The sequence below is a fragment of the Streptomyces hoynatensis genome, from assembly GCF_003626535.1.
GTDB classification, from domain to species: domain Bacteria; phylum Actinomycetota; class Actinomycetes; order Streptomycetales; family Streptomycetaceae; genus Streptomyces; species Streptomyces hoynatensis.
On the sequence record NZ_RBAL01000001.1, the window covers coordinates 1 to 56,979 of the forward strand.

The following is a 56,979-nucleotide window of genomic DNA, read 5'->3' on the forward strand; positions in this document are numbered from 1 at the left end:
GGCGGACACCCGTCTGGTGTTCACCGTCGGCGACCCGCTGCCGGGCAACCGCAACGACTGCACCGCTTTCCCCGCCTCGGGCGCCGAAGCCGCCTGCGGAGAGGCGATGGTGGTTGCCGATGGCGGCTACCAGGGCACCAGCGCGATCATTCCGCACCGCCGCCGAGCCGGACAGGAGCACCTTCCGGACTGGAAGGAGGAGCACAACGCCTCCCACCGCCGGGTACGAGCCCGCGTGGAGCACGTCTTCGCCCGGATGAAGACCTGGAAGATCCTCCGTGACTGCCGCCGCCGTGGCAACGGTGTCTACTGGGCGGCCATCGGCGTCGCCCACATGCACAACCTCGCCCACGGCTGACCCCTTACGAGACAACCTTTAGCGTGCACGAGCTCGTTGGTCACTCCTCTCCCGAACGACTGCCGCCGAGGCTGCCGTGCGGTGCTGCCGACGGTTAACCGTGCAGGGCTTCCTCCAGTTGCCCTCTCGGCCCGTGAGGAAGTGTGCGGTGGAGTGCCTCAATGCGGGACCTGACCAAGCCGCAGCGGTGTTCAGGAGGCAGTTGCTGCCAGGCTGTCGTGGCCGTTCGGGCGGCTTCTGCCGGCTCGCCGTCAAGCTGGAGGCACGTGGCGGTGTCGATGGCGAGCAGGGCACGGGTCATCACCGATGCGGATCGTGTCAGGGCGAGTGCCGCTGCCTGCGCTGCGTAGGCCGCCCGGGTGTCGCCGAGGAGGGTGTATGCCTGCGACAGGTGGACGTGGTGCTTTTGCAGGGGGTAGCCGGTCCACGTGTCGGCCCGGTGGGCGTCGTCCAGCCGGTCGGTGATGCGCCGCAGGTCGATCAGGGCCGCGGTGGCGCCGTCCCGGTCTCCTGCTGCGGCCAGGGCGCGTGCGGTGACGGCGGCGGCCAATGCCGCGGCTGCGGTTGCGGACTTCCCGGCTTCCGCGCGGGCCTGGCGGGCGAGGCGCGCGGCGTCCTGGGGGGCGCCGTAGTTGAGTGGCACCATCGCGTGCCGGGCGAGGACCCAGGCGGTCATGCGGCGGTCGCCGCACTTGCGGGCCGCCTTCTCGGCGGTGGCGAACCAGCGGCTGGCGTCCGCCTGGTCGCCGCGGTCGTGCTGGACGATGGCCACCAGGCCGGTGAGGCCGGCCGCGGTGTGGGTGAGGGCTGTAGAGGCCTGCGCGGGATGGGAGCGGGACAGCACATCTCCCAGCACAGCGAGGTCGGTGTGCATCTCCTCGAGCACCGCCGCGGGGGTGCGGCCCTTGTATCCGCCGTGGTGCCGCTGGAAGGCGGTGTCGAGGTGGCTGAGGTCCGTTCCGGTGCCGTCCAGCGCCCGGTCGATTTCGTCCCGGGCCTGCGCCATGTCAGGTAGGGAGGTCATGCCGATCACGGCCGCTGTGCCGAAGAACCGCCTGCGTTTCACTGTCTCGCCGCCCTTCTCCGCCTCACGCCGACGTCGCCGCGATTCCGCAACCGCCCGCTGGACTTGGTCCAGGGACAGCCCATACGCCTCGGCGATGCTCTGGTGCCAGTGCCGAACGGGGAGGCGCTTTTCGCTTTCCCACCGCTTGAGGTTCTCCGGATCGAAGTAGCGTCCGCCCTGTGCGTCCGCCATGAGCCTCGCCTGGTCTTCGCGGGATCGGCTGGCAGCTTCGCGCAGGCGGCGCAGCAACTCCCCGATCCCCTCGGCACTCATCATGTCCCGCCCTCCCTGCTTTCAGGTACCGCAGACCGGGATTGGCCCCCCAATCTGGCCCCCCGACGCCGGAACGGCCCCCTTTCCGGCCCCCGCGTAAGGGCCGCACCGCGCTCTGTAATGGGAGTGGGTAGCGGCCCGACGATCCGGGTCAGCGGAAAGGAGAGTCGTGCGACGCCTCGGTGATCGCCCTCCCGTCCCCCGGCGGAGCTCAGCACGTGCCTCCCCCGGGCGATCCGTGGCCGGGAGACAGCGAGCAGAACTACTGTCGGTGGGCGGCAGCCTACTCTGCGCAGCACCGGGGGGGACACGCGCAGAAGAGGCTCGCAGAGGCGACCCGTTGAGCGCGGGCTGCGTTCGCCGCGCCGAGTGGAGCTGCCGGATCACCGCAGAGCCCGAGGACCGGCGCGAGGCCGCGCGGCGACACAAAGCCGCCGGCCACACGTACACATCACGGTTCCACCGAGGATCAGGAGTCCAAGCAGATGAGCATGCCGACGAGCAATCAGAGCAGTGAGTCGCCGCAGGCCGCAGGAACCACCATCGGCACCGGGGGCGACTCGTCCGATCCCTTCGGTCTCGACATCACCTTCATCGAGGACACGCCCGCGACCGAAACGGTGCTGATGTGCAGCACCGGGGACAACTGCGGAAGTTCGTGCCCGAGCGCCTGTACCACCTCCTAACCCAGGCCGGCCCGCGGTGTGGGGCGGACAGAAGGCCACGTCCGTCCGCCCCACACCTTCCTTCCTGTCACGAACGGAGTGTGGGTGATGACGCGCTTACGGCACAGCCTGTACCGGGGGGCCGACGTGGGGATGCTGCGCGCCGCAGTGCACCTGGCAGAGCCGAGCATGCCGCCGTGGCCGGGGCCTGCTGCCCCGGTTGTGCGCTGGCGTTCGTGGCTGGCCGCGGTGTGGGCCGATGACGCCTTTCGGCAGGCGGTCTCCAGCGCCAGCCCGGCGCTGGGCCGCCAGGTCGACGCTATCCTCGGCGGGCGCTCGGGCAGGGTGCGCCGGGTACGCCGGGCGGCGCTGGCCACGGCCCGGTATGCGATCAGGTACGCGCGGCGCTCCACGCCGTTCGGCCTCTTCGCGGGCGTCGCGCTGATCGAGTTCGGCGACCGGGTCGAGGCGCGCTTCGGGGAGGGGCACCGAGTTGTGGCCCGGCCGGACCCAGTGGCGCTGGACGCCGCCGTCAGTGTGTGGGAGGCGGACGCCGAGCGAATGGCCGAGGTCGAGGTGTGCGTCAACAACCTGGCGCGGCAGCGGGGCGGACGCGTGTACGTCCCGGCCGAGGGCGCCTCGGAGTTCTCGCTCGCGCTGACGCCCGCGGTCGCATTGGTGCTGGATGCGGCCCGGTTGCCGATCCGGTACGCGGATCTGGCGGACAAGGTCGCTGCCGGGTTCCCGGAGGCGGACGAACGCCACCGGGTCGGGTTTCTCGCCCAGTTGCTGCGGGCGCGGCTGCTGCGCTCGTCGCTGCGTGCTCCCGCCACCCTCGTCGATCCTCTCGTCCCTCTACCGCCTGCCCTGCGGGGGGCCGGGAAGGGAGCGGCGCCGGATGTGCGACTGGATGCCGCGGTACGGCTGCCGAAGGCGGTGGCGGTGGAGGCGGAGACGGCGGCGACCGTCCTGACCCGGCTGGCCATGCATCCGGCAGGCACCGTGGCCTGGCGCCGCTTCGCCGAGCAGTTCGCCGACCGCTACGGCGAGGATGCCGAGGTGCCGCTGGAGGAGGTGACGGACCCCGGGAAGGGCCTGGGCTTTCCCGACGGGTTCGGCCAGGCGTCCTCCCCGCCCCGCCCGATGACCCGACGGGACCGTCTGCTGCTGGAGCTGGCGGGCACGGCGGCCGTCGAGGGCCGCCGGGCGGTTGTCCTTTCCGGCGCGGTGATCGAGCAGTTGGAGGCCGCCGGGGGCAGGCCCTCACTCACCCCGCCCCATCTCGAACTGTGCGCGCAGGTCCAGGCCGATTCGGCCCATGCTCTTGACCGCGGGGACTTCCGTCTTCGGGTCTCCACCGTCTCGCGCGCGGCCGGCTCGATGACCGGCCGGTTCTGGCATCTGTTCCCGCGCACCGGCCCACGCTTCGCCGATCTGCCCACGGTCGAGTCGGGTGCGCAGCTTGCCCAGCTCTCTTTCCACGCCGGCCGCGTCCCGGCGGACCTGCTCACCCGCGCCCCGCAGGTGCTGCCCCGGCTGGTCAGCGTCGGCGAGTTCCGGCATCGCACGAAGGGCGTGCTGTTCCCGGCCGACCTGGCCGTCGGCATCCGCGACGGCCGCCTCTACCTCGCCGAGGCTGCCACGGGCACGCACCTGGAGCTGGTCGCACCGACCGCGATCAACTTCCAGTGGAACAACCACACCCCTCCCATGGCCCGGTTCCTGGCCGAAATCAGCCGCGCCACAACGCCGCAGGTGACATGGTTCGATTGGGGCGCGGCCTGGACCCTCCCGTTCACTCCGGCGCTGCACTACCGCCGTTCGATCCTCGTGCCCGCGCGATGGAAGGTGCGTGCTCGCGATCTGCCCGACCGTACCGCGACGCTGGATGAGTGGGCCGGGCAACTGCACGCCTGGATGGGCCGGTTCCGCGTGCCGGACCGCGTGCTCCTGGCCGAGGACGACCAGCACCTTCCCCTCGACCTGTCCCAGGACATGCACCTGGACCTGCTGCGCACCCACCTCGCCGCCGGCCCGACCGGCGTCGCGTCCCTGTACGACGCGCCCCCGCCGGATGCCGACGGCTGGATCGGCGGCCGGGCGCACAGCCTCGTCCTCCCGCTGAAGGCACGCTCGTGAAGCACATGCCGACCCCGCCCAGGACGCAGGATCTCTCCGAGGGCGCGCTCGGGATGGCGCTGCTGCACATCGAGCGCGGTGACCTCGCCGCCGCGCGAAACCGTCTCACGCAGGCGGTGGCGGGCGGCGTCAGCGCGGGAAGCAACGCGTCGCTGTTCCACGGCGCCCCGGCCCTGGAGTTCGTGCTCAGCCGCGCCGGGCACGCGGGCCGCGACGTCCGCGATGCCGTCGACCGCATCGTGGATGCGAGGCTGACCGCGGCCCGCCGGCGCCAGGCGTCCGGGGCACTGCCGCACCTCGCGGAGTGCGACCTCATCCGGGGTTTGACCGGCCTGGGCGCGCTGCTCCTCACCCGCGGCACCGCCTCGCCGCTGCTCGAGGAGGTGCTGGCCTACCTGGTTTCCCTGTCCCGGCCGGTCCACATCGACGGCCGGGCGCTACCGGGCTGGTGGTCCACGGCCGGGCCCGCCGATGAGGAGGTGAACGGCGGACACGGGAACAACGGCGTCGCGCACGGCATTGCCGGCCCTCTCGCGCTGCTGTCCCTCGCCGTGCGGCACGGCGCCCGGGTGCCGGGACAGGGCGACGCCATCGGCGTGTTCTCCCGCTGGCTGGACAGGTACGGCTGCCGCTACTGGATCACCCGCGACCAGCTGGCCGCCCCCGAGCCACCCGAGCCGGCGCCCGCGCGCCCGTCCTGGTGCTACGGCGAACTCGGCATCGCCCGCGCCCAGCAGCTGGCCGCGCTCGCCCAGGGCGACCCGGCCCGCCGGCTCGCGGCCGAAGACACCGTCGTACGCACGCTGTCCGACCCCGCCCGTCTCGGCCGGATCACCGACGCCTCGCTGTGCCACGGCTGGGCCGGCCTGCTGACCGTCGCCCGTGCCGTCGCCGCCGACAGCACCACTCAGGACAGGTTCCGGCCGTGCATCGAAGACCTCAAGAAACGCCTGGTCACCGACCACGACCAACTCTCCAAGCCCGGATTCATGGAAGGCCGGGCCGGAGCGCACCTGGCACTGGCTGGCACGGACGTCACCGGCTGGACCCGCGCCCTGCTGATCACCTGACCCCGCCCGTCATCCGCCCCCGAGCCCCATCGACGAGGAGCGACCTACGACCATGGACGTCGACGACGAGGACCTTCCCCTCACCACCGAGACAGACTGGTGGCACGCCACGGTGTCGTTCCCGGGCGGTGCCGGGGCGCGTCCGAAGGCTGCCCAGGCCCTGGCATCCGCACTGTGTGACCAGCGGTTCCACTTCCTGCGCAAGGACGGCGGCCTGCGGCTGCGTACCGAGCGCCCCGCGCCCGGCCTGCTGGACGGGCTCGTCGCAGACCAGTTGGTCAGCGGCTGGGCCGACGGCGTCTACGAGCCGGAGACCGAAGCGTTCGGCGGCCACGAGGGCATGGACGTCGCGCACGACGTGTTCTGCGCGGACAGCCCTGCGGCCCTGGCCGAGACCGGCACCCCCGGCGCCAGGGAGCGCTGCATCCTGCTGTTGTCCGCCACGATCCGGGCCGCCGGCCTGGACCCGTTCGAAGCGGGCGACGTATGGGCGAAGCTCGGCGCCCTGCGACCTCCCGTCACCCCGCCCACCGGTCCTTCGCTCGACCGGGCCGTGGCGGCCATGCGACGCCTCGTGAACGCCGACGCCGCCCGACGGCCGGACGCCGAACCCGGCTGGAGCGAGCGTGTCGCCGCCTTCGAGACGGCCGGACACCGGCTCAGGCAGATGGCCGCCGGCGGGCTGCTGACGCGGGGTCTGCGCGCGGTCCTCGCCCACCACGCGATCTTCGCCTTCAACCGCGCCGGCGTGCCTGCCGAGGAGCAGGCCGCCACCGCATGGCTGGGCCGCCGCATCGCCTTCGCCGACACGGGCGAAGCACACGTGTCCGCCCGCAAGACCACCTCGCCGACCTCTAACCTCGCTCGAATGGAGACGACCCTGAACCCCCCAACCGCCCCCGCCGACCTGCGCGAAGCGCTCGTTACCCGTCTCGTCGACGGCGGACACCTGCGCACTCCGGCGGTCATTGACGCCTTCCGAGACACCGAACGCCACCAGTTCCTTCCCGGCGTCGATGCCAAGGCCGCATACGTCGAGGACGCCGTGCCCATCAAGCACGATGAGACGGGCGAGATGATCTCCTGCATCTCCGCGCCCTCGATCGTCGCCACCCAGCTGGAACAACTCGGCGCCGAGCCCGGACACAAGATCCTGGAAGCCGGAGCCGCCACCGGCTACAACGCGGCACTCCTCGGCCGGCTCGCAGCGCCCAGCGGCCACGTGTGGACCGTGGACGTCGACCAGGACCTCGTCGACCGCGCCCAGCACAACCTCACCAACGCCGGGGTCTCGAACGTGTCCGTGATGCTGGCCGACGGCGCCACGGGCCTTCCCGACCATGCCCCCTTCGACCGCATCCAGTTCACCGTCGGCGCCGGCGACATCCCCATCACGATCCTCGACCAGCTCGCCCCCGGCGGACGCCTGGTCATCCCCCTGCGCATCCGCGGCAGCATCTCGCGCTCCTTCGCCTTCGAGCGCGACGGCGGCACCTGGCGGACCGTCTCGTGCGAAATGGCCACCTTCGTGCCCCTGCGCAAGGGCGTCTGCGACGACATCTACACCCTCGTCCCCATGGCCGGCGAGGGCAACGTGCGCCTGGAGACCTTCAGCGAACAGGACGTGGACCGCGACGCGATCCGCACCGTCCTGGACCAGCAGCAGGCCAAGGTCTACTCCGGAGTGAAGTTCCGCCAGGGCGACCCCTGGGAGTGGCTGTACCTGTACCTGGCGTGCGTCCTGCCCAACGGCCTGTCCCGCATGCCCGGCTCCCGCCCCGGCTTCACCCCCCACTTCGGCTGGGGCTCCATGGCTGCTCTCGACGGCGACACCCTCGCCTACCTGACCGTCCGTGAAGGCGCGGACGACGAAGGCCGGTACTGGGAGATCGGCGTCATCGGCCACGGCCCGCGCGCCGCCCACCTCGCCGACCAGGTCGCAGGCGCGATCAGCGAGTGGCACCGCGGCTGGGGCAACAACGCGCCCCAGCCCGGCTTCCGCATGGCCGTCGGCGACGCCCGTGAACAGCTGAAGGCCGCCGAGCCGCGCTTCGTCATCGACAAGACCTTCAGCCGCCTCGTCGTCGACTGGCCACGAAAGAGCTGAACCCGATGCTCCCCGCGATAGCCGGCCGCATCCCGCTGGTCCGCCGTCCCAAGGCGCCCGCATTACCCCTGGCCGAACGCCTCACCCACCTCACCGAGCTGACTGTCCCTCCCGCCGATGCAAGCCACCACGACCTGGTGGCCCGCGCCAGCGGGGTCCTCAACTACGCCGCGCTGATCGCCTCCGACGTCGGCATGCCCGACCTGGCCGCCCGCCTGTGCTGGCGGCAGCACCGGGTCTTCGCCGAAGCCGGCGCTCTCTCGCAGGACATCGCCGTGATGTCGCTCATGCCCCTGATCAACATCTCCCGGCTGCTGACCCGCGAGGGCGACGGCGACGGCGCCTACGACGTCCTCGTTCGGCTCTACCGGGCCGCCCAGCAGCGCGGCACAGCCACAATCCGCAACCACAATGTCGACATCGCCGCGCTGACCCGCACCGAGGAAGACCACCGGAAGATCTGCCAGGAGCTGTGGGTCAGCCTCCTCATCGACGGTGACAGAGCCCTGGCACGCAGCGGCCACTGGACAAAAGCCGCCCAGGCCATGACCGCGCACCGCGGCGTCGGCAACCGCCTCCTCGACGGGCGCCAGATCCTGATCATGTCGCTGATGGAACGCGGCCTCGACCAGCAGGCCCTCGACACCATCGACTCCACCACCCCTACCGAACCATGGGAGAACGCCATCGCAACCCTCCTGCGCCTCTCCTGCCGGCCCGGACCAACGCCGCATGCGGAGCTGGACCTTGCCCTGCAGGAGGCACTCGCGCTGCTCACCCCGCCCGATCCCGCAACCGCGGCATTCCACACCCGCGTAGCACTGGCCGCACTCGACCTGGCCCGCGACCGAACCAGCCCCAGCGTCGCCCCCCTGCACAACGCCGTCGTCGACGCGGCCACACACGACGCCTACGCCGCCCGCGATGTCCTCAACCACCCGCCCACGCGCCCCCATCTCACCAGCGAGCAGATTCACCAACTCGACACCGTGCTCACCGCATCAGGACTCGGTGCCGGGAACCTCCCACCAGCCCACGCGCAAGCCCTCACCACAGCCGTGAACCAGGCCGGGACCACACTCCGCGGGCTTCTGTGATCCGCTCGGCGAACACGCCACCGTGCCGGACATCGCGGACGAAGACGAACTGCTCGACGTCGGCACCGGGATTCGTCACCGGGAATGGCCTCAACAACGGCGCCCGGCCGTGCCCACGCCGAGAAGTCGTACGCGGCAGCAGCTGCATCGGTAACCCCCACCACGACGAGACCCGCCACCCCCGTACACACCGGCCCGCACCCCCACCCCGACCGGGACGGCGCCCCACCCCCCACACCCCCGCAGACAGCCAACCCCCGCCACCCACGGCTCCCCCCTTCCGCAGCCAGCCCGCTCTCCGTGCATCCGCACGCCCCCGCACCCGGCCGACTACCCGCCACGTAGGCCGCCCACAGACCCCGCGCCCCCACGAACGGCGCGCCACCTCTCGGCAGCCACGGCTTCACACGACCCGTCGCGGTGGTGGAGCGCATGTGAGAACTGCTCTGACCTCGGCTGTGTGCACGGATCTGCACTGTTCGCCTCAGCCCGGCGCGGTGCCGGAGCACGGGTCGGCAAGCGGAAGGCGCATGCCTTCCTGGGGCGGTCGTCGTCCGTGGGCTTGTCAGGCACCCGGATTCAGCAGGTCCGCCAAGGCGGGGTGCACCCGCCCGGGGGCAATGGTCGTGATGCTGTACGCCGCGACGCCGTTGGTGACGAAGGGGTCCTGTGCGGTGATCCGTTCGATGGTGGGGCGGTCGACGCCGTGGGCGACGATGGCGCCGCCGATCGAGGTGGGGACGGTCTGGCCGGAGACCAGGAACGTGCCGTCGTGGTGGTGACGTTCCAGGTAGGCGACATGGGCGGCAACGTAGGGCTCCGCGTCGTGCTCCGAGACGGTGTAGTGGAGCGACAGCAGGTGCAGCATGATCCTCCTCGGCTGCGTCGGTGGCCGGAGCATCATTCCACCGCGCCGCCGGGGAAGGCCGGACCGGGCGGGAGGATAGGCGGTATGAGCGTTCAGCCGGTCCACCACCACAGCCCTGCTGGCGAGGAGCGGGTGCCGCGTACTGCCGACGGCATCGTCGGCGCGTTGTCCCCGGCGTGGCGGATGGAGTTCTACCGCGAGCTGGGCACCGCACCGCTGGACCAGGCGGAGGCCGTGCTGCGGCGGTGGTGGTGCGAGGCGATGCTGGATACCGACCCCGATGGCGACCGGATCACCGCTGCCGCGCTGGACGGCACCCTGCCGCTGGCCGGAGTCTCTTCCGTCCTCGCCCGCCGTCAGGCCCGGGGCCTGCCCGTTGAGTGAGCCGCACGACAACGGCGATGGCTGGCCCTGCTACCTGGCGCCCGGAGTCGAGTCCCGTCGACGGAAGACCGCCGGGGTGACCGGGGTGGCGACGCGCGCCCTTCGGTTCCGTCGTTGTGGAAGGGCAGGGGCCGTTCGGACGGTGTCGTGGTCCTGGTCCGGCTCGCAGGTGACGGCGTGGACGTGGGGAAGGCTTGGCGGGACAGGCCGCAGTGGTCCAGGCGTTGAGCAGGTGTCGAGACGTCCGGCGTTGCTCTCGCGGCGGTGCGCGGCGCACGTGCGCGAGGCGCCCGGTCGAGAGCACGGGCTTGATGGGAGGAACGATGGAGGAACGAACACGGCACCTCGTGGATCGTGAAGCGTAGACAACTCCGTGATCCACCCGGGGCCGTGTTCGCCTACTATCGGGCCCCACCCGCCTCAACTACCCCCAACCACAGAGGAGTCAGGCGAACACCGGGGCCCTGAAATTCCCCTCAAGCGGCAGAAGGTGGCGGCCGAGTTGACCGACCGCCTGACCGGTCCCGTCCATCCACGCAAGGAGCTGATCCGTCGGCTCCAGGGAAATCGGTGCGAGACCTGCGAAGAAGTCAGCGAGGTGGGTGGAAGGTGATTTTTCTGGCTATTCGGTCGGTGCGGACTCGCGGATGGTGCGGAGCATGGCGGTGAGGATGGGGCCGTCGGCTGAGGGTTGTTGGGTGCTGATCTGGTGGTAGCCCCAGGTTTCGTAGAGGGCTTTGACCTTGCCGTTGCCGTTGAGGGGGTTGACCAGGAGGGTGACCTGTTGCTCGGGGCGGTGGGCGAGGAGTTCGTCGTGGATGCGGCGGGCGGCGCCCGTGCCGCGCCACGGTTCGCGGAGCATGATCTCCTTCAGGGCCGCGGTGGGGGTGTCGGTGCAGCCGTCGGGGAGGGGTGTGGTCATGCGTTTCCACCAGCGGTCGTCCGGCTGGAGGGTGTTGACGTAGGCGTAGCCGATGGGTTCGTCTCCGTCGTAGCCGATAACGGTTTCCCAGCCCGGTTCGGCGCCGTGGCGGGCGAGGCGTTCGCCGTAGCGTTCGACGGAGTAGTGCGGCTGGTGGAGCTGGTCGGCGCGGACCTCTGCGTAGACGTCGATGAGCGTGTTCCACACGGTGTCGATGTCGGTTGCGTGACGCAGCTCGATGCCGTCTGAGGTCACTGTGGGCTCCTCGGGGTTGCGCGGGTGTACTGGTGCCACGTGCGGGTGGATTCGCTGGACGGGGCGGCGATGCGGAGGGCGTTGCCGAAGTCGTCGAGCATGGTGGTGACGCGGGGGTGCTGACCGGTTGGGTCGGCGGGGATTGACATGGCGGTGGCCACGGCCGGTTCGAGGTCGCCCTGGCCGAGCTGGGCGTGGGCCAGGCGGGCGGTGGTGATGGCGCGGGAGCGCTGCATCTCGGGTCGGAGCAGGGCGAGGCTGCGGTGGGCGTGGGCCTCGGCCTCGTCATAGGCGCCGAGGGAGAGGCAGGCGGCGAGGGCGAGGCTTTCCAGTTCTGCCTGGTCGTAGAAGGCGTTGATCCAGACGGGGCGCTGCTCGTCGGGGCGGGCCTGCTGGAGGGCTTCCTGGGCGTGGCCAAGAGCTTGGCGGACCGCGTGGTGTTCGCCGGTGAGGCCGTGAATGGCGGCATGGCGGGCGTGACCGAGGGAGGCGAACAGCGGGTCGCGCCGGGCGATGGGAAGGCGCCGGGCGACGTCGTTGGCGGCGAGGGCGTCGGCCGGCCGGGCCATGTGCCGGAACAGGCTTCCGGCATGGGACCAGATACGGAAGGCGATGGTGGAGTCGCCGGACATGGAGGCGAGGCTGGAGGCCCGGTCGAAGTGGCGCTGGGCGGCGTCGAAGCGGCGGCCGTCGATGGCGGCCCACAGGGCGCTGGAGGTGAAGGAGGCCGCGCAGCCGTACAGGGCGCCGCGCACCCGCTGGGTGGCGGTGCCGCGTGCCTGGAGGGCGAGGGCTTCGCCGGCGAGGGCGGAGGCTTGGGTCTCGATGGTGAGTTTCCCGCCATACCGGTGGTCGCTGGCGATGAGGACGGCGAACTTGCTCAGCAGCCGCTGCACATCGCTCATGCCGACGCGGGGCTGGGCAGCGTATGCGGGGGCGGCGCTGACGGCCGCGACGGCGGCTGCGGCAGCGGCACCTGTGAAGCGACGGCGATGCACGGGGTCCTCCGGTACCGAACGCGAGGATTCTCCTCGGGGAACGAAGCCCAGCTCGGTGACCGGGCAGTTGAATACTGCCTCTAAGGCTGCCCGCTGCCGCTGGTGCGGCCAGCGGGATTTTCCGGTCAGCCAGTTCCGCACCGTCCGGTCGCTGACCGTGCCCTCGTAACCGGCGGCCCGCAGGTCGGCGTTGACGGCCTCGGCCAGTTCAGCCTGGGTGAACCCTTCGTCATCCATGCGCCGCTTGAGGATCTCGTTGCCCTCCACAGCCTCACCGTAGCCATGTCATCGCGCTCCGCTGAACCGTGCGGCCCGCAAATTTCCGGTTGGCCGCGCTGCACGGGCGGACCGGTTTTCCTCCCGCTCCGCGGCTGTCGCTCGTTGAACTGGACACACGCCGCCCGCAGCAGACGGTACCGACGACCGAAAGGAGGACTCCGCGCTTGGCCCCGAGCCGGGACAGCAGCCGCCACCGCCGTTCACCACCACGAGGTCCTGATGACCAGCACCGCCACTGTCCGCCCCACGGGGCAACCCGGATACAGCGAAACACTGCCGTGCACGGCCGAAAGCGCCAGACGAGCGCGCAGGCTGGTGCGCACCGCCCTGATCGGGTGGGGCCTGGAGGGGATAGCCGGTGACGGCGAGCTGATCGTCACCGAGCTGGTGGCCAACGCCGTTCAGCACACCTGGGGTCACCACGTCCGGGTCATCGTCACGCACCTCGGGCCCGGCCGGGTGCGGATTGGTGTCGCGGACCGGTGCCGTACCCGGCCGGTGCGCCGTGCTCCCGGTGACGACGATGCCTGCGGGCGCGGCCTGGCATTGCTGGAGGCGCTGGCCGTCTGCTGGGGCACGGACCCCAAGCGGTGGGGGAAGGTCGTCTGGGGCGAGCTGGCGGCGGGGGCGGCTGGCGGATGAGCGGCCGTCACGCCCGCAGGTTGCCGTCGGCCGACGGCCGGTTCGCCGCCGCGGTCGTGATCGCGGCGCATGTGATCGGTATCGGCTCGGTGCTCTACTTCGGCGATGCCACCGCCTCCCCGACGGCCTCCCCGCCCGACCTTCCGCTCGCCGATACCCCGGGCGATCAGCGCACCGCACATGCCGCCCCGGGTGCCGGTGTGGTCCGCCATCCACCTCGCTGACCTGTCTGACCATCCATGACGGCCGCCTTGCCTGTCCCACGTCGGGCAGGGAACGGCCTGGCCCGCACCCCCGAGCGGGCCGGCACCATCAGCTTCCTCCGGGCCGGTGACCTCCATTCCCCCCGGCCCGGAGGAAGCGGCACCAGCCTTCCTTCGACAGAGAGATTGAGGAGGTTTCCCGTGCACGACGAAGCCGACTTCACCGCACCCCCCGGACGGCGCCTGGGCGCACTCGCCCTGTTCCGTAACGACGACGGGCAGGTGCTGCTGGTCGAGAAGACCTACCGTGTCGGGCGGGCCCGGTGGGGGCTGCCCGGCGGCTGCGCCCACGCGGACGAGCCCGCCGCCGTGGCGTGCCAGCGGGAGGTGCGGGAGGAACTCGGGCTGTACATCGTGCCCGGCCGCGTGCTGGTCGTTCACCATATGCTCGCCGCCGGGGACGACCGGGAGGGCGTGAACGTGGTCTTCGACGGCGGGCTGCCGGCCCCCGACACCCGGTTCACGCTGAGTGAAGAGCTGGCGTCGGCACGCTGGGTCGCGCCCGTTGGGTTGCGGAGTCTCGTCGCCCCCTACACCGAGTGGCGCGTCACCGCCGCTCTCAACGTCCTCGCCGCCGGTTCCGGCGCGGCCCAGCCGGGCGGTGGCCCGGGTGTGCCATACCTCGTCGGCCACGCCCCCGCCGCGTAGTCAGCCCGGCCGAATCACACCGCAAACGGGAGCAATCGCGTGACTACACTCCGCACAATGACGACCCAGACCACCCCCGAGGCCGCTGACATTACCGCGCTACGCGAGGCGCTGGTGAACACGCTCCGCCAGCAAGGGGACATCCGCAGCGACCGCGTCGCGGACGCCTTCCGCGCGGTACCCCGCCACATCTTCGCCCCACAGGCATCGCTGGCCGAGGCGTACGCCGACGACGCCGTGATCACGAAGACGAACGACCGGGGCCACCCCCTCAGCTCGGTGTCCGCCCCCTGGGTACAGGCTCGGATGCTGGAGCTTTCCGGGCTCGGGCCGGGCATGCGGGCCCTGGAGCTCGGGTCCGGCGGCTACAACGCCGCCCTGCTGGCCGAAGTGGTCGGGGAGAACGGCGAAGTGGTCAGCGTCGATATCGACCCGGAGGTGACCGACCGGGCGAGCAGACTGCTTGCCCAGACGGGTTACAACGACCGGGTCACGGTGCGGTGCACCGACGGCACCTACGGCGCCGGCGAGCCGGCGCCGGACGGTGGCTTCGACGCCATCGTTGTCACCGCCCAGGCCCCCGACATTCCCCCGGCCTGGACCGCCCAACTCGCCAGAAGCGGACGGCTGGTGGTCCCGCTCAGCTTCCGCGGCATCCACCAGGTCTTCTCCTTTGCACACGAAGACGGACACCTGGTCAGCCGGGGACAGACCCGCTGCGGCTTCGTCGGCATGCAGGGAGACAACCGCCACGGCGGCCACGCCATCGACCTCAGCGACGGCGATCTGCGGCTCGGCCTCAACGACGACCAGCAGGCGGACGGCGCGGCGCTGCGCACCGCACTCGCCTCCGGGCAGCGGAGCACCATCTGGACGGGCGTGGCCCTGCGCGGCAACGAGGGCGTGCTGCCCTCACTCGACCTGTGGCTGGTCAGCACCCTGTCTCCCTGCGCGAGGGTCTATGCCAGCTCCCGGGGCGTAGAGCGAGGACTGTCCGGGTGGACCATCGCCGCCGCTGCCACCTGGGAGGGCGGCACCCTCGCCTACCTCACCATCCGGCCGGAGGCAGACGGCTTCGAACTCGGCGTGCACGCCTACGGCCCCGACCGCGAAGGCCTCGCTGCCCGCCTCGCGGACCGTATCCGTGCCTGGGACGACGGCGGCTACCGGGGCACGGTGGAACCCGTCGCCCGCGTCTACCCCGCCGGGACCCCGGACGACCAGCTCGCCCCCGGCCAGGTCATCGACAACCGCTACTCCCGGCTCGTCATCGCCCTGTCCTGACACCGCGTCATCCACTCCGGTGGACCGCCTCCCCGCTTCTCCGGCACACGAGCCGGGGAAAGCCCCATCCCTCTCTCACCTTCGTACCAAGGAGCTGCTGACAGCCATGAAACCTCACAGCACCGCGTCGGTACTCGACGACGTCTTCGATCTCGACCCCCACACCACCGACCTCTCGCTGCTCAGCCCCTCGCTCGCCGATTCGGAGCCGTGCACCGGAGACAACTGCGGGCAGTCCCCGACCACCGGCCACACCACCGGCTGTGCCACTCCGGACGGCCCCCTCGTGCCGGGCCTGGGGTGCAGCGCCCTGTAGCACGCCGTCCACTCACCCTCCGGGTGCGGCGCACCAGGTGTGCGGCGCACCCGGTACCACCGCCTCGACCCGGGAGCCGCGTCATGGCCCGAAGCGTGTTCCGCCACCAGCCGGTGGCCCTGGCCCGTATTCCGCTGCGCCCGGCTGTACCGGCCACCGAAGAGGAAACCGCCGGCCTGCTGGCCGAAGGCATCTTTCTCGCCAGCCGCGCCACAGCAGGGGCTGCCGGGACGGCACTCGCAGTCAAGGAGGCGCGAATGGCGGCCACGTGGCACGCATATGACATCCGTTCCCGCACCCGCCCCACCCCGCACGGGGTGTTCGCCGGCGTCGCGTCGGCCAGGTTCGCCAACCAACCGGCCGCGCTGCGCCTCGGTGCAGCGCACCGGGCGGTCACCACGCCCAGCGCCGCCTGGCTGACCGTCGTCGCCGACCGGCTCCTGGACGCCGACGAACTGCTGCCCGCCTTGACCCTGGCGTCCAACAACCTGGTGCAGCGGCGCGGTGACCGGCTGGAGGCCGAGCATCCCGCTCCCGCCGGCGCCAACCCTCAGCGCAGCAGCGTCCGCGCGACACCCGTGGCCCTGTGGCTGCTGGATGCCTGCCAGGGCGGGGCGTCCGGTGCCAGGGTGCTCGGCGAGATGGCCGAGCGGTACCCGGCGGTCGCCGAGGAGACGATCCGCACCACCGTGCGGCAGATGATCCGTACCGGGTTCCTTCTCACCGATCTCCTCCCCACCCACATACGCGCCGACCCGCTCGGCCACCTCCTCACGCGGCTTCCGTCAACGGCTGCACCGCACCCGGCGCTGGAACATCTGCGGGAACTACTCGACCGGGCCGACGCCCTGCCACCCGGCGCGCCGGAACGGCTGCCGCTGCTGTGGTCCGCCCGCGACGCGGCCGACGCCATCGCCACCGTCGAACGCCCCCTGACGGCGGATACCCTGGCCGATGCCAACCTGGTCCTGCCCGACGCACTTGGGAAGCAGGCCGCGCAGGCCGCCGACCTTCTGTGGCACGTCAGCCAGCTCGCCAGCCCCGCCACTGGCTACCACGAGAAGTTCCTCCGCGCCTACGGCCGCCACCGACTGGTGCCGCTACTGGAGGTCATCGATCCCGCCACCGGCATCGGGCCACCCGCCGAAGCCGACAACATCGCCGCCCAAGGCGACATCGACCCCCGCCGAGCCGAACTGCTCGCCCGCCTGCTGGCCCAGGCCACCGCCCAGGGCCAGACCGAGATCACCGTGGACGACGATCTGGCGGCCCGTCTTTCGCACGGCGCCCGCACCGAACCACCGCCGACCGCCGAGATCCACGTGCGCCTGCTGCGCCATGGCGACCAGTTGCGGCTGGCCGTGTGCGACGCAGGTTCCCAAGACGCCGGATCAGCCGCCGGGCGCTTCGCCGGCTGGCTGCCCCAGCTCGCCCCCAGCAGCGACGACGCTGCGGACACTGCACCCATGGTCGCGGAAATCGTCTGCCGCCCCCGCACCGGCCCGACCGCCGCCCTCGCCGTCGAAACCGGCTTTGCCCCGCACCGCATCCCCCTCGGCGTGCCCCCACGCAAGGGTGATCTCCTGCCGGAGGATCTGCTGGTCGGCTCCACCGGTCGCCACCTGGTCGCCTGGTCTGCCCGGCACCGACACCCTGTCCGGCCAGTGCTGTTCAGTCGCCTCGCCTCCGACCTGCTGCCCCCTGCCGCCCGCACCCTGCGCCTGATCGGCCACGCCGGACACCGCCCCTGGCACACCTGGTCCTGGGGACCGGCCGCATACGCCCCCTACACTCCCCGCGTCCGCTACCGGAGCGTCATCCTCGACCCGGCCCGGTGGCGACTTCCCGAGGACCTGACCCACGCTGCCGCCCACCGCCGCACCTGGGCGAAGGCTCTGGCCGACTGGCTCACCGACGCCATCCCCGGCCCGCCGGACGTCGTCGTGGTGCAGGAGTCCGATCGGCAGATCCCCTTGGACCTGAGGCGAGCGGAAGACCGCGAACTCCTGCGGCGGAGCGTACGACGCGGAGCGCGCGCCGTCACCGAACCCTTCACCGACCCCGATACCACCGACGCGCCTGTAGAGGGACCTTTCGGCCGACACGTCATCGAACTCGTCATCAACCTCACCCGCCGCAACGAACCCCCGGCGCCGCGCCTCGACCCACGAGCCCGACCGCGTGGTGGACACGGCACCAGGCACCTACCCGGCGGAACGTGGCTCTCCGCTGCCCTCCCGGTCCCCGCCATTCACCAGGACACCGTCCTGCGCCAGCTCCCCGAAATCCTCGCACCCGCAACGGAACATATGCACCGCTCGTTCTGGCTGCGCTACCACACCCCCGCCCTCGGCGATCATCTGCGCATCCGCGTCCACGGCGATCCCGAATCCCTCGTCACCCACGTCCTTTCGCTGCTGACGACCTGGTCCTCCACCCTCAACGCCCAGCACCTCGCGGGCGCCATGGCCCTCGAACCGTACGTACCGGAGACCGAACGCTACGGCGGCCCCGGTGCGATCGAAGTCGCTGAGGATGTCTTCGCCGCCGACAGCGCCTTCGCCGCACGCTGCCTGGCCCTGACCGATGCGCTACCCGACCGGCTGCTGATCGCGGCCGTCTCGGCAGCGGACATCGCCTACACGGTGGCCCACCAGCCCCGCCTCGCCCTGCGCGGACATGGCCTGTCCGCAGCCGACCGCCGCACCCGCGACAGCCTGCGAACCCGCCTGCGCACAGCCCGACCCGAGTCCGCTTCCCTCATTCCGGCAGCTCTGGGCGGCTCTGGGGCCGCACGGCACCAGACGCTCACCGCCTACCGAGCCGCCCTCACTGACCCCGATGTGACCGACCTCTGCGCCTCCGACCTGATCCACATGCACTGCAACCGGCTCCTCGGCCCCGACCCCGCCCACGAGCGGATCACCCGCTCCCTGGCGACGGACCTCCTCCACACTCATGCCCACCAGCACTGACGAAGCGGCCGGGCAGGCCCTGGCGGTAGCCCATGCTCTCATCGACCCCGAACGCGTCACGGCGGCCCTCACGGCCCCGGCCGCCGCGACACTGTGCGACGGTCTCGCTGGAACCGCGCTGCTGCACGCATGTCTCGCCCGCACCGACCCGCAGTTCGCCACCGCCGCCACCCAGCACTGGGAGGCAGCGGCCCGCCTGGGCCGCCGCACCCAACCGGACGGCATCCACACCGGCCCCGGCGCCCTGGCCGCCTCCCTAGTCGTCGGCACGGGCTACCTCCCCGACCCCGGGCCTTACGGCGACATCGCCCGCAACGCCACCGCCTGGCTGTCCGCCCGTGCCGAAGGACTCGCCCGCCACCAGCAACAGCGCACAGCCCAAGGACGACCCGGCGCGCCCTGGGCGGTGTACGACGCCATCAAGGGCCTGGCGGGCATCGGCCGGGTACTCCTCGCCGCGCACGCCGCCGGCCACCGCGAGCAGGCGCAACCGGGCCTCACCGCCACGCTCACCACCCTGACCGCCATCCTCCGCGCCCGGCACGGCCGGCGGCCCGGTTGGTGGCTACCTGCCGAAGACCACCCGCCACCCGTCACTGTCCACCCCTCCGGAGCCGCCACCACCGGCCTCGCCCACGGCGCCGCAGGCCCGCTCGCCCTTCTCGCCATCGCCCACACCGCCGGCCACACAGTCCCCGGCCAGGCCGAGGGCATCCGCACCACCGCCACCTGGCTCACCACCCACCGCGATGCCGACGGCACCTGGCCACCACACATCAGCGGTGACGCCCTCGACCACCCACCGACCCCCGGCCTCCCAAGCCCATCCGGAAGGCGCGACGCCTGGTGCTACGGCACCCCCGGCATCGGCCGCGCCCTCACGCTGGCCGGCCAGGCCTTGACCGACCCGGCGCTGACCGCCGCCGGACGCACTGCCGTCGACCGGTTCGCCGAACGCCGATCCGCCACATGGGACACCGAAGGTCCCACGCTCTGCCACGGAACGGCCGGAATCCTGCAAGCCGCCACGCGAGGCGACTCCCCGGCCGTCGCCGCACAAGCCGCCCAGCTCACCACCGCATTCCATGACCCCGACCGCCCCTTCGGCTTCCCCCACATCGAATCCGAAGCCCGGTTCGACAACCCCGGATTTCTGACCGGCGCCGCCGGAACGGCCCTCGCGCTCGCCGACTACACCGGACTTCTCCCCACGTGCCCTGCCGCCGCCTGGGATTCGCTTCTTCTCCTCTCGTGACACGGAGATGGCGCCGTCCACGCTCGCAGAGCCCGGACGTGGTGCCGACCCAACGCGTCGCGCCCCCGAGTCCGGGCTGCGGGGAAGCCGATCCGAACGACGCGCGCCCGACGGCGGAGGCCCGGCGTTCGTGGCGTGGCGCTTTCGTGGTGGGGCGCGGCTCTCGTTGGGGGGGGCGGGAGCGGTGGGTGGTCTACGTGGCGGGTGGTCGGCCGGGTGCGGGGGCGTGCGGATGCACGAGGGGAGGCTGGCTGCGAAGGGGGGCCGTGGGTGGCGGGGGGTTGGCTGTGTGCGGGTAGTTGGGGGGTTGGGCGCCGTTCCGGGGCGGGTGGGGGTGCGGGCCGGTGTCTACGGGGGTGGCCCCTCTCGCGGTGGCGGGAGTCAGAGATGCAGCTGCTGCCGCGTACGACTTCTCTGTGTGGGCAACGGCCGTGCGCCGTTGTTGATGCCATTCCCGTCGACGAAAGACGTGACTTCACCCGGAGGGCACCTGCCTGTATAGCGGCGGCGTGGCGGCGGACGGTGAGGAGGGAGGGGCCGGCTGCGGCGTGCGGCGTGCTGGGTGCGGGGGAGGGCGAGACGTGCGGCGCTGATGTGGGCGCGCCGAGGGCCTTGGCCGCCGCCGCAGGGGTTCCGGCGTAGGCGTCCGGCGGCGGCGGAGTGCGGGAATCAGCGCGCATCGGATACGCGGCCGCCGTCGCGGGTAGCGACACCAGCCATCGGCAGGGCACACAAACCACCGGCAGACCACAAGTCCCCCGCATACAGCCGGGTGCCATCCGGGAGAAGGAGTCACGCCTTTCGTCGACGGGAATGGCATCAGCAACGGCGCCCGGCCGTCCCCGCGGCGGGAAGTCGTACGCGGCAGCAGCTGCATCTCTGACCCCCACCACGACGAGACCCGCCACCCCCGTATCCACCGGCCCGTACCCCCACCCACCCCGGGACGGCGCCCCACCCCCCAACACCCCGGCAGCCAGCCAACCCCCGCCACCCACGGCTCCCCCCCCCCTCCGCAGCCAGCCTCCCCCTCGTGCATCCGCACCACGCCGCACCCGGCCGACCACCCGCCACGTAGACCGCCCACAGACCCCGCCCCCCACGAGCGGCGCGCCTCACCACGAGAGAGTCACCGCCGAAGAAGCCCCCTCACCCCACCTCACTCCGCACCAGCTGCCGCCCGCCCCCCTCCCCGGGTGCCCCGGCCGCCCCGCCGAGGGCGTGCAGGATGTCCTCCACGCGCTGCTTCGCGTCGCCGAAGAGCATTCGGCTGTTGTCGCGGAAGAACAGCGGGTTCTGGACGCCCGCGTAGCCGGGGGCCATGGAGCGTTTGAAGACGACGACCTGTTCGGCCTCCCACACCCGCAGGACCGGCATGCCCGCGAGGGGGCTGCTCTCGTCCTCCTCGGCGGCCGGGTTGACGGTGTCGTTGGCGCCGATGACCAGGACCACCGAGGTGGCCGGGAAGTCCTCGTTGATCTCGTCCATTTCCAGGACGATGTCGTAGGGCACCTTCGCCTCGGCGAGCAGCACGTTCATGTGGCCGGGCAGCCGGCCGGCGACCGGGTGGATGGCGAAGCGCACGGTGACGCCGCGTTCCCGCAGCAGGCGGGTGAGTTCGGCCACCGGGTACTGCGCCTGCGCCACGGCCATGCCGTAGCCGGGGGCGATGACGACGGAGGAGGCGCCCGCCAGGAGTTCGGCGGTCTCCGCCGCGGTGGTCTCCCGGTACTCGCCGGTCTCGGCCTGTGCCCCGGCGGGGGCCTCGATGCCGAAGCCGCCCGCGATGACGGACAGGAACGAGCGGTTCATCGCCCGGCACATGAGGTACGACAGGTAGGCGCCGGAGGAGCCGACCAGCGCGCCGGTGACGATCAGCAGGTTGTTGTCCAGCAGGAAGCCGGAGGCGGCGGCGGCCCAGCCGGAGTAGCTGTTGAGCATGGAGACGACGACGGGCATGTCGCCGCCGCCGATGGAGGCCACCAGGTGGAGGCCGAGCAGCAGCGCGAGGGCGGTGACCGCGATCAGCAGGCCGAGCCCGGGGTGGGCCACGAAGAAGCCGGTCAGCACGGCGAACGCGGCCAGGGCGCCGAGGTTGAGGGCGTTCTTCCCCGGCAGCATCAGGGGCCGTGACGCGATCCGGCCCGCGAGTTTCCCGTAGGCGACGAGGGAGCCGGTGAGGGTGACCGCGCCGATGAAGATGCCGATGAAGACCTCGGCGTGGTGGATGCGCAGCAACTCCCCGGCCACCGCGGTCTGCGCGCTGCCGCGGTGCTCGACGTCCAGGTAGCCGTTCCAGCCCACGAGGACGGCGGCGGCCCCCACGAAGCTGTGCAGCAGCGCGATGAGTTCGGGCATGGCGGTCATCTCGACGCGCCTGGCCCGCCAGAGGCCGAGGACGGCGCCCGCGGCCATCGCGGCGAGCAGGAGGGAGATGCCGGTGGCGGCGATGCTGCGGGAGGCGAGGCCGATGGTGGCGGCCAGGGCGACGGCCATCCCGGCGATGCCGAACACGATGCCCGCCCGGGACGTCTCGTGCCGGGACAGGCCGGCCAGGCTCAGGATGAACAGCAGCGCGGCGACGAGGTAGGCCGCGTCGGCGGCGGTGGTGGCGGTCATCGTTCCTCAGCCTTTCGAGAACATGCTGAGCATGCGGCGGGTCACGGCGAAGCCGCCGAAGATGTTGATGCTGGCCAGGAGGATTGCGAGGAAGGACAGGACCGTGATGGGCGTGTCCGCGTGGCCGATCTGGAGGAGCGCGCCGACGACGACCACTCCGGAGATCGCGTTGGTGACCGACATCAGCGGGGTGTGCAGCGCGTGGTGCACCTTTCCGATCACGTAGTAGCCGATCACGACCGAGAGTGCGAAGACGGTGATGTTTCCGATCAGTTGGTCCGGCGAGAAGGCGGTCAGCAGGAAGAGCCCCAGGGCGCCGGCGGCCGCCGCCGCGTACCGGACGCCTGCGGTGAGACGCGCCGTCCGCCGCGCGGGCGCGCCGCCTGCCGCGGCACCCGCCGAAGGCGCGGCGGCGGCCCCGGCGGCGGCCCCCGTCGCCGCGGCCCCGGCGGCGCGGGGGGCGGTCGTGGCGGCCCCGGGGGCGGCGGCCGGCGCGGGGGCGGCCGAGACGCGTACGGGCGGCGGCGGCCACGTCTTCTCGCCGTCGCGGACCACCGTGACGGAGCGCTGCACGACGTCGTCGAAGTCCAGGGTCAGCCGCCCGTCCTTGCCCGGGGTGAGGAGTTTCAGCAGGTTGACCAGGTTGGTGCCGAACAGCTGGGACGCCTGGGCGGGCAGGCGGCTCGGCAGGTCCGTGTAGCCGATGAGGGTGACGCCGTTGCCGGTGACGATCGCGCGGCCGGGCACGGTGCCCGCCACGTTGCCGCCCTGCGCGGCGGCCATGTCCACGATCACACTGCCCGGCTTCATGGCGGCCACGTCCGCCTCGGTGAGCAGCCGGGGCGCGGGGCGGCCGGGGAGCAGCGCGGTGGTGATGACGATGTCGACCTCCGCGGCCTGCGCCCGGTACAGCTCGGCGGCGCGCCGGTCGTACGCGGCCGAGGTGGCCTTCGCGTAGCCGTCGGCGCTCGCCTCCTGCGCCGCGTCCACGGCCAGGTACTCGCCGCCCAGGGAACGGACCTGGTCGGCGACCTCGGGGCGCGGGTCGGTGGCGCGCACCACCGCGCCCAGGCTGACGGCCGTGCCGATCGCGGCGAGCCCCGCCACCCCGGCGCCTGCCACCAGGACCTTCGCGGGCGGCACCTTGCCCGCCGCGGTGACCTGTCCGGTGAAGAACCGGCCGAAGACGTGGGCCGCCTCGATGACCGCCCGGTACCCGGCGATGTTGGCCATGGAGCTGAGCACGTCCATCGACTGGGCGCGCGAGATGCGGGGCACCGCGTCCAGGGCGAGCGCGGTCAGCCGGCGGCTCGCCAGGGCCTCGACGAGGTCGGGTCTGAGCGCGGGGCTGAGGAGGCCGATGAGGGTCGCCCCGTCCGCCAGGCGGCGGACCTCGGCCTCGTCCGGCGCGTTGACCTTGAGCACGACCTCGCAGGCCCAGGCGTCGCCGAGTTGGGCGCCCTCGGCCACGTAGGCGGCGTCGGAGAAGCCGGACGCCGCCCCGGCTCCCGGCTCGACCACCACCTCGTAGCCGAGCGCGCGCAGCCGGCGCGCGGATGACGGGGTGGCCGCCACGCGGGTCTCGCCGGGGGCCGATTCGGCGACTACGCCGAGGCGTTGGGGACGCGGCTGGCTCATGGCACCGCCCTTTCCCACGAAGACCGCACCCATCCGACGGGTGACGACGGGCGCTGTCGCGGCGGCCTGGGCTCCTTCGCCTCATCCTGGGAAACCGCCCCAGGAACACGGAGGAACAGGGCGACGCGTCACTTCAGCCGCAGACACGGCGGTCGGAAAAGCGCGGATTGCTGAGAGATGCGACCTTGGGTACGAACTGTGACGCTCTTCGGATGCTAAACACCAGCTGTCTTCACGTCAAGATATCGAAAGTCGTCACCGTGACCTGCCTGGTCAGGGGGTGCGGGGGGCGGGCGGAACCCGTCCCGGGGGGACGAGCCCGGCCCCTTTTGCGGCGAGCGGTGAGCGCCGAGCGGGCGAACGCCGAGCGGGCGAACGGCGAACGGGCGAACGCCGAGCGGGCGAACGGCGAACGGGCGAACGGCGAACGGCGAGGGCCGCGGGGCCGGCGACTGCGGCGGCGGCGGACGCGGCGGGGCCGCGGGGCGGGGAGGCGGCGGCGCCGGGGGCGGGAGGCGGTCAGTGGTCGGAGATGTGGCGGCGGATGGCGACGACGGCGGCGCCCCGGGCCCAGTCGTGGAAGTCGTGGGCCTGGACGGTGAGTTCGATGTCCTCGGGGTTCCGGTGCCGCGCGGCCAGCCCGCGTTCCAGCTCCGGCCGGGCCACCCTGGCCACGTCGATGGCCTCGCCGGCCAGCACGAGGGTCCGCACCCCGGTGTTGTTCACGACGTTCGCGATCAGCACGCCCAGGGCCCAGGCGGCCCGCTGCACCGCCCGGGCGCACACCCGGTCCCCGGCGCCCGCCAGTTCCAGGACCTCGGAGTAGGTGGGGAAGCGGCGCATGCCCTGGGCCGCCGTCATCATGAGGGAACTCTTGGTGAGGTACGCGCCGGCGCAACCGCAGTGGCCCGCGGGGCACATGGGCCCGTCGGGGGTGAGGATCTGATGGCCGAAGTCGCCGATGGCCGCCTCGGTGAGGCGCACCGCCCGGCCGCCGAGGAACAGCGCATACCCCAGGCCGTCGCCGACGGTCACCATGGCGAAGTCCGTCAGCCCGCGGGCCTGTTTCGACCACAGGTGGGAGTAGGCGAGGGCGGTGACGTCGTTGCGCACCGTGCAGGGAATGCCGAGCCGCTCGGACGCCATGCGGCTCACCGGGACCTGCTCCCAGCCCAGCAGGCCCGAGTCGATCAACTCGCCCTCGCCGACCGGCGCCCGGGTGCGCGCGTTGCCGCCCATCCCCAGGCCGATCGCCACCGGCTGCCTGCCCCGGGCGGAGAGCCGCTCCGCCACCTCCCCGATCTGCGCGATCACCGTTTCCGGCGCGAGATCCGCCAGCGGCGCGCTCTCCCTCGCCACCACGTCGGCGCGCAGGTTGGTGAGGACCCCGTACACGTGGCTCGACGTCAGCGTGACGCCCACGAAGTGGAGGTCGTCCGCGACCACTTCGAGGGGGCGGGTGGGCCGCCCGCTCACCGGGTGCGGGACGGCGCCCCGCTCCACCACGAGCCCCGCCTCCACCAGCGGCTTGGTCAACCGGGTCAGGCTGCCGGGCGACAGGCCGAGCGACCGGGCCAGGGCCGTGCGCGACTGCGGGCCGTGGAGCACCAGTTCGCGCAGGATCGGCCGCGCGGTCTCGGGCACGGCGCGCCAGGCGTCCGGCGCCGGCCGCCGGCCGCCTCGACTTCCCGCCGCTCCCACAACGAGAAGGATACGGGCCACCCCATGCCCCTCCCCGGCGGGCGCCGCCCCCGGCGGAGATTCCGTGGCGGAAGTGCCGTCTCGTGGAGACGCCCTCGGCCGGCGCCAGGCGGCCGAATCACCCCGCCCTGATTTTTATGGCAAAAATAATTCGCCGCACGGAGCTTCCGTGCCGCCGCGGGGCGTGACTACGCTGCCCCTGCTGCGGGAGCGCTCCCACGGCGCCCGGGACCCGGGTGCCGATCCAGCCGTTCCAGGGCCGCCCCTTCCCGGGCGGCGCCCCGTGGGACGGGCCTCGTGCACACATGCGGCAAGGGAGAAGTGATGGACATACGGAGAGCCCTGCGGGCCTTCGGCGTTGCCGGAGTGGTCCTGACATGCTGGGCGGTCGGCTCCGGCGCACCGGCCCTGGCCGGCCAGGCCGGGCCGGAGCGCACCGGGGAAGCGGCGGCAGCCGCCGCGGCGGCACCGGAGTTGCAGGTCTCGGGCAACCGCCTGGTGACCGAGTCGGGGGACACGTTCCGCCCCCTTGGCGTCAACAGGTCGGGCGGCGAGTTCGGCTGCGTCCAGGGCAAGGAGATCTTCGACGGGCCCGTGGACCAGGCGGCCGTGGACGCGATGAAGACCTGGCACGTCAACACCGTGCGGGTGCCGCTGAACGAGGAGTGCTGGCTGGGCACCGAGGGGGTGCCCGCGGGCGGTCCCGGCGCGGCGGAGTACCAGCAGGCGGTCGAGGACTACGCGAACCTGCTGGTGGCCAACGGCATCAACGTGATCCTCGACCTGCACTGGTCCAGGGGCGAGTACACCGGGCCCGGCGCGGGCTGTCCCGACGTCGCGGCCACCTGCCAGAAGCCGATGCCCGACCTGCAGTACGCGCCGGAGTTCTGGTCGCAGGTGGCCACCGCGTTCAAGGGCAACGACGCGGTCATCTTCGACCTGTTCAACGAGCCCTACCCGGACGCGGCCAACAACTGGTCCGATGCCACGGCCGCGTGGACCTGCCTGCGCGACGGCGGCACGTGCGCCGGCATCGGCTACGAGGTGGCCGGCATGCAGACCCTCGTGGACGCGGTCCGCGCCACCGGCGCCACCAACGTGATCATGACCGGCGGCCTGGAGTGGACCAACAACCTGAGCCAGTGGCTCGACTACAGGCCGGACGACCCCACCGGCAATCTGATGGCCTCCTGGCACTCCTACAACTTCAACGGCTGCGTCACCACCTCCTGCTGGGACGGCACCATCGGCACCGTCGCCGCCCAGGTGCCGGTCCAGATCGGTGAGACCGGCCAGGACACCTGCGCCCACGACTACATCGACCAGGTGATGAACTGGGCCGACGCCCACGGAGTCGGCTACACCGCCTGGACCTGGAACCCCTGGGGCTGCACGGGCGGCAGCGTGCTCATCGCCGACTGGAACGGCACCCCGACCAGCACCTACGGCGAGGGCTTCCGCGACCACCTGCTCACGCAGAACCCCGGCGACGGCACCGACCCCGACCCGGGCACGGCCGCCTGCCGCGTCGCCGTGGGCATCCAGAGCTGGGGCACCGGCCTGACCGAGACCCTCTCCCTGACCAACACCGGCACCACCGCGGTCAACGGCTGGTCCCTCGCCTTCGACCTGCCGGAGGGCCAGACGATCACCAACGGCTGGAACGCGACCTACAGTCCGGGCAGCGGGCACGTGACGGCCACCCACGCCGCCTACAACGCCACCCTCGCCCCCGGCGCCACCCTCAGCCTCGGCTTCCAGGCCACGCACACGGGCAACGCCGGTGCCCCCACCGGCTTCACCCTCAACGGCAGCCCCTGCACGACGAGTTGAGACCGCACGCCGCGGCCGGGGGACGCGGCGGACGGGCGCGGGGCGCAGCACGCGGGACGCGACCCGCGGCGCCTCGCGCCCGCCGGGCCGGCGCCCGCGGGACCGGCGCCCGCGGGACCGGCGTCCGGTGGCCGGAAAGGCGCGAGCCCGCCGGGCCCGGTGAGGGGCCCGGCGGGCGGGTGTGCGTCCGGCAAGCCGGAGGAGATCAGGTGAAGTTGACGTCGCTGCAGATGAAGTAGGTCTGGTCCAGGTGCGACGCCTGCCAGATCGTGTAGATGATGTGGTGGCCCGACCGGCCGGGGGCGCTGGCGCTGAACGTGATGTCCTGGGCCGGCGCGTAGCTGCCGGTCCGCTGCACCAGTTCGAGGTCGTCCCAGCCCAGGGCCTCCGTGGTGGGGTCGAAGCCCTGCTTGGTGACGTACACCAGGAAGTAGTCGGCGCCGTGGCTGGCCTGGTCGTGCAGGTGGAGGCTGAAGTTGGTGCTGACGTCCTGGGTGGTCCACGGGCCCGGCTTGTCCAGCGAGCTGGCCAGCCCGCCCTGGGCGTCGCCGGCGCTGCACAGCTTCCCGTTCGGGATGGCGCCCTGGAAGTTGCCCGCCAGGTTCTCCCGGAACAGGCTCATCCAGTTCCACATGGTGTTGGGGTTGGCCTGGAAGGCCTGCCAGCACATGGGGTCTTCCTGCTGCATGTCCGGGTTGAGGTGGTCGTTGCCCCAGCGCTCCCAGCAGCCGTAGGAGCGGGAGGGCGGGTCGACGATCGAACCGTGGGCGCTCGCCGAATCGGCCCACGGGCTCATGAACAGGGCGAGCAGGCCCAGGACGCCGGCCAGCACGGGCGTGATCACCCGTCGCGTCCAGCGGCGTGTGGGGGTGTCCAAGTACATCGTTGTGGTCTCCGTCTTCCGGAAGGCGTGAGGATGGTTCCGGAGTGGGAGCGCTCCCAGGTGGTTCTTTGTTCGAGCTTTACCCGGCGACATCTCACCGAAACGGTTTCCCCCGGGCCGATTCTGGACCGGCCGGCGGCCGGGTCAGGGATTGCGCGGCGCGCCCCGGCTCCCCGTGCGCGCGCCGCACAGGCGCAGCGCGCTGTCCTCGCACAGCGCCGCCGCCTCCTCGGCGGTGAGGTGCCCGGCGGAGACCTGTGCCGCGGCGGTGTGCTGGAGCCCGAAGACGGCGGCGGAGAGCCAGGCCGCGGGGATCGACGGCTCGAACTCGCCGGTGCGCTGGCCGCGTTGGATGAGCCGTTCGAGGCGCGGGGGGGCGAGGTCGTGGGGGTCGCGGACCGGGCGCGGGAGCCGCGTGGCGGGGTTCAGCAGCAGCGGGTAGCGGTCGACGAACCGCCAGCCTGCGCCGAGGAACCGGGCCAGCGCCTCGGCGGGCGGGGCGGTGTCGAGGCCGGCCTCGTCGAGCAGGGCGGCGTACTCGGCGGCGGCGGACTCGACGAGGGCGGCGACGAGGGCCTCGCGTGAGGGGAAGTGGGCGTAGACGGTCTGGCGGGTGACGCCGGCCCTGGCGGCGATGTCCTCCATGCTCGCGTCGGGCCGCTCGCCGAGGACGAGGCGGGTCGCGTCGAGGATCGCCTCGATGCTGCGGCGGGCGTCGGACCGGCGGCGGCGGGGCGGCGGGGCGGTGTCCTGCGAGTCGGCCATTCCCGGAATGCTATGCGCTCCGCCGTAGCCTTGACATGCTGTAAGAGTTTGGTCAACTCTTACAGCATGTCAAAGAAAATGCCGGCTGGGGAGCAGCCGGCGATCGAGGCGCGCGGGCTGCGCAAGACCTACGGCGGGAGCCGGGCGCTGGACGGGATCGACCTCACGATCCGGCGCGGTGAGGTCTTCGGCTTCCTCGGCCCGAACGGGGCGGGGAAGACCACCACGATCCGCATCCTGGCCACGCTGACCCGGCCGGACGGCGGCAGCGCCCGCGTTCTCGGCCACGACCTGCTGACCGAGGCGGAGGCGATCCGCTCCCGGGTGGCGGTGACCGGCCAGTTCGCCTCCCTGGACACGGACTTGACCGGGCACGAGAACCTGCTGCTCCTCGGCCGGCTCCACGGCCTGTCCCGGGCCGCCCGCAGGCGGCGCGCGGCCGACCTGCTCGACGCGTTCGGCCTGTCCGGCGCGGCCGGGCGCCCGGTGGGCGGGTACTCGGGCGGCATGCGCCGCCGGCTGGACATCGCCGCCGGCCTGCTCGTGACGCCGGACCTGCTGTTTCTCGACGAGCCGACCACCGGCCTCGACCCGCGCAGCCGCAGCCAGGTGTGGGAGCTGGTCCGCCGGATCGCGGCGGCCGGCACCACGGTGCTGCTCACCACCCAGTACCTGGAGGAGGCCGACCTGCTGGCCGAGCGGATCGCGATCGTCGACCACGGCCGGATCGTGGCCGAGGGCACCGGCGCCCAGATCAAGTCCCGCGTCGGCGCGGGCACCCTGCACCTGAGGCTGCTCGACGGGGCGCAGCGCCCGCGGGCCCGGCAGATCCTGGCGGGCGCCCTGGAGGGCACGGTCCGGCTCGCCGCCGACCCGCTCGCCCTGTCCGTGCTGTTCGCCGACCGGCCGGGCGCGGCCGACCTGGGCGGGCCGGCCGGACGCGCCATGACCCGGCTCGCCGAGGCCGGGATCGGCATCGCCGACCTCTCCCTGGGGCGGCCCAGCCTCGACGAGGCGTTCCTCGCGCTGACCGGCCGCCGGGCGGGCGCGGCAGGCGAGGAGCGGGAGGAGCCGCCGGCATGAGCACCCCCACCGCCGTACGTCCCGCCGCCGGGTCCGACCCGATCGACGCCCTGCTCGCGGCGGGGCGCTCCCGCCGCCGCGCCGGGGCGTTCGCCGCCTCGGCCGCGTTCGGCCTGCGTGCCCTGCTGAAGATCAGGCACGACCCGAAGCAGCTCGTGGACTCGGCCGCCATCCCGATCCTGTTCACGGTGCTCTTCACGTACCTGTTCGGCGGCGCGCTGAGCGGCTCGGCCGGCGCGTACCTGAGGACCCTCCTGCCCGGCGTGCTGGCCATGAGCATCGCCGTGGTCACCATGTACGGGGGTGCCCGGCTCGCGCAGGACGTGCGGAGCGGGGCCTTCGACCGGTTCCGCGGCCTGCCGGTCTGGCGCGGCGCCCTGGTGTGCGGCGGGCTGCTCAGCGATGCCGCCCGCTACCTGTTCGCCTCGGCCATCGTGGTGTCCCTCGGCCTGCTGATGGGCTACCGGCCCGGCGGCGGGGTGCCCGGCGTGCTCGGCGCGGTCGGCCTGGTCCTCGCCTTCGGGCTGGCGCTGTCCCTGGTGTGGGCGGCCCTCGCGCTGCTGGTGCCCGACCCGGCCGTCGTCATCGGCATCGCCAACGCGGTGCTGATCCCGGTCTCATTCGCCAGCAACATCTTCGTGCAGCCGGGCACCATGCCCGGCTGGCTGCGGGCCTTCGTCGAGGTCAACCCGCTCAGCCACGTGGCGGCCGCGGCCCGGGGCCTGATGAACGGCACCGGCCAGGCGGCCGGCGAGGTCACCTGGTCCCTGGCCGCGACCGTCGCCCTCGCCCTGGTGTGTGCCCCGCTGACGCTGCGCCTCTACGGCAGGCGGGACTGAGGGGCGCGGGGGCCGTGCGGGCCCGGACGGTTTCGCGGGGGAGCAGCGGGCCGCTGGGCGCGGCGCGAGCAGCGTCGCGGGGCCCGTGGGCTCACGCGAGGGCGGCGGCCAGGAGGGCGAAGGCGGCGAGGATGACGGCGACGCGGACGTAGTGCCGGCGGTCCCAGCGGTTCATCTGCTCCTTCCAGTCCTCGGGCCGGTTCTCGGGGGTCCACGTCTTGCCGCGGTTGTTGATCGGGACGAGCAGCAGGAGCGACATGATCACGCTGAGGAGCAGCAGCGCGCCTGCGGTGACGACGAGGCCGGTGCCGTCGTGGTGGCGGCCGGCGATGGCCCAGAGCACGACGAGGACGAGCGAGCCGATGTACCAGAACGGCATCACGGCGCCGAGCATCCGGCCCCCGTGGGCGCGGCCGAGCTGGCCGCTGTCCTCCGGGAGTGCGGTGAAGATCGGGTTCATGACGAAGGCGACCGAGAACTCCACCCCCACCATCACGCCGACGACCACGGTGGTGACCACTTCGAGTGCGTTGAGCATGCCGACCCCTCCTGGCATCTAGTGTTGCTAGCCGATGTGGCAACGCTAGCGCTGCTACCGCTCTCTTGTCTAGCGGTGCTAGGGTCGCATCATGTCGGTACAGGAACGCAAGCAGCGCGAACGGGCGGAGCGCGAGCGCCTCATCGTGGCGACAGCCCGCGAACTCGCCGAGCAGCAGGGCTGGGACGCGGTCACCACCCGCCGGCTCGCCGAGCGCATCGAATACAGCCAGCCCGTCCTCTACAGCCACTTCCGCGGCAAGCGCGAGATCATCGGCGCCGTCGCCCTCCAGGGCGCCACCGAGATGGCCGCGGCGGTGCGGGCCGCGACCGCCGCCGCGGACGGCCCGCGCGCCCGGGTGTACGCCCTGGCCAGGGCCTACCTCGACTTCGCCGCCCGCAACCCGGCGGTCTACGACGCCCTCTTCCAGCTCGACGGCGGTCTGGTGTACGCGCAGGAGGACACCCCCGAGCAGCTGAAGGACGCCTTCGCCGCCCTGCTGGAAAGCCTCGGCGAGGTCGCCGGGGACGGCGTCCACCCCGGCCTGTTCACCGAGGCGTTCTGGGCGGCCCTGCACGGTCTCGCGACGTTGACCCGGGCGGGGCGGCTCCCGCCGGAGGACGCGGAGCCGCGGATCGCGCTGCTGGTGGAACGGCTCGCCATCGTCTGACCCGCCACCCGGGCGGCGGGCATGGGGCCCTGGGGTGGACGGGGCCCCGGGCGGGCCCGCGGCTCCGGGGGGATGGGGCCCCGGGCAGGCATGGGTGAGGTGGACGGGCGCAGGGCGGGGGCATCCCCGTGTCACCCCGTATCACCCCGCGGCCCCCCTCCGGCACCGGACGGCGCGCCGGGTGGCACCCGTGGCCACACCCCGGGCGCACGCGCCACGGGCCGGCATCCCCGGGCGCACGCCCCGGGCCGACATCCCCGGCGCACGCGCCCGGCGTGCGGGCGGGGGGATGGCGGAGGGGGCGGTCAGGAGAGGACCGCGGGCCTGAGGGTCTCGGCGCACCACCGCTCGAAGGTGGTCGGCGAGGCGGTGTCCGGCGTGCGGGTGACGCCGGCGTCGAGGCCCTCGTCCTTGGCCCGCTTCATGTCGACCACGCCCTGGGCGAACGCCTCGTTGAGCCCGTAGCCGAGGAGGGCGCCGAGCAACTCGTCGAGCGGCTGGCGCTCGTAGCGGACGGGGCGGCCCAACTGCTCGGTCATGATGCGGGCCAGGTCACGGGGGGAGAGGTCCTGCGGCCCGAGGACCGGGACGTCGCCGCTGCCGCTCCAGGAGCGGTCGAGCAGCAGGCGGGCGGCGACGGCGGCGATGTCGGCCACGGCGACGAGGGGGGCTTTGCGGTCGGGGTCGACGGAGTCGGTGAAGACGCCCTTCTCGCGGATCGACTCGGCCTCCTCCAGGAGGTTCTCGAAGAAGGAGGGGCAGGCCAGGGCCCGGTAGGCGGCACCGGTGCCGGCCAGCAGGTCGTCCGTGGCGAGGGAGGCGGTGACCAGCCCGGCGCGTCCGGCGACCTGGGTGCCGCGGCCGAGCGCGGAGACGCCGACGACGTGCCCGACGCCGTGGGCGGCGAGCGCCTTCGCGGCGGGACGGGTGAAGCCGGGGTAGGCGTCCTCGGGGGACCGGGAGGCGTCCGGGGGGACGAGCCAGAAGACGGCGTCCGCCCCCTCGAAGGCGCGATCGACGACCTCGGCCTCGCCGTGCGAGCCGGTGATCACCTCGACGCGTTCCCTGGCCGCCTCCGGCAGCCGGGCGGGGTCGCGGACGATCACGCGCAGTTCCTCGCCGTGGGCGGGGGCCGCCTCAAGGAGCAGGGACAGCAGCCGGCGGCCGATGTTACCGGTGGGAGCAGTGATGACGATCATGAAAACCTCGGGGTCGTCCGGTTCGGTATGCCCGTCATCCTGGGAGGCCCACGGCATTGCCACAATGGGAACTTCAGCACGGAATCATTGCCTGAAACGGAATGATGCTGGTGAACAGCCAAGAGCCGGTGGTCGACGCCCACCTCGCGGTCGCCCTGGACGCCCTCCTCGCCGAGCAGAGCGTCACCCGCGCCGCCGCCCGCCTGCACACCTCCCCGGCCGCCATGAGCCGCACCCTCGCGCGCCTGCGCCGCATCCTCCAAGACCCCCTCCTCGTGCGGGCCGGGCAGGCCATGGTCCCCACCCCCCGCGCCGAGGCCCTGCGCGAGGAGGCCGCCGCGGTGGTGCGCCGCCTCGGGGCGCTGCTCAGCCCCGGCGCCGGGATCGACCCCGCCGAACTGCGCCGCACCTTCACCCTCCAGACCGCCGACCTGGTCGGCGCGGCCCTGGCCCCGGGGCTGCTGCGGCTGGCCCGGCAGGAGGCGCCGGGGGTCTCGTTCCGGCTGCGCGCCGAGGAACTGGAGGCGGCAGGCGCCCTCCGCGACGGCCGGATCGATGTGGAGGTCGGCTCCATCGACCACGTCGACCCGGAAACCCGGGTCGAGGACATCGTCACCCTGCGGATGATGGCGGCCGTGCGGCCCGGCCACCCCCTCGCCGAGGGCACCCTGACCCCCGCCCGGCTCGCCGCCGCGGAACACGTCGTGGTCAGCCGCCGCGGCCGGTTCACCGGCCCCCTCGACTCCGCCCTGGCCGAGCTGAACCTCCGGCGGCGGGTGGCCGTCGTGCTGTCCGGCCACCTGGCCGCGATGACCCTCGCCGCCCGCAGCGACCTCGTCTGCCTCGTCCCCGCCGCCCCCGCAGGCGCCGCCCCCTCGCCCCTCACCGACGACGCCACCGCCCTCGGCCTGCGCCTCCTCGACATCCCCCTGCCGCTGCCGCCGCTGACCATCGGCATGGCCTGGCACCCCCGCCACGCCGCCGACGGAGCCCACCACTGGCTCCGCACCGCCGTCCGCCGCACCCTCCGCCCCCGGGAGCGCACGCCGGGCGGCACCCCCGAGGGCACCCCGGGAAGCGGGAGAGAAGGCGGGACGCGAGGCGGGGTGGGGGACGGGGTGGGTTGAGGCGGGGGCGCGCCGTTGTTCCTCGCCGCCGGCACCTCCGCCCTGTACGCCGCCTTCGACGCCGGCTCCGGCCGGCGGAGCCCTCAGCGGTGCAGCCGTGTCGGCGTGGTTGTCACATTCCCGTGGTGTCGCGCTGTGCCGACGGATGTCAGCGGAAGGGGGCGTACCACTCGCGGGGGAGTCCCTGGATGGTGCGGATCGCGGCCACGGTCTCGTGGACGAGGCGGAACGACGTGAATGTTTCCGGGTAGTTGACCGCCGACATGGCCTCTTCCTCCGTGACCACCCGCAGTTGGCCTGCCGTGCGGTCTCCCTCGTCGGGAACCCTCAGGGTCGATCGGAAGCCGATGCGGTCGTTCCGGTGGACGGGCGTCTCGCCCGCCGGCGCCGGCGCCGTGAAGCTCAGGGCCCAGACGGTCTCCCAGCGGCCGTCGTCGAGCCGGGTGATCTCTCCCCACTTCGTGGGGCGCAGAAAGGCCGCGGAGTACTCGTTCGATTCCGGTTCCATCAGGGCGTCACCTTCGCGATCCAGTTCATCTCGCGGTTCAGTGTCTCGAAGGAGTCCGGATGGAAGATCGTCTCGTCCGGCACGCCTTCACCCACCGTCCGGACCTCCACCAGTCCCTCGTCGAGCAACCTCTGGTAGGTGGACTCCGGGAGTCGGCCCACGATAACAGTCGAGGGCGATTCGCCGTCGACGCGCAGGCCCCACTCATAAGCGGACTGGAAGCCGGGAGAATCGCCGCCTGCGACCTCGTGCGTGAAGAACGATCCCGGGCGGCTCATGGCTCCGCCATTTGTGGCGGCCCGTCCGGCGTCCGCGCTCAGCCCGTTGGCCAGGATGTCCTCCGCGAAGTTCAGCGAAGTGCCGTGCGCGAACTCCCGGTAAGGCCCCAGGCCCAGTGGGTCGGCCCACATGAGCGGGTTGCGGATGTACGCCACCGGGTTGGGCGCTTGGGCGAGGCCGAGCGGGTCGGAGGTGAGGTAGCGGGCGGATTCCGGGTCGTAGTAGCGGTGGTGGTTGTAGTGGAGGCCGGTCTCTGCGTCGTGGTACTGGCCGGGGAAGCGCAGCGGCGTGTAGGCGTTGCTGCCGGAAGGCCAGGCGGTGGTGCCCCACAGGGTTGTTCGCGGCCGCCAGGCGATCTTGCCCGTGTCGTCGACGAGTTCCGTCGGCGTGCCGACCAGGTCGGTGACGATGGCGAAGAAGCGTGCGTCGATCTCCTCCTGCGTGGCCGCGTCGCTCAGCCGCTCGGCCTGGCACAGAGGACGTACCCCGTCGTGGTCCCAGGTGAGGGTGATGCGGTGGGGCAGATCCGGACGGGATGTGGTCTGTTCGGCGAGGACCGAACCATCCCAGGCGAAGCGGACTTCCTCGGCGACCGTCGCACCATCGGCCGACATGCGCCGCTTCGAGACCCGGCGGCCGAAGGGGTCGTAGCGGTAGCGCCACACGATGCCATCCGGAGTGGTGACGGCGGTGAGCCGGTCCTCGGCGTCCCATTCGTACGACCAGACGGCGGGCTTGCGGGAAAGGCGGGTCCGGCGGCGCCGGATGACGCGCCCGGCCGGGTCATACTCGTACCTGACCGCGCCTGCGCTGATGATCCGGCTGCCCTGGTAGCTCCTGGCGCCCCGTGCCTCGTCGTGCGGATGGTCGTCGGGCCACGACGCGTGGGTCTGGTTGCCGGCGGCGTCATAGGCGTAGGACTCGGTCCACTCGTGGGCGCGTACGGCGCAGATGCGCCCGGCACGGTCCAGCTCGAACTCGGTGGGTCCGCCCCGGGAGTCCTCGCGCCTGATGAGGTTGCCATCCGTTCGGTAGGCGTACGTGCGCCGCCACGGAAGGCCGTCCACGCCGGTGAGTGCCTGTTCCGTGAGCCTGCCCAGCGCGTCCCAGCTTTGTGCCATGTGCAGGCCGCCGCCCACGCGGCGGGAAGTCTCCCGGCCGGCCGCGTCATAGTCGAAGTCAAGGCGCTGCCCGCAGGAGGTCAGGGCGACCCGTCGGCCTGTCGCGTTGTACGCGTACTCCGCTCGCGCGCCGCCCGGAGTGGTCCGCGAGAGGCGCCGGCCGGCCGCGTCGTAGCTGAAGGACATGATGCGTCCGTCGACCTCTTCGCTCAGCACGCGACCACCGGCGTCGCGTTCCCAGCGCACCTCACAGTCCTGGCCCCGGGCCCGGACCATGTTCCCCATGGCGTCGTACGCGTATTCGGTCACCACGCCGCCCGCGTCCTTGCGAACAAGCCGCCCCATGGAGTCATAGGCGTACGTAACGGTCTGTCCCAGCGGATTGGTACGCGCCACGAGACGCCCGGCCGCGTCGTGCCGGTAGGTGATCCGGCGCCCGTCGAAGTCGGTCTCGGCCGACAACCGCCCCGCTTCGTCGTACTCGTAGCGCCAGGTGAGGCCATGCGGGCCCGTGACCTGGGTCAGGCGCAGTGAGGCGTCGTGCTCGAACTCGTAGCGTGTGCCGTCCGGATCGGTCCTCGCGGCCAGCACGTCGAAGTGGGTGTACTCGAACGCGGTAACGGCTCCGGCGGCGTTGGCGTGCCGAACGCAGTTTCCCTCGCCGTCGTATTCCCAGGTCTCTGTCGACCCGTCGGGGCCGACGAGGGCGGCGAGTCGCCCTTCCACCGTCCAGGACAGCCGGGTGACGGCGCCCAGCGGGTCGGTGATCTCGGTCAGGCGGCCGAAGGCGTCCCGGTGGGCGAGTTGGCGGTTGCCCAGCGGATCGGTGACCTCTACCGGGAGGCCGGCGGGGTTGCAGCGAATGCGGGTCGTGGCGCCCAGCGGGTCGGTAACGGCCGCCAGCCCGCCGGTGTCGTTGTAGTCGAACTCGGTGGTGGCGCCGGACGGGTCGGTGACGGCCGTCCGGTTGCCGCGTTCGTCGAAGGCATACTCCCAGGCGTTGCCGTCAGGGAGGACGACGCGGTCGCGTCGTTCCGCCTCTTCGTGGACGTAGCGCATCGTCGTTCCGTCCGGCCGGACGACGGCGCCGGACCGCGTCTCGGGGCTGTCCTCGATACGGGTGGTGTGCCCGGTGGCGTCCGTCGTGGCGACCACGCGGTGGTGGTCGCCGTAGGAGGTGCGGGTGACTCCGCCGTTGGCGTCGATCTCGGCGACCACCTGGCAGGTGTCATCCGTGACGAAGCGGCTGACCGCGCCCGCGGCAGTCGTCAGCGTGGTGACCCGCATCCCTGGCCAGTCGGGGAGCGCACCGTCGTAGTCCAGGGCCACGGCAATGTGCCCCGCCTCGCCTGACTCCGCGACGCAGCGGTCCTTCTCGTCGTAGGTGTAGGAGTAACGGCGGTCGTTGCTGTCCGTCCATGACGTGACGCGCAGCCGGTCGTCGTAGGTGAAGCGCAGCGTGTGCCCCGAAGAGTTGACGACCGAGCACAGGTTGCCGTCCGCGTCGTACCGATAGCGTCGGATCAGGATGTCCTCGCCGTCGGCGCCCGCCAGGGACAGCGAGGTGATCCGGCCTTCTGCGGAGGTCAGCTTCAGGTGGTAGCCACCGGAGTGCCGGATCGCCGTGGGGACACCGTCTGCCGTGTACGCGAAGTCGATGGTGTTGCCGTTCCTGTCCTGAATGCGCTCCAGCTGCGCCAGCCCGTAGGCGTCGGGCAGCGCGAAGTGCCGGGCTCGCCCCGTGGAGGGCTCGGTGACCGCGTACCGGCCATCCGCCAACCGGGACAGGGGCCAGCGCGGGCCCGATGCGGGGAGGACCGCGGTGCCCGTCCCGGGCGGCAGGTGGGGATAGGCGAGCACCATGCCGTCCTCTGCGACGAAGACCACGCCCTTCTCGTCGATTTCCAGGCGCTGGTCGCAGGTGGAGGACCAGGAGGGCCCGAACCAGAGGCCGGTGCGGTAGCCCGACTCGACGCGTCGGGTGAAGCTCAGCGGCAATGTGCCGGGGAGTAGGACGTCGGTCTGCGGCAGGTACATCAGACCGGTCGCCATGTCGACCGGGTCACTGCCGGAGCTGCGGATCAGGTTGCGGAAGCGCGACCTGGCCGCTTCCATGCCGTCGGCCAGCATGGTGCGGCCTCGTCCGGCAAGACCCTTGACGCCTTGGGCGATGCCGCGCAGGCCGGTGCGGGCGGCGGACAGGCCGCCGCGTAGTCCGCGGGCGAGGCCGCCGAGGGTGGTGATGCCTTTCATGCCGGGGATGCAGTCCAGGGCCGCAAAGGCGACGTCCCACAGGGATGCGCGTCCGTTGGCGTATTTGATGAGGGTGTCGGCGAGGACGACGAGGGCGGCGGCGAGGACGACCCAGGCGAGGGGGCCGCCGATGATCATGACGACGATGCCGAGGACGGCGACGATGGTTTTGCAGACGGCGACGATGGTGTCCCAGTTTTCGGTGACCCAGTGGATGGCGTCTTCCCACCAGTGGCGGTTGTGGATGCCGGCGTCGGAGGCTTCGTCGATGCCCTGGGCGCAGGTGCGGGCGGCGTCCTCGCGCATGTCGCGGGCCTGGCGGGCGAGTTCACGGGCGGCGTCCAGGCGTTGCTGGGCGTCCTCCACGCGGGTTTGGGCTGCGGTGGCGGCGTCGTGTGCGGCCTGGGCGTTGCGGGTGGCGGCGCGGACCTGGGCCTCGTCGGGTGGCGGGGCGCTGCTGCCGTGGCCCTCCTGCTGGAGGCGGTCGGATTCCTGGCCGGCGCGGGTGACCCAGTCTTGTGCGTCGGCGAGTTGACCTTGGGCTGTGGTCAGGTCGGCTTGGGCTTCGAGGGCGCGTTGGAGGGCGCGGTCGGCCATGCCCTGGGCGGTGTCGAGTTGGGGGGCGTAGGCGGAAAGGGCCTGGGCGCACAGTTGGTAGCTGGTGTGGAGTTTGGTGAGGTTGCCGGGGACTTCGTCGAATTCGGAGCGGAAGGCTTCGGCGGATAATCCGGCCCAGTCCTGCATGGCGCGATCGGAGGCCATGGCGCGGATCTTTCCCAATGCCTCGCCGACGTCGTCGGCGAAGTCCTGGAGGGAATCGGCCAGCGTCCGGATCTCCTCGGGGTCACCGGGCGTGGGGTCGGAGTCCATGTCCACCGGACTCCAATCGGACGGACGTGCCATGATCTTCCCCCCAGAATGATCAATCGACGTGCGCAACTGCACAGTACGGTAAGCGTCGGCTCAGGCCGCGTTCAACGGTCGTGCATTCACCAGGGAGGACACGCCAGGGGCCGTCGGCAGTTCCCGGTGACATTCACCTCGCGGATTCTCCGATTGATCGTTCCGGTCGCGGATCAATGGGCCGCGGGACGCGCGGCGCAAGCCTTCCGCCGAAGACCTGGACTCCCCCTGCCGCGGCAACCGCGGGGCCGGCTCTCGCGTCGGGAGCCGGCGGGCTTCACGGGCCGTGCGAAGGGGCCGAACGCCGGCGGCCGGCCCGGGGCGGCAGACAGGCGGGGGCGCCGGCCGGCCTGCCGCATACCATGCGAGGATGAGCGAATCGCGGGTCCGGGCGGTGGTTTTCGATGTCGACGGCACGCTCTGTTTCGACGGGCGGGCCATCGACGGGCGGATACGGGCGGCGATCGGCGCGTGTGAACGAACCGGTCACCAGGTGGTGTTCGCCTCCGCGCGGCCGGTGAGGGATCTGCTGCCCGTGCTCGGCGGGGAGTTTCCCACCGCCACGCTGATCGGCGGGAACGGCAGCCTGCTCTCGGTCGGCGGGCGGGTGCGGGCCAGGGCCGTGTTCGGGGCGGCGGAACTCGCCGCCCTGCTGGAGGTGGTGGAGCGGCACGAGGCGGCGTATCTCGCGGACGGCCCCTGGGACTACGCCTACACCGGGCCACCCGACCACCCCATCCGCACCCGCGTCGACCAGGGCAATCTCGCCCGCCGGGTGGACATCGCGGAACTCGGCGACGTGGTGAAGTTCCTGGTCGTCAGCGCCTCCCGGATGGCGGAGCTCGCCGAGGCCGGGCGCGGGCTCGGGCTGACCGTCAACCACCATCTCGACGAGGGGATCGTCGACTTCGCCCCGGGCACGACGAACAAATGGGAGGCCCTGACCTCGCTGGGGATCGGCGCGTACACGGCGTTCGGCAACGACATCAACGACCTCGACCTGCTGCGCAACGCGCGGCGGGCGGTGCGGGTCGGCGCCCACCCGAGCCTGGAGGACGTCGCCCACGTCACCGTGCCGCCCGAGCCGGAGGCGGTCGCCGCCGAGATCTTCCGGCTGGCCGGGGCCGCCCCGGTGACGGCGTAGGCCCGGGCCCACGCACGGCGTGGGCCCGGGTCACGGCATCGGCTCGCGCCGCCGCAGGGGGCTCCTGCCACCCGCGAGACGCCTGCCGCCGGAAAGGCTCGGGGGGCCGGGGGCCGGGGGCCGGGGGTCAGGGGGAGGCGTCGCCGGGGCGGGGCTTGCGGCGGAGGCGTTGCCAGGGGGCGCGGCGCGGTGGCCTGGCCACGATGTCGCCGCCGGTCGACCTGCCGGTCAGCAGGATGCTCAGCCGCACCGGGGTCTCCGGGCCGGGGGCCGGGGGGAGCTTGATCTCGCCGCGGCTGTGGCTGATGCCGTCGGCGTTCACCACGATCCCGGGCGCGGTCACCAGGGTCAGGTGGCCGCCAAGCCGCAGGTTCACGTCGATGTCCAGGACCCGGTGCGTGAGCACGGCCTCGGTGAAGTCCAGCTTCAACTCGCTGAACATCAGGGCCACTTCCATCCGGCGCGGCACCAGCCAGCGGCCCGTGCGCTCGCTTTCGCCGAAGCGCTGGTCGATCCGGATCACCTCGCGCGCGCCCGGGGGCATCTCCTCCAGCGGCAGGTCGGCGGTCAGGGCCGCGAGGTCGGAGACGGTGCGGGCCGCCAGCGCCGCCCCGACGCGTTCGTCCAGCTCGGCCAGGGTCAGCCGGCCGTCCCCCGCCGCGACCTGGAGGAACTCCACGACCTGCTCGCGCTCCCGGTCGGACACCCGGAGCTGCGGGTTCCCGGGGCGGGGGGCGGGGAGGTTCGGTGGGGGTGCGTCGTCTGGCATGGATGCAGTGTGCGGGCAGGCCCCGGCGCCCGGCAAGCTGCGGCGAGGGAGGCGGCACGCTGCGGCGAGGGAAGACGGCAGCCTGAGGGCGGGGGAACGGCAGCCTGCGGCGAGGCAGGCGGCAGCCTGCGGCGGGGGAGCGGCACGGCCGGGCGGGGGCGCCGTTCAGGGGGCGGCGGGGGAACCGGCGGGGGAGGCCGGGTCCAGGTCGAGGTCCAGGCGCATCTGCCGTCTGAGGCCGGCGAGTTCGACCTCCCACAGGGCGCTGATGCGGGCCTGGGCGGCGTCCAGGGAGTCCCCGGCGAGGCAGGTGCCGTTGGTGAGGCGCATCAGCAGGCCGAAGGTGTGGTTGAGGGAGCGGTTCGCGCGGCGGGCGGCGGCGAGGACGGCGGGCGGGGCGATCAGCTGGAGTTCGGCGTAGCAGTCGGCGTGGGCGGCGCGGGCGCGGTGCAGTTCCGCGGTCACGGACTCGACGCCCTCGTTCGCGCGCAGGGCGTGGAACTGGTTGGTCAGGGCCACGAGGTAGCGGCGCGCCGCGGTGTTCAGCGCGGTGTAGCGCGCCCGCTTGGCCTCGATGCGGCGGCGCCGGTCGAGGCGGCTCAGCTCCTGGGCCCTCGAACGGCGCACTTGCCGCTGCGCCAGCAGCGTCGACACCAGGGTGCCCGCCACCGCCACCAACGTGATCAGCAGCGAGCTCACCGTCTCGTGCACAGCGCCTCCTTCGCCGTTGTGCTCGTGCGCCCATTCAAGAGCCGGCGCCCGGTGACCTGCGGGTTCCCGCTGGGCGTCGTCCGGGCATTTTCCGTCCGGCCGGGCGGTAACCCCCTTGTCGCGTGGGACAGTTGCCGAAGACCCGCGGTGGCTGCCCGGCCGGGCAGGGCCGCCGCTCACTGGTGGCGGGAGGCGAAGCGGTGAACGCGGCGGAGATGCTGGAACTCGTCGGGGAGCGGCTGGCTGAGATCAGGGCCGGGCTGCCACCCGAGGAGTTCGAGAGGTTCCGGCTGGCGCTGGACGAGCTGGCCGCGGCCGGCGCCGACGCGGTCGCCGCGCGCCGCGCCGCGCTCGGCATCGGGCGGGCGCTGCTGTCGCTGCCGCTCGACAGCCCGCTGCGGGCGGCGGTGGCGGATCGGCCGCGCCTGGCCACCGGCGCAGGGGACGCGCCCACGCTGGTGGCGGAACGGGCCCGCGAGGTGCTGCGGCGGCTGGCGGCCCAGGCGCCCTCGCCCGAGGAGATCGTGGCGCGGGCGCGGCGGCGGCTGCTGGCGGCGCCCGCGCGGTCCGAGGCGGAACTCGACCCGCGCACGGCGGCCGATCCGCTGGCCGCGGGCCTGATCCGGCTGACCGACGCCGAACGGGGCGCCCGCTACCCGGACTTCCAGTTCGATCCCGGCGGCGGCCCGCGCCCCGTGGTGCGGCGGGTCAACCGGATGCTGCTGGCCGAGCAGGACCCCTGGGGGGCGGCGGACTGGTGGCTCGGCGCCAACCGCTGGCTGGGGGGCGTTCCCGCCGAGCTCATCGGGCGGGTCCCCGACGAGCTGCTGGCCGAGGCCGCGCAGGTGCTGGTGGAAGGGGAGTGCTGATGCCGGCGTACGCGCCCCCCGCGGGCCTCGCTCCCCACTGCACGACCCTGGAGGCCGGAACGCGGCTGTGGCGGTGCCACCTCACCCCGTTCCCCGCGGCCGGCTTCCACGCGCGCTCCGCGCACCCGCACTTCGGCGGCGGCCGCTTCGACGGGACCGCGGAGGACCCCTTCAAGGTGCTGTACGTGGCGGACGAGCCGCTGACGGCGCTGGCCGAGGTGTTCCTGCGCTCGCGGGAGTTCGGACCCGACGGCGGGCGGCTCATCCCCTGGGCGCAGGCGCGCACCCGTTCGCTGACGCGGCTGGTCACGACGCGGCCCCTCCCCCTCATCAGGCTGGTCGACGAGGAGGACCTGGCCGCGATCGGGCAGGACCGGTGGCTGGTGGAGGAGGAGGGCGTCTCCGTCTACCCGCAGACCCGCTGCTGGACGGCCGCGCTGCGCCGGGACGCGCCCTGGGCGAAGGGGCTGGTGTGGCAGTCGCGTCGCCGCCGGCCGCGCCTGGCGTACGTGCTGTTCGGCGACCGCTGCGGGGAGGACGTGCTGAAGGCCGAGCCGGAGGTGTTCCACGACCTGGGCACCGAGGCCGGCGTCCGGGAGGCCAACCTGCTGCTCGCCGCGCTCAACGCCGCGATCAGCCTGCCGGAGGCGGGGCCCTGGCCGGGCGGCCGGTGAGCGGGCGGCGGGGGCTCAGCCAGGGGGCAGGTGAATCCGCACCGTGCCGCGCACCCGCAGGCCGAGGGCCAGCGCGTCGCGGTCGTGGAGGCGGTGGCGGCTGCCGGGGGGTTCGAGGCGGTGGCCGTTGAGCCAGGTGCCGTTGAGGCTGGCACCGGCCGGGCCGTCCGTGAGCCAGGCGGAGCCGTCCCGGTCCACGGTGATGGTGGCGTGGCGGCGGGAGACGCCGATCGCCAGGCCGAGGGGCACCGCGGTCTGCGGGGCCCATTCCGGATCGCGGCCGAGGCGCAGTTCCCTGCCGGGGCCCACGGTGACGCGGAGGGCCGGGCTCGTGTTCAGCTCAAGGACGAGGTGGGCCAGGGGCGAGAGGCAGGACGGGCAGGCGGCCGCCGGCGGGGTGACGCGGCTCCCGCAGTTCCAGCAGGGGTACGGGGCGAGGGGCGCGCACCCGGCCCCGGGCGCCGGCGCGGGACCCGGGCCTGCCTCACCCCGCTCGGGCTCCTCGGACACCCCGGGGTACGCCGGGTCTTCGGGGGACACGTACGCGAGGGCTTCGGGGTCCGCGGGGCCCGGCTCCCGGGACAGGGAGGGCGGGGCGGAGGTGGGGTGGTCGGGGTCGTCCCAGTCCTCCGGGTCCTCCGCGGCGTCCCCATCCTCCGGGTCCGCGGTGTCCTCCGGGTCCACGGCGTCGGCCAGGTCCTCCGGGTCCACCAGGTCGTCCGGGTCACGGGCGGCGTTCTGCGGGCCGGGGCGGCCGTCGCCGGGGCGGCCGGTCTCGCCGGTCACGGCCGGGGCACCCCCTCGCCCGGCGCGTCGATGCGCAGCCGCAGCCGCACCCCGCCGCGCTCGGGGTCCTCGGTCACCGACGTGACCGTGACCGTGCTGCCCTCGGGCAGCTCCCCCTCCTCGAACAGCGCCCGGGCCAGCGGGTTGATCAGCAGCGTCTCCAGGGCGTTGCCGATGCCCCGGCCGCCGTTGTCCAGGTCGGCGGTGCAGCGCGCGGCGAGGTCGGCACCCGCCTGCTCCGACAGCCGCAGGTGCAGCTGCTGGTCGCGCCGCATCAGGGCCTGGATGTTGCGCACCTGGAGGTCGAAGATGGACCGGGCCACCTCGCGGCCGATGAAGTCGAAGACGACGACGTTGCCGCCCAGCCGGTTCATCAACTCGGGCCGGCCCACCACCTCCACGAAGTGGCGCTTCACGTTCTCCCGGATCGTGGCGGCCAGTTCGGCGTAGTCGGTGCCTGGCTCGACGGCCGGCCGCTTCGCGCCGGTGACCGGGTCCTCGGTGAGCACGCCGAGGTTCGAGGTGAAGATCAGGACGCACTCGCTGAAGTAGGTGGTGATGCCCTGGCCGTCCGTGAGCCTGCCGTCCTCCAGCACCTGGAGGAACTTGTCCAGCACGCCCTTGTCCGCTTTCTCGATCTCGTCGAAGAGGATCACCCGGAACGGGTCGGCGCGCACCTTGCTCGTCAGCTCGCCGCCCGCCTCGTAGCCGACGTAGCCGGGGGGCGCCCCGACCAGCCGGTCCGCGGAGTGCGGGGCGGAGAACTCGCTCATGTCGAAGCGCAGGTACGCGTCCTCGCGGCCGAAGAGCACGGTGGCGACCGTCTTGGCCAGCTCGGTCTTGCCGGTGCCTGTCGGCCCGGCGAAGAAGAGCACGCCGCGCGGCCGGGTCCCGGGGTGGGCGGCCTGCGCCCCGGACAGGCCGAGGGCCGCGCGCTTGAGGATGTCCATGGTGGTGTCGATCGCACGGTCCTGGCCCTTGACGCGCGCGCGGATGAGGCGTTCCCCTTCGCTGATCTGCCTACGGACGTGGGCGCGGCGCCACGGGTTGTCCTCCACGCCGAGGCGGTAGATGCGGACGGCGTCGGGCATGCGGGCGTAGGGCAGCCTCCGGTCGCGGGCCAGCCGCGCGCACTCGCGCATCTCGCGGAGCGTGAGGCCCGCGGCGGCGCGGGCGAACTCGTGCGTCGCGCGGTCGGCGTCCGGGCCCGGCCACTGCGCGTCCGGGGCATCCGAAGTGCCCGGGCTGCCCGGGGCGTCCGGGCTGCCGGCGGTGTCCGGGCTGCCGGGGGCGGAGGGGACGGGTGCGGCCTCGGTGGTCTGCAGGCGCGCCATGCGCTCGCGGTCGCCGAGGTCGGGCAGGGGCACGCCGATGGTGCGGATGCGGTCGCTGCCGGAGACCAGCCAGTTCGGCAGATCGCGCTCGCCCTCGGTCAGCCAGATGATCGGGTTGAACAGGTCCCGGCCGCTGCGCTGGTGGTGCACCGGCGCCACGTCGTTGGCGAGCTTCAGGCAGGCGAGGAAGAAGTCGCGCTCGGCCTCGCTGAGGTGGCCGACGTCGGTGGAGATGCGGGCGGCGTAGTCGATGAGCAACGCGAGGCGGCGCGGCGCCTGCGGCCCCGGCTCCCCCTCCGGCCCGGGCGCGGTGCGGTCGGCGCCCTGCCTGAGGTGGCGTTGCGGGGGCAGGCCGGTGGCCACGGCCCGCAGCAGCGGCTCCATCTCGCGCAGGGCGGGCCGGGTGGCGGCCCGCAGCAGCCGGTCCCGGTGGCGGCGGCCCACGGTGCCCCGGCCCAGCAGGCGTTCCGCGTCGGGCAGGGCGGCGGCGGGGTGGACGGTGAAGCCGTCGACCACGTCGTAGCGCACCAGTGCCTCGTAGCCGTGGTGGCGGAGGGTGTGCCAGAGCAGCCCGGCCATGCCGAAGCGGCGGTCTTGGCCGCGGTGGCGGATGAGGTAGTCGTCCCGGACGTTGCCGTGCAGGACGTACTGGGCGTGCACGCTGAGGGTGCCGGCCAGCTCCTGGGCGAACGGCGGGAGTTCGAGGGCCGGCGGCTTGGTCAGGTTCGGCGGCTTGGTCAGGTTCGGCGGCTTGGCGAGGTTCGGCGGCTCGGCGAGGTTCGGCGGCTCGGGGAGGTTCGGCGGTGTGACGGGGACCGGCGTGGGGGCGTGGGGCGGCGGCGGGGCGGCGGGGGCCGCCCCGGGGCCGGGGTCCGCGGAAGGCGGGGGAACGGGCTCGCTCACGGGCGGTGGTCCTCACCGCGGGGGCCGCGCGGGCCGCGGGGCTGCTGCGGGGTCCGGCGGACCTCGTCCTCGTGGCGGAGGTGGCGGGCGGCCGGGGCCTCGCGGGGCGCGGGGCGGCGGTCGGCCTCGCCCGCGGGTCCCGGGCCGGTGCCGGCGACCGTGCCGCCGCCGTCGAAGGCCAGGTCGAGCGTGATCCCGACGGAGGCGGCGCGGTCCGCGAGACGGGCCAGGAAACGGCCCGCGGCCCGGCAGCGTTCCCGGTCGAGAGCGCGGTCCGCGTCGCTCTCCTCCCCGGGGTCCCGGGGCCGGTGCACGGTCTGCACGCGGACCGTCCCCCCGGCGTCGAGCGCGAGGCGCAGCCAGTGCTCCGTGCCCCACTCGGGCGGCGCCCACTCGATCAGCTCGACCCCGGGTGCGGGCCTGCGGACCGTCATCCGGGCGCCCTGGGCCGCCTCGGCGATCTGGCGCCGCAACAGCTGGGCCACGTAGGTGCGTTCCAGCGCCGCCTGCCGGGCCGCGACCAGGACGCTGGTCTCCGCCCGCAGGCGGGGGTCCACCGGGCCGCCGTTCTCGACGATCCGCTCCAGGGCGGCGAGCACCTCGGGAGGCGCGAGTTCGGTCCCCGGCTGGGCCCGGCGCAGCACGTCACGCTGCTGCGCCGCCCACTCCGCGGCCTCGCGCCGGTCGGCGGCGCGCCAGGTGGCCTCGTACGCCAGCTGGCGGGCCTCGGACAGGTGCTGGAGGGCGTCGGCCGGGCGCTCCCGGGCGAGTTCGACGGCGTGGGCGAGCTGCTCCTGGATGCGGGCGCAGGCTTCGGCCGGGACGGCCGGGTCGAGCCCCGCCAGCAGCTCCTCGCCCATCTCGGCGGCCCGGTCGGCGGTCAGCGCGGAGGCGTTCGGCAGCGGGGAGGAGTACGGCGGCAGGGCGCGCCTCGCCTCCCCTTCGGTGCGGGCCGCGGCGTACTGGGCGAGGGCCCGCTCGCGGCGGGCCCGCAGCCGCCGCGCGGCGGCCGCCCGCAGGTCCTCCCGCGGCCCGGCGGGGCCCCGCGCCGCGTGCGGTTCCCGCGCGCCGGGCGGTGTGGGCGCCAGGGCGCGCACGGCCAGGTCGGCCTCCGCCCGCCGCGCGGCCCGGTCGGTCTCGGCGAGCCAGGCGTGAATCCGGTCGAGAGACAGGCCCACCGGGTCGAGGGCGGGCGGCAGCGAGGGCGGCTCGGGACTCCCGCCGGGCGGCCCGCCGGGTCCCGGCCAGGGGCCCGCCTGCCGGATGCGGGCGCGGAGGGCGGCGAGCCGGGCGTTGGCCCGGCAGACGGCGAAGGCCGCGTCCTGCCACCGCAGCCGGGACTCCTCGGCGCGTTCGGCCTCCCGCGTCCGGGTCTGCTGGGCCTCGGAGGCCCGCAGTGCCGCGGCGGCCAGCGCCTGGGTGCCCACCATGGCGGCCCGCCCGGCGAGCAGCGCGCCGCTCAGCGCGCCCAGGCCGAGCAGGGCCGGGGCGACGAGGTCGAGCAGCTGGTCGGCCAGGCCGTCCACCACCTCCCCCACGGCCTCTCCCACGCCGTCCACGGCCTCCCCCACGGCCTCCCCCGCGCCGTCCGGCAGTCCGTCCGGCAGTCCGCCCAGCGCGTGGCCCGAGACGGAGTCCGCCACCTGGCCGGTGAGGGCATCGGGGGAGGGGAAGTCGACGAAGGGGTCCACGAAGGTCACCTCGGGGCTGGCGTATCCGCTGCTCATGACGCCCGCCCCGGTGCCGGTTCCGGTGCGGGCCCGGCGTTGGCCGGGGGGCCGGGTGGCGGGCCGGGTGGCGGGCCGGGCGGCGGGCCGGAAAAGGACCGCCGCCGGCGCCAGGTCCACCAGCCCACGGCGAGGACCGTGGCCGCCGGCCAGAGCCAGGCCGCGAGCAGCAGGGTGGCCAGGAGCAGGCCGCAGGCCGCCGCCACGACGAGCGCGCCGAGCACCCGGTGGCGCCGCGCCGGCCGGGCCGCCCGCCCCCCGGCGGCGATCAGCCGCCCGGCCAGGGAGTGGTCCGGGTGATAGCGGTAGCCGGGGCGGTAGTCGAGGTAGCCGATGCGGTAGGCCGTCCACAGTTCGAGGGCGAGGATCAGGGCGGCGGCCGGCATCGACCAGGCCCAGGCCAGCGTCACGGTCTGCTGCGGCGCCCGGCCCGCGACGTCGCACAGGCCGATCAGGAACAGCCACGGCACCGTCACCGCCGCCGTGCCCGCCGCGGCCCAGGCGAGCGCCACGGGCAGCTCCTGGGCGTTGAGCCACTCGGCGGCCCACCGCTGCTCCTCCCAGAAACGGCGCTCCGCACGCCGCCGCATCCGCTCGTCCCGGGTGCGCCAGGACTCCTGCAGGGCCAGGCCGGACAGGCGCCAGGCGAGCAGCAGCCGCAGCCCGTCCCGCCGGTCGCGCACCAGCCGGGCGTACCAGCCGACGGGCTCAGGCAGGCGCCGCAGCCGCCGGGAGGCGTCCGCGTCGAGCTGGGCGCGGCGGCGTTCCCCGGCGGCGGCCAGGCGCAGCAGCGAGGCGGACAGGCGGCGGCCCTCCGGGCCGGCGAGCGAGGTGAGCGCCGCCGCCCCCGGCTCCCGCAGCGCGGGCACCTCCTCGGCCAGCGCCCGCACCTCGGCGGGCCAGCGCCGCCGCGCCTCCCGCCAGGCCGCGTCGGCGGCGGCCAGGCCCTCGCCGCCGGGGCGGGCGTCGAGCAGCGGCAGGAGCGGGTGGCGCGCCAGGTCCTCCACCAGGGACAGCGCGTGCTCCTCGCCGTCCTCGGCGCGCACGGCCAGCTCCTCCAGATCGCCGTCGGCGGCCAGCGGCTCGCCGCGGTAGGAGGGCTCAAGGCCGGGGCCGAGCCAGGACAGCAGGCGGACGAGGGTCTCCGGCCTGGGGCGGCGTTCCAGGAGGCGCAGCAGCTCGGCGAGTTCCTCGCGCGCCGGCTCGTCGTACCGGGGGTGGTCCGCGAACTGCCGCAGCCAGGCGGCGAGGCGGCGGCGGGAACGCCCGTTGGCGAGGGTCTGCGCCAGCTGCCGCCAGTGGGCGTCGAAGGCCGCGGCCAGCTCGACGGGGTCGGTGAACTCCCGTTGCAGGAAGACGAAGGCGGTGGCCGCCGGGCCCGGCGGCGGGGCGGGCGCGGCCCAGTCGGTGGCGGCGACGGGCGGCGCCTCGCCCGCCAGCCAGCGCCCCACCTGCGCGGCCCCCCACCGCTGGTGCGGGTCGCGGGTCAGCAGCCCCTGGCACAGCAGGAGGACGCGGGGGTCGGTGACGTGGGAGAGGTCGGGCGGGCGGGTGGTGATCTCGCTGTGCACGTACCCGGGTTCGCTGTGCCGGATGGGATGCCTGCCGCCTGCGAGCTCGGCGACGATCATCCCCAGGGACCACCAGTCCGCCTGCGGGTGGATCATCTGCCGCGCCGCGACCGCCTGCGGGGAGAGGTACCTGGCCGTGCCGACCCAGGGCTCGCCGGCCGCCGCGGGCCGCTCCTCGGTCGTGTAGGCGGCGGAGGAGAGGTCGACCAGGGTGAGGGTGAGGCCGGGGTCGGCCGGGTCGAGGCTGCTGAGGACGAGGTTGGCGGGCGTGACGTCGCGGTGCACGATGCCGAGGCGGTGGACCGCGTCGAGGGCCTCGTGCACCTGCCGCACCACGGCCCGCAGCAGGGCCGGGGCGGCGGGCCCCGGGCGGAGCTCGCGGTACCTGGCGAGGCTGACGTTGCCGTGGGAGGGCGAGATCTCGTACGGGTGACCGGCGATGACTCCCGTCTCGGTGAGGTGGGTGACGTGCGGCAGGCGGTGGGCGGCGAGGAGTTCGCGCACCCGCGGGTCGGGGGCGCGGTCGCGGTGGTACCACTTGACGACGTGCTCGCCGGCCGCGTCGCTCACCCGGTAGACGGCCGCCTCGCCCGGGCCGCGGGTGCGGCCCCCCAGCGGTTCGAGGAACCGGAAGCGCGCGCGCAGCGGCTCGGGCGGCAGGGAGGTGTCGCCGCGGTCGTCGTCGAGGGGGGCGGCCGGGGCCGTCTCCAGCACGGTGGCGGGTATGCCGCCCGCGGGGGCGTGCGGTGCGGACGGCGGGCCCTGGTCGGTCACGGCGATTACCTCCACGCGACGGCGGAATGCCCCGCTCCACCCGATCCGGTGGGGCGACGAGGCCGCAGCGTAGTGAGGGAAACCGGGCGAGGGGCGGTGGGAATGCGCGGCGGCCGGTGCTTTTCCGGGCGTGTTCCGGTGGAATTCCGGGCCGCGGGCCCGGCGTGCCGGGGCGCGGGCGGCGCAGGGGGTGAGCCTGGCATTTCCGTGCAGGCGAAAAAGCGTGGGAGGGGGCGGCGATGGGCGAGGCGCAGGAGAACGGACGGGAGAACGAGACCGGCAGGATGGGCGGGAAGGACGTGAGCGGCGGGATGGGCAGGAACGGCGGGAAATTCGGGGGCAGCGCGGATTTCGGGGACGGAGGGAATGTCGGGGACGGCGAAAGCGGCGGGGACGGCGGGAACGCCGAAAGCGGCGAGAGCCGTGGGGACGGCGAAAGCGGCGGGAACGGCGAGAGCCGGGGGGACGGCGGGAGCGGCGGGAAGGGCGGGGACCCCGTGGTGCGGGTCAGCGGCACGTACTTTCCCGTGACCACGCTGGGCCCGGGGCGTCGCCTCGGCATCTGGTTCCAGGGCTGCCCGCTGGCCTGCCCCGGCTGCATGTCCCGGCACACCTGGGACCCCGAGGGCGGGCGGCGGACGACCGTGTCCCGGCTGCTCGGCGCGTGGCGCCGGGCGCTCGCCGCGGGCGCGGCCGGGCTGACCGTGAGCGGCGGCGAGCCGCTGGCCCAACCGGAGGCTTTGGAAAGGCTGTTGAGCGGCGCCGCGGCGATCGGCGCCGAGCTGGCGCCGGAACGCCGCCCCGACATCCTGCTCTACACCGGCCACACGGAGGCGGAACTGGGGCGCAGGCCGCCCTGGCTGCGGGCCGTGGGCCACGCGGACGCCCTGATCACCGGCCGCTACCGCGCCGCCGCCCCCACCCCCCTGGTATGGCGCGGCTCCGCCAACCAGCGGCTGCTGCCCCGCACCGCGCTGGGCCGCGAGCGCTACGGGCCCCACCTGGCACGCCCCGCGGAGGGGCCGAGGCTCCAGGTCGCCGAGTCCCCGGGGGGCGCCGGCGTGCTGCTCTACGGGGTGCCCGCCCCCGGCGAGTTGCAGGAGCTGGCCGAACTGCTGGCCAGGTCGGGGACGCGGCTGCACCACCGCAGCTGGGATCAGCCCGGCTGAGCGGGCGGCGGGCCGGGCGGCGTGCCCAGGTCCACGACGGCCGCGGCCGTGGCCTGGTTCCTGATCACCATGTGCACCCTCCAGCGCGGGTCGCGCTGCAACTCCTCGTGCACCGCCCAGCCGATCCACCGGGCGCTGACCGCGGGCGGCACCCGGCCGCGCCCGGCGCCCATCAGCGGGAAACAGATCGAGGACAGCGGCGGGTCGTACTCCTCCCGCTCGGCGCGGGCCAGCGCGAAGGACTCGCGGACGGCACGGGCGATGTCGCCCGGCGCCACCGAGTAGCCGTCGCGGTCGCCGAAGGGCACCGCGACCGCCGCGTGGTAGATCCGGCGGATGCCCCGCGAGGCCAGCGCGCCCGAGGAGGTGGGCGCGACCGTCCCGGGCCGCACCGGCAGCCCCGGCCGGTGGTGGCGGCGTACCCAGGTGGCGAGTTCGTTGGCGAGCACGTCCTCCACCAGCTCCCCGCCCGCGTCGCGGATGCCGCCCGCCCAGCGCAGCGAGCCGGAGAGGGTGGGCATGAAGGTCTTGGACATCTCCAGGTACACGTTCTCCGAGGACACCACGATGTCGATGTCCCGCAGCAGGTCCACCGGGGAGACGTGCAGCACGAAGGGCACGGGCGCGTCGGCCACGGTGGCGGTGAACGAGGTGGGAGGCGCCGGGTCGTCCCGCTGCGGGCCCGGCTCGGCCCGCGGCCGGCCGGGCGCGCCGGCGGCGTGGGGCGCCGCCTGGTGGCGCCCGGCCCCGGGCTCCCGGCACAGCGCGAGCACCGCCTCGGCGAGCTGGCTGAGCATCTTCTCCTCGGGGGCCTTGCGGAAGGTCTCCGGGGCGATCCCGTACACCTCGGCGGCCCGCTTGCGCCGGTCCTGCGCGGCGGCGCCGCGGAAGCCGGGGACCAGGCCGAAGCTGTAGGCGGCCGCCCTGCCCAGGTCGTCCCCCTCGCCCAGCCGCCGCACGGCCTGGCGCAGCAACTCCTCTATGCCGGCGGGCACATCGTCGGCCGCGCCGCACAGCCCGCAGTGCTCGGCCGCCCACCGCAGCGCCGCGGGCGGCGCCTCGCGCAGCCGCGGCAACCCCGGCCTGCGTAACTCCCTGAGGTCTCTGAGGATGTCGGCGTGCGAGGGCAGACGGGAAGAACCTGAACTCGATCCGGCGTCCGTGTCCATGCCGTCACGATAGGTGCGCGGCCCGTTCGGCGGGAGTGGCAGAACGCGGCCGGGGCCCGCGGCCCGCAGGCCCTGGGCCCGGGTGGCATGACGCCGGTGTCCCGGGCGGATTCCGGGTGAACGCCGGGCGAATGCCGGGCCGGGGCCCGCTGCCGCCTCCGCGCCCGGGCGGCGCCGTGTTAGGGCATGGAACGTGGGTTTTTCGCCGACGGGCGGCCGCCCTCGCGAGGCGCCGACGCGGGCCCCGCGGGAACGGCGCGGCCGAAGGACCCGGCGCAAGCACCGCAAGCACCAGAAGCGCCGGAAGCACGGAAAGCGCGGAAGTGCCGGAAAACCCGGAGAACACCCACGGCACGGAGAACACGGAAAGCAGCACGGCGCAGCGCGCACCGAGCGCACCGGACACGGAAAGCACCGGGCACGGAAAGCACCGGGCACGGAAAAGCCGAGGCGGCCGCAGACACCGCGGCCTCGGACGGTGCCGAGACCGCGGAAAGCGCCGCATGCGGACGCCGAATGGCGGGGATGGGGGAATGCGCGGCAATGATCGGAACAGAGAGCGTGGGACGGGTCGTCCGGCGGGCCGCCCCACCACGATGGGGACGGTGGGCGGCCTGGCTGCACGGCCTGCGCGACGGGCGGCGCGGCCTGCCCGACGTGCCGCCGCCCCCGGCGCTGCCGGAGCACCAGGCCGCCGTCACCCCCTACGTCACCGAGCAGCAGGCCACCGCGCGGCGGGCGGTCGAGCAGCTCCGGGCCCGGCTGATGTACCGCGAACGGCGGCTGATCGCGGACCTCGGGACGCGGGCGGTCCACGTCGTCATCGAGTACCGCGAACGGGGCCGGCCGGCGCCCGCCGCGCTGGCCGGGTTCGGGGAGCGGGTCGCCGAGTGGCACGCCCACGCGGACGTCTGCCGCTGCCGGGCCGCCGCCGTGCTGGAGCAGGTCAACCAGCACCTCGCCCGCTACTGGGACGCCGTGCGCCGCCACCACCCGGACGTGCCCGACCCGGCACCGGCCCACCTGGCGCACTGGGGTCCTGCGCCCCTGCGGCTCGACCCGTCCTGGGACCGCCCCGACTCCTGGCTCGCCCCGCGGGACGCCGCCACGGCCACCGTCCTGACCCGCGCCCTCGAACTCCTCGACGCGGCGCACAGCCTGTCCGGAACGCCCGGGGGAGGGAACTGAGATGAGGCACCCACTCGTGGCCGCGCTGCTGGCGGCCGCCGCCCTGGCCGCCACCGGCTGCGACCAGCTGGGCCAGGCCCTCGGCACCGACGTCGACCGCTACACGACGGCCTGCGCGGTCCTCGTCGACGGCTCCGGCTCGGGACAGGAGGACGCCGCCCACGGGTTCGCCGCCGAGGAGAAGCTGAACGTGGCGCTGCCCGAGTTCCTGCGCGACCTGGAGTGCCGCACCCTGGCGTTCGCGCCCATCACCCGGGCCTCCGCCGGTTCCACCTGCCAGCAGGAGACCCTCGACCTCGACCCCGACGCCCGGTCCACCGACGACCGGGACCAGCTGCGCGAGGTATGGCGTTCGGTGGCCCTGGACCAGGCGCGCGAACTGCTGTCCTGCGCGCGGAACCGGCAGCCCGGCTCCGACGTGCTCGGCGCCCTGGACCGGGTCGGGCAGGCCGCGCCGGACGGCGCCGAGGCGTTCCACATCCTGGTGGTCAGCGACTTCATGCAGGCGGACGGCTCCTTCCAGCTGCACGCCGACCAGGTGCAGACGCCGGAGTCCCGCGCCGGGGCCCTCGACACCCTCGAAGCCCAGGGACGGCTGCCGCGCCTCCCGGAGACCACCACCGTCTACCCGGCCGGATACGGCATGCGCTTCAGCGACGACCCCGCCGCGTACGAGGGTTTCGACGCCTTCTGGTCGGAGCTGCTGGAGGAGCGGGTGAAGATCGATGTCTCATTCGACTACCGGCAGTGACGCGGGCGGGCGCCGGGGGCGTTTCCGGGGCGCGCGGGGCGCGGCGCGAGCCGCCACCGGCGCCCGGCCGCGGCGGCCCGCAGGACAGGGCGGGCCGCTCGGCGGCGTGGGCGAGGCCGCGGCCGGCACCGGGCGCGTCGCGCTGCTCGACCGGTGCCGCCGGGAGGGGCGCGCGGCGGCGCGCGGCCGGGCGTACGGCGCCCTGGTGCTCGCCGGCGAGGGGCTGCCCCCGCGCCTGGCGGAACTCGCGGCGGAACGCGACCGCAGGCGGCACGCGCTGCTGCGGCAGGCGGCTGCCGCGGAGGAGGCGGCGGCGCGGGTCGCGGCCCAGGCCATGGCGGAGGCCGAGGCGGCCGAGGCGGCGGTGCGGCGCAACGCCGAGGCCAGGGCCGAGCACACCGGGCAACTGGAGATCACCCGCGGGCAGTTGGACCGCCTCGCGCGCCGGGCGGCGCGCCGCGGCGAGGCCAGGGACGCGCTCGCCCACCTCGTTCGCGCCCGCCGCACGGGCACCGGCCCTGGCCCTGGGCGGCCCGCGCCGCACGGCGAGCGGGGCGCGACGCGGCAGACGGGGGAGGCCGCGGGGGCCACCGGCGCCGAGGGGGAAGAGGACCTGACGGACGCCCGGGATCTGGCGGATGCCGGGGACCTGACGGACGCCCAGGACCTGGCGGATGCCGGGGATCTGGCGGATGCCGGGGATCTGGCGGGGGCCGAGGGGCCGGGCGGCGCCGGGGCGGCGGTGGCCGGGGAAGCGGAGGACGCCTCCGCGCGGCGGGCCCGCTGGGAGGGCGCCACCAGCGAGTCCGCCATGTCCCGCTGGGGCACCGTGGCCCTCCTGGCCTGCCTCGCCCTGGTCGAACTGCCCATCTACTGGAGCGTGTTCCGCCGCCTGCACGGCGTCGGCGACCCCGCGAGCAACCTCCTCACCGGCACCTTCACCCTCGCGGTCGGCACGGTCATGATGGTCGTCCCGCACCTGCTGGGCCGCCTGATCAGAAGGCTGCCCGCCACCGGCGCGCCCCGGCTGCTCGCCCTTCCGGCGCTGGCGCTGCTCGGCTGCTGGGCGTACGCCTGCTGGGTGCTCGGCGGGCTGCGCGCCGGCCTGCTGGCCGAGGAGCCCGAGCCCTACCCCGTCGACCCCGAGTACCAGGAGGGGCTCGACCGGGCCATGGCGGACCGCGACAGCGTGCTCGCCGGCCTCGGCGTCGACGAGCGGACCATGGCCCTGATGTTCGTCGCGCTGCTGCTGCTCTCCGGCGGCATCGCCTTCCTCCTCGGCCTGGGCCGCGCGCATCCCTTCCTCGCGGCCTACCGGGAGACGTTCCGGAGCCGGGAACGCCTGGAGGCGGCCGAGCGGGAGGCGGTGCTCGCGGCGCGGCGAGCCGGGCACCGGGCCCAGGGGCACCCCGCCGAGGCCGGCGCCAGGCAGGACGCCCTCCAGGCGGCGCTGCGGGAGCTGGACGACCTGTACGAGGCGGCGGCGCACGCCTACCTGGACGGCCTCGCCGCCGGGTCCCGCGACCCGGCGGTGACCGAGGCGGCGATGCGCCTCTCCGGCAGGTGGCCGCTGCTGCCCAGGCCCGCCCCCGCCTGACGGGCCGCGCCGCCCCGACG

The 56,979-nt window shown here is 73.8% G+C and carries 46 protein-coding genes; 26 read left to right on the forward strand and 20 right to left on the reverse strand.

Going from position 1 to position 56,979, the window contains the following annotated elements; all coding sequences use genetic code 11:
- Nucleotides 1–358, forward strand: a 358-nt coding sequence (locus D7294_RS00005; RefSeq protein ID WP_147450738.1) for a transposase, incomplete at its 5' end; no start/stop codon positions are given.
- 94 nt (nt 359–452) lie between these two features.
- Here the strand turns inward: D7294_RS00005 and D7294_RS00010 are convergent.
- Nucleotides 453–1,700 carry an NsdA family TPR-like regulatory protein gene (locus D7294_RS00010; protein WP_241561990.1) on the reverse strand — a complete coding sequence of 416 codons (1,248 nt, stop codon included), beginning with the start codon at nt 1,698–1,700 and terminating at the stop codon, nt 453–455.
- Nucleotides 1,701–2,182: 482 nt separating this feature from the next.
- Here D7294_RS00010 and D7294_RS00015 point away from each other — a divergent pair, with 482 nt between their 5' ends.
- From D7294_RS00015 to D7294_RS00035, 5 genes are all read left to right on the forward strand, one after another.
- The gene (locus D7294_RS00015) at nt 2,183–2,383 is read left to right on the forward strand and encodes an FxLD family lanthipeptide (protein WP_206619443.1); all 201 of its coding nucleotides are present in this window, start codon (nt 2,183–2,185) and stop codon (nt 2,381–2,383) included.
- Nucleotides 2,384–2,470: 87 nt separating this feature from the next.
- Nucleotides 2,471–4,501 carry a lantibiotic dehydratase family protein gene (locus D7294_RS00020; protein WP_241561991.1) on the forward strand — a complete coding sequence of 677 codons (2,031 nt, stop codon included), beginning with the start codon at nt 2,471–2,473 and terminating at the stop codon, nt 4,499–4,501.
- A 5-nt stretch (nt 4,502–4,506) separates the two neighbouring features.
- A complete protein-coding gene (locus tag D7294_RS00025) occupies nt 4,507–5,571 on the forward strand; it encodes a lanthionine synthetase C family protein (protein WP_120675174.1) in 1,065 nt (354 codons plus the stop codon).
- Between the two features lie 52 nt (nt 5,572–5,623).
- Nucleotides 5,624–7,678 (forward strand): methyltransferase, FxLD system, encoded by a 2,055-nt coding sequence (fxlM, locus tag D7294_RS00030; protein ID WP_120674081.1) that lies wholly within the window; start codon nt 5,624–5,626, stop codon nt 7,676–7,678.
- Nucleotides 7,679–7,683: 5 nt separating this feature from the next.
- Complete coding sequence (locus tag D7294_RS00035; protein ID WP_120674083.1) at nt 7,684–8,775, forward strand: hypothetical protein; 1,092 nt, start codon at nt 7,684–7,686, stop codon at nt 8,773–8,775.
- Between the two features lie 565 nt (nt 8,776–9,340).
- Here the strand turns inward: D7294_RS00035 and D7294_RS00040 are convergent.
- Nucleotides 9,341–9,643 (reverse strand): YciI family protein, encoded by a 303-nt coding sequence (locus D7294_RS00040; protein ID WP_120674085.1) that lies wholly within the window; start codon nt 9,641–9,643, stop codon nt 9,341–9,343.
- A gap of 84 nt (nt 9,644–9,727) precedes the next feature.
- On the opposite strand from D7294_RS00040, the gene D7294_RS00045 reads away from it, so the two are divergent.
- On the forward strand, nt 9,728–10,027 hold the full coding sequence (locus tag D7294_RS00045; RefSeq protein WP_120674087.1) for a hypothetical protein: 300 nt from the start codon (nt 9,728–9,730) through the stop codon (nt 10,025–10,027).
- Nucleotides 10,028–10,649: 622 nt separating this feature from the next.
- Here the strand turns inward: D7294_RS00045 and D7294_RS00050 are convergent.
- Complete coding sequence (locus D7294_RS00050; RefSeq protein WP_241561992.1) at nt 10,650–11,243, reverse strand: GNAT family N-acetyltransferase; 594 nt, start codon at nt 11,241–11,243, stop codon at nt 10,650–10,652.
- Complete coding sequence (locus D7294_RS00055; RefSeq protein ID WP_120674091.1) at nt 11,201–12,469, reverse strand: helix-turn-helix domain-containing protein; 1,269 nt, start codon at nt 12,467–12,469, stop codon at nt 11,201–11,203. Before D7294_RS00055 ends, D7294_RS00050 begins: the two co-directional genes overlap by 43 nt.
- A gap of 231 nt (nt 12,470–12,700) precedes the next feature.
- Between D7294_RS00055 and D7294_RS00060 the strand changes: the two genes are divergently transcribed.
- From D7294_RS00060 to D7294_RS00085, 7 genes are all read left to right on the forward strand, one after another.
- Nucleotides 12,701–13,123, forward strand: coding sequence for an ATP-binding protein (locus tag D7294_RS00060; RefSeq protein ID WP_120674093.1), 423 nt, complete (start codon nt 12,701–12,703; stop codon nt 13,121–13,123).
- Complete coding sequence (locus D7294_RS31495; protein ID WP_147450739.1) at nt 13,120–13,347, forward strand: hypothetical protein; 228 nt, start codon at nt 13,120–13,122, stop codon at nt 13,345–13,347. Before D7294_RS00060 ends, D7294_RS31495 begins: the two co-directional genes overlap by 4 nt.
- Nucleotides 13,348–13,527: 180 nt before the next feature.
- Nucleotides 13,528–14,034 carry an NUDIX domain-containing protein gene (locus D7294_RS00065; protein ID WP_158674535.1) on the forward strand — a complete coding sequence of 169 codons (507 nt, stop codon included), beginning with the start codon at nt 13,528–13,530 and terminating at the stop codon, nt 14,032–14,034.
- Between the two features lie 57 nt (nt 14,035–14,091).
- Nucleotides 14,092–15,318, forward strand: a complete 1,227-nt coding sequence (gene fxlM, locus D7294_RS00070) for a methyltransferase, FxLD system (protein ID WP_120674096.1) — start codon at nt 14,092–14,094, stop codon at nt 15,316–15,318.
- Between the two features lie 106 nt (nt 15,319–15,424).
- On the forward strand, nt 15,425–15,634 hold the full coding sequence (locus D7294_RS00075; protein WP_120674097.1) for a hypothetical protein: 210 nt from the start codon (nt 15,425–15,427) through the stop codon (nt 15,632–15,634).
- Nucleotides 15,635–15,717: 83 nt separating this feature from the next.
- Entirely contained in the window at nt 15,718–18,609 is a 2,892-nt protein-coding gene (locus tag D7294_RS00080; protein WP_120674098.1) for a lantibiotic dehydratase, read from the forward strand.
- Nucleotides 18,593–19,864, forward strand: a complete 1,272-nt coding sequence (locus D7294_RS00085) for a lanthionine synthetase C family protein (RefSeq protein WP_120674100.1) — start codon at nt 18,593–18,595, stop codon at nt 19,862–19,864. The genes D7294_RS00080 and D7294_RS00085 overlap by 17 nt, the downstream gene beginning before the upstream one ends.
- A 1,149-nt stretch (nt 19,865–21,013) precedes the next feature.
- Here D7294_RS00085 and pntB read toward each other — a convergent pair.
- The 3 genes from pntB to D7294_RS00100 form a co-directional block, all read right to left on the reverse strand.
- Nucleotides 21,014–22,483: a Re/Si-specific NAD(P)(+) transhydrogenase subunit beta gene (pntB, locus tag D7294_RS00090; RefSeq protein ID WP_120674102.1), complete on the reverse strand. Its 1,470-nt coding sequence runs from the start codon at nt 22,481–22,483 to the stop codon at nt 21,014–21,016.
- A 6-nt stretch (nt 22,484–22,489) separates the two neighbouring features.
- Nucleotides 22,490–24,121 carry a Re/Si-specific NAD(P)(+) transhydrogenase subunit alpha gene (locus D7294_RS00095; protein WP_120674104.1) on the reverse strand — a complete coding sequence of 544 codons (1,632 nt, stop codon included), beginning with the start codon at nt 24,119–24,121 and terminating at the stop codon, nt 22,490–22,492.
- 519 nt (nt 24,122–24,640) lie between these two features.
- A complete protein-coding gene (locus D7294_RS00100) occupies nt 24,641–25,822 on the reverse strand; it encodes an ROK family transcriptional regulator (protein ID WP_158674536.1) in 1,182 nt (393 codons plus the stop codon).
- Nucleotides 25,823–26,146: 324 nt separating this feature from the next.
- Between D7294_RS00100 and D7294_RS00105 the strand changes: the two genes are divergently transcribed.
- Complete coding sequence (locus D7294_RS00105; protein WP_174248231.1) at nt 26,147–27,655, forward strand: cellulase family glycosylhydrolase; 1,509 nt, start codon at nt 26,147–26,149, stop codon at nt 27,653–27,655.
- A gap of 205 nt (nt 27,656–27,860) precedes the next feature.
- Here D7294_RS00105 and D7294_RS00110 read toward each other — a convergent pair whose 3' ends face one another.
- Nucleotides 27,861–28,538: a lytic polysaccharide monooxygenase auxiliary activity family 9 protein gene (locus D7294_RS00110; protein WP_120674108.1), complete on the reverse strand. Its 678-nt coding sequence runs from the start codon at nt 28,536–28,538 to the stop codon at nt 27,861–27,863.
- Between the two features lie 144 nt (nt 28,539–28,682).
- A complete protein-coding gene (locus tag D7294_RS00115) occupies nt 28,683–29,303 on the reverse strand; it encodes a TetR/AcrR family transcriptional regulator (protein WP_120674110.1) in 621 nt (206 codons plus the stop codon).
- A 66-nt stretch (nt 29,304–29,369) separates the two neighbouring features.
- On the opposite strand from D7294_RS00115, the gene D7294_RS00120 reads away from it, so the two are divergent.
- Nucleotides 29,370–30,386, forward strand: a complete 1,017-nt coding sequence (locus D7294_RS00120; protein ID WP_241561993.1) for an ATP-binding cassette domain-containing protein — start codon at nt 29,370–29,372, stop codon at nt 30,384–30,386.
- Nucleotides 30,383–31,225, forward strand: a complete 843-nt coding sequence (locus D7294_RS00125) for an ABC transporter permease (protein WP_120674113.1) — start codon at nt 30,383–30,385, stop codon at nt 31,223–31,225. Before D7294_RS00120 ends, D7294_RS00125 begins: the two co-directional genes overlap by 4 nt.
- Before the next feature lie 91 nt (nt 31,226–31,316).
- Here the strand turns inward: D7294_RS00125 and D7294_RS00130 are convergent, their stop codons facing one another.
- Entirely contained in the window at nt 31,317–31,763 is a 447-nt protein-coding gene (locus tag D7294_RS00130) for an anthrone oxygenase family protein (protein WP_120674115.1), read from the reverse strand.
- A gap of 91 nt (nt 31,764–31,854) precedes the next feature.
- Here D7294_RS00130 and D7294_RS00135 point away from each other — a divergent pair, with 91 nt between their 5' ends.
- A complete protein-coding gene (locus tag D7294_RS00135; protein WP_120674117.1) occupies nt 31,855–32,433 on the forward strand; it encodes a TetR/AcrR family transcriptional regulator in 579 nt (192 codons plus the stop codon).
- Nucleotides 32,434–32,738: 305 nt separating this feature from the next.
- Here D7294_RS00135 and D7294_RS00140 read toward each other — a convergent pair whose 3' ends face one another.
- Nucleotides 32,739–33,632 (reverse strand): NAD(P)H-binding protein, encoded by an 894-nt coding sequence (locus tag D7294_RS00140; RefSeq protein ID WP_120675176.1) that lies wholly within the window; start codon nt 33,630–33,632, stop codon nt 32,739–32,741.
- A 101-nt stretch (nt 33,633–33,733) separates the two neighbouring features.
- On the opposite strand from D7294_RS00140, the gene D7294_RS00145 reads away from it, so the two are divergent.
- Entirely contained in the window at nt 33,734–34,759 is a 1,026-nt protein-coding gene (locus D7294_RS00145; protein ID WP_120674119.1) for a LysR family transcriptional regulator, read from the forward strand.
- Between the two features lie 148 nt (nt 34,760–34,907).
- Here the strand turns inward: D7294_RS00145 and D7294_RS00150 are convergent, their stop codons facing one another.
- Both D7294_RS00150 and D7294_RS00155 read right to left on the reverse strand, forming a co-directional pair.
- Complete coding sequence (locus D7294_RS00150; RefSeq protein WP_120674121.1) at nt 34,908–35,267, reverse strand: hypothetical protein; 360 nt, start codon at nt 35,265–35,267, stop codon at nt 34,908–34,910.
- Nucleotides 35,267–39,823, reverse strand: a complete 4,557-nt coding sequence (locus D7294_RS00155; protein WP_120674123.1) for an RHS repeat-associated core domain-containing protein — start codon at nt 39,821–39,823, stop codon at nt 35,267–35,269. The genes D7294_RS00150 and D7294_RS00155 overlap by 1 nt, the downstream gene beginning before the upstream one ends.
- Nucleotides 39,824–40,193: 370 nt before the next feature.
- Here D7294_RS00155 and D7294_RS00160 point away from each other — a divergent pair, with 370 nt between their 5' ends.
- On the forward strand, nt 40,194–40,967 hold the full coding sequence (locus D7294_RS00160; protein WP_120674125.1) for an HAD hydrolase family protein: 774 nt from the start codon (nt 40,194–40,196) through the stop codon (nt 40,965–40,967).
- A gap of 127 nt (nt 40,968–41,094) precedes the next feature.
- Here the strand turns inward: D7294_RS00160 and D7294_RS00165 are convergent, their stop codons facing one another.
- Complete coding sequence (locus D7294_RS00165; protein ID WP_120674127.1) at nt 41,095–41,736, reverse strand: DUF1707 SHOCT-like domain-containing protein; 642 nt, start codon at nt 41,734–41,736, stop codon at nt 41,095–41,097.
- 165 nt (nt 41,737–41,901) lie between these two features.
- Entirely contained in the window at nt 41,902–42,447 is a 546-nt protein-coding gene (locus D7294_RS00170; protein WP_120674129.1) for a hypothetical protein, read from the reverse strand.
- A gap of 200 nt (nt 42,448–42,647) precedes the next feature.
- Between D7294_RS00170 and D7294_RS00175 the strand changes: the two genes are divergently transcribed.
- Both D7294_RS00175 and D7294_RS00180 read left to right on the forward strand, forming a co-directional pair.
- A complete protein-coding gene (locus tag D7294_RS00175; RefSeq protein ID WP_174248232.1) occupies nt 42,648–43,316 on the forward strand; it encodes a hypothetical protein in 669 nt (222 codons plus the stop codon).
- Nucleotides 43,316–43,990, forward strand: coding sequence for an RES family NAD+ phosphorylase (locus tag D7294_RS00180; protein WP_120675180.1), 675 nt, complete (start codon nt 43,316–43,318; stop codon nt 43,988–43,990). Before D7294_RS00175 ends, D7294_RS00180 begins: the two co-directional genes overlap by 1 nt.
- Nucleotides 43,991–44,005: 15 nt before the next feature.
- On the opposite strand, the gene D7294_RS00185 is transcribed toward D7294_RS00180, so the two are convergent.
- Genes D7294_RS00185 through D7294_RS32405 form a run of 4 tightly spaced genes read right to left on the reverse strand, consistent with a single transcriptional unit; the run spans nt 44,006 to nt 51,085 of the window.
- Nucleotides 44,006–44,776: an FHA domain-containing protein gene (locus D7294_RS00185; RefSeq protein WP_120674131.1), complete on the reverse strand. Its 771-nt coding sequence runs from the start codon at nt 44,774–44,776 to the stop codon at nt 44,006–44,008.
- Entirely contained in the window at nt 44,773–47,013 is a 2,241-nt protein-coding gene (locus D7294_RS00190) for an AAA family ATPase (RefSeq protein WP_241561994.1), read from the reverse strand. The genes D7294_RS00185 and D7294_RS00190 overlap by 4 nt, the downstream gene beginning before the upstream one ends.
- Nucleotides 47,010–48,740 (reverse strand): hypothetical protein, encoded by a 1,731-nt coding sequence (locus tag D7294_RS31500; protein ID WP_147450740.1) that lies wholly within the window; start codon nt 48,738–48,740, stop codon nt 47,010–47,012. Before D7294_RS31500 ends, D7294_RS00190 begins: the two co-directional genes overlap by 4 nt.
- Nucleotides 48,737–51,085 (reverse strand): serine/threonine protein kinase, encoded by a 2,349-nt coding sequence (locus D7294_RS32405; RefSeq protein ID WP_158674537.1) that lies wholly within the window; start codon nt 51,083–51,085, stop codon nt 48,737–48,739. The genes D7294_RS31500 and D7294_RS32405 overlap by 4 nt, the downstream gene beginning before the upstream one ends.
- Before the next feature lie 239 nt (nt 51,086–51,324).
- On the opposite strand from D7294_RS32405, the gene D7294_RS00200 reads away from it, so the two are divergent.
- Nucleotides 51,325–52,254 (forward strand): 4Fe-4S single cluster domain-containing protein, encoded by a 930-nt coding sequence (locus tag D7294_RS00200; RefSeq protein ID WP_241561995.1) that lies wholly within the window; start codon nt 51,325–51,327, stop codon nt 52,252–52,254.
- Here D7294_RS00200 and D7294_RS00205 read toward each other — a convergent pair.
- Nucleotides 52,242–53,423: a macro domain-containing protein gene (locus D7294_RS00205; protein ID WP_120674135.1), complete on the reverse strand. Its 1,182-nt coding sequence runs from the start codon at nt 53,421–53,423 to the stop codon at nt 52,242–52,244. The genes D7294_RS00200 and D7294_RS00205 overlap by 13 nt on opposite strands.
- Before the next feature lie 543 nt (nt 53,424–53,966).
- On the opposite strand from D7294_RS00205, the gene D7294_RS00210 reads away from it, so the two are divergent.
- The 3 genes from D7294_RS00210 to D7294_RS31770 are packed head-to-tail and all read left to right on the forward strand — an operon-like array spanning nt 53,967 to nt 56,959.
- A complete protein-coding gene (locus D7294_RS00210; RefSeq protein WP_120674137.1) occupies nt 53,967–54,611 on the forward strand; it encodes a hypothetical protein in 645 nt (214 codons plus the stop codon).
- Nucleotide 54,612: 1 nt separating this feature from the next.
- Nucleotides 54,613–55,362 (forward strand): hypothetical protein, encoded by a 750-nt coding sequence (locus D7294_RS00215; RefSeq protein ID WP_120674139.1) that lies wholly within the window; start codon nt 54,613–54,615, stop codon nt 55,360–55,362.
- Nucleotides 55,337–56,959 carry a hypothetical protein gene (locus D7294_RS31770; protein ID WP_158674538.1) on the forward strand — a complete coding sequence of 541 codons (1,623 nt, stop codon included), beginning with the start codon at nt 55,337–55,339 and terminating at the stop codon, nt 56,957–56,959. Before D7294_RS00215 ends, D7294_RS31770 begins: the two co-directional genes overlap by 26 nt.
- The last annotated feature ends 20 nt before the right edge of the window (nt 56,960–56,979 follow it).

What these genes read in the sequence shown, in the direction of transcription:
- pntB (WP_120674102.1), bottom strand. Translation starts at nt 22,483, where the DNA reads ATGACCGCCACCACCGCCGCCGACGCGGCCTACCTCGTCGCCGCGCTG.
- D7294_RS00025 (WP_120675174.1), top strand. Translation starts at nt 4,507, where the DNA reads ATGCCGACCCCGCCCAGGACGCAGGATCTCTCCGAGGGCGCGCTCGGG.
- D7294_RS00160 (WP_120674125.1), top strand. Translation starts at nt 40,194, where the DNA reads ATGAGCGAATCGCGGGTCCGGGCGGTGGTTTTCGATGTCGACGGCACG.
- D7294_RS00120 (WP_241561993.1), top strand. Translation starts at nt 29,370, where the DNA reads ATGTCAAAGAAAATGCCGGCTGGGGAGCAGCCGGCGATCGAGGCGCGC.
- D7294_RS00010 (WP_241561990.1), bottom strand. Translation starts at nt 1,700, where the DNA reads ATGATGAGTGCCGAGGGGATCGGGGAGTTGCTGCGCCGCCTGCGCGAA.
- D7294_RS00140 (WP_120675176.1), bottom strand. Translation starts at nt 33,632, where the DNA reads ATGATCGTCATCACTGCTCCCACCGGTAACATCGGCCGCCGGCTGCTG.
- D7294_RS00150 (WP_120674121.1), bottom strand. Translation starts at nt 35,267, where the DNA reads ATGGAACCGGAATCGAACGAGTACTCCGCGGCCTTTCTGCGCCCCACG.
- fxlM (WP_120674096.1), top strand. Translation starts at nt 14,092, where the DNA reads ATGACGACCCAGACCACCCCCGAGGCCGCTGACATTACCGCGCTACGC.
- D7294_RS00180 (WP_120675180.1), top strand. Translation starts at nt 43,316, where the DNA reads ATGCCGGCGTACGCGCCCCCCGCGGGCCTCGCTCCCCACTGCACGACC.
- D7294_RS00135 (WP_120674117.1), top strand. Translation starts at nt 31,855, where the DNA reads ATGTCGGTACAGGAACGCAAGCAGCGCGAACGGGCGGAGCGCGAGCGC.
- D7294_RS00040 (WP_120674085.1), bottom strand. Translation starts at nt 9,643, where the DNA reads ATGCTGCACCTGCTGTCGCTCCACTACACCGTCTCGGAGCACGACGCG.
- D7294_RS00045 (WP_120674087.1), top strand. Translation starts at nt 9,728, where the DNA reads ATGAGCGTTCAGCCGGTCCACCACCACAGCCCTGCTGGCGAGGAGCGG.
- D7294_RS00165 (WP_120674127.1), bottom strand. Translation starts at nt 41,736, where the DNA reads ATGCCAGACGACGCACCCCCACCGAACCTCCCCGCCCCCCGCCCCGGG.
- D7294_RS00125 (WP_120674113.1), top strand. Translation starts at nt 30,383, where the DNA reads ATGAGCACCCCCACCGCCGTACGTCCCGCCGCCGGGTCCGACCCGATC.
- D7294_RS31770 (WP_158674538.1), top strand. Translation starts at nt 55,337, where the DNA reads ATGTCTCATTCGACTACCGGCAGTGACGCGGGCGGGCGCCGGGGGCGT.
- D7294_RS31495 (WP_147450739.1), top strand. Translation starts at nt 13,120, where the DNA reads ATGAGCGGCCGTCACGCCCGCAGGTTGCCGTCGGCCGACGGCCGGTTC.
- D7294_RS00060 (WP_120674093.1), top strand. Translation starts at nt 12,701, where the DNA reads ATGACCAGCACCGCCACTGTCCGCCCCACGGGGCAACCCGGATACAGC.
- D7294_RS00015 (WP_206619443.1), top strand. Translation starts at nt 2,183, where the DNA reads ATGAGCATGCCGACGAGCAATCAGAGCAGTGAGTCGCCGCAGGCCGCA.
- D7294_RS00155 (WP_120674123.1), bottom strand. Translation starts at nt 39,823, where the DNA reads ATGGCACGTCCGTCCGATTGGAGTCCGGTGGACATGGACTCCGACCCC.
- D7294_RS00205 (WP_120674135.1), bottom strand. Translation starts at nt 53,423, where the DNA reads ATGGACACGGACGCCGGATCGAGTTCAGGTTCTTCCCGTCTGCCCTCG.
- D7294_RS00020 (WP_241561991.1), top strand. Translation starts at nt 2,471, where the DNA reads ATGACGCGCTTACGGCACAGCCTGTACCGGGGGGCCGACGTGGGGATG.
- D7294_RS00095 (WP_120674104.1), bottom strand. Translation starts at nt 24,121, where the DNA reads ATGAGCCAGCCGCGTCCCCAACGCCTCGGCGTAGTCGCCGAATCGGCC.
- D7294_RS00115 (WP_120674110.1), bottom strand. Translation starts at nt 29,303, where the DNA reads ATGGCCGACTCGCAGGACACCGCCCCGCCGCCCCGCCGCCGCCGGTCC.
- D7294_RS00130 (WP_120674115.1), bottom strand. Translation starts at nt 31,763, where the DNA reads ATGCTCAACGCACTCGAAGTGGTCACCACCGTGGTCGTCGGCGTGATG.
- D7294_RS00215 (WP_120674139.1), top strand. Translation starts at nt 54,613, where the DNA reads ATGAGGCACCCACTCGTGGCCGCGCTGCTGGCGGCCGCCGCCCTGGCC.
- D7294_RS00075 (WP_120674097.1), top strand. Translation starts at nt 15,425, where the DNA reads ATGAAACCTCACAGCACCGCGTCGGTACTCGACGACGTCTTCGATCTC.
- D7294_RS31500 (WP_147450740.1), bottom strand. Translation starts at nt 48,740, where the DNA reads ATGAGCAGCGGATACGCCAGCCCCGAGGTGACCTTCGTGGACCCCTTC.
- fxlM (WP_120674081.1), top strand. Translation starts at nt 5,624, where the DNA reads ATGGACGTCGACGACGAGGACCTTCCCCTCACCACCGAGACAGACTGG.
- D7294_RS00200 (WP_241561995.1), top strand. Translation starts at nt 51,325, where the DNA reads ATGGGCGAGGCGCAGGAGAACGGACGGGAGAACGAGACCGGCAGGATG.
- D7294_RS00210 (WP_120674137.1), top strand. Translation starts at nt 53,967, where the DNA reads ATGATCGGAACAGAGAGCGTGGGACGGGTCGTCCGGCGGGCCGCCCCA.
- D7294_RS00145 (WP_120674119.1), top strand. Translation starts at nt 33,734, where the DNA reads ATGATGCTGGTGAACAGCCAAGAGCCGGTGGTCGACGCCCACCTCGCG.
- D7294_RS00080 (WP_120674098.1), top strand. Translation starts at nt 15,718, where the DNA reads ATGGCCCGAAGCGTGTTCCGCCACCAGCCGGTGGCCCTGGCCCGTATT.
- D7294_RS00110 (WP_120674108.1), bottom strand. Translation starts at nt 28,538, where the DNA reads ATGTACTTGGACACCCCCACACGCCGCTGGACGCGACGGGTGATCACG.
- D7294_RS00085 (WP_120674100.1), top strand. Translation starts at nt 18,593, where the DNA reads ATGCCCACCAGCACTGACGAAGCGGCCGGGCAGGCCCTGGCGGTAGCC.
- D7294_RS00105 (WP_174248231.1), top strand. Translation starts at nt 26,147, where the DNA reads ATGGACATACGGAGAGCCCTGCGGGCCTTCGGCGTTGCCGGAGTGGTC.
- D7294_RS00035 (WP_120674083.1), top strand. Translation starts at nt 7,684, where the DNA reads ATGCTCCCCGCGATAGCCGGCCGCATCCCGCTGGTCCGCCGTCCCAAG.